Source organism: Hydrogenovibrio sp. 3SP14C1 (assembly GCF_029625905.1).
Taxonomy (GTDB): domain Bacteria; phylum Pseudomonadota; class Gammaproteobacteria; order Thiomicrospirales; family Thiomicrospiraceae; genus Hydrogenovibrio.
Window position 1 is genome coordinate 1 of record NZ_JARTLM010000010.1, and the last position, 57,671, is coordinate 57,671.

Below are 57,671 nucleotides of genomic sequence, written 5' to 3' on the forward strand. Positions count from 1 at the left end.
GTTGGGGAACTGAAAAGGTAGCTCATTAGCTAACCTTTTTCTATTCCTAGGTGTTGCACTTGCTTGTTGAATCTATGTATCTATAAACTTGTCACTCTTGCCAATAATGCAGAGAATAGAACTATTAACGTTTTTTAAAAGGAGACAGTATGGTCAGCTTAACCACCCCGATTTGTGATTTTGATTTACCCGCCATCGATTTTGATTTACCCGGTGTTGACGGACAAAACTGGACTTTGGAAAAAGCCAAAGGACCGAATGGCTTGTTAATAATGTTCATCTGCAACCACTGCCCGTATGTCAAAGCCATTCAAACACGCTTGGCCAACGATGCGCGTATCCTGCGTGATGAGTATGGCGTCAACAGCATTGCCATTATGTCGAACGATCCGAACGAATACGAAGAAGATTCATTTGAAAACATGAAAAAAGTCGCCGAAGCCTATGACTTCCCATTTCCCTACGTGATGGATGAAACGCAAGAAGTTGCCAAAGCCTATGGTGCCGTGTGCACACCGGACTTTTTTGGCTACAATGCCGATTTAAAACTGCAATACCGTGGTAGGCTCGATGCCTCTCGTAAAGAAACCGCTGCAGAAGATGTTAAACGCGATTTATTGGAAGCGATGAAACAAGTCGCTGAAACCGGGAAAGGCCCTAAAGAACAGATTCCTTCCATGGGATGCTCGATTAAGTGGTCTTCCTAACAAAAGAAACATTTTTTAAAACAGTCAATTGTGCCGAAAATTCAGCTCGTTTTAGAACAATTTATAGTCCTTATTTTGCTACATATATTTAGTGAATAAACTCCTATAAAGGTTAAATTTTACAGTGAAAACAGGTATTAAACATCACAAATATGACATAGCACTTTTAACACTGGTGTTACTTTCAGCTTTAACCATGCTTTTAGCTTCTACAGATCCACTATGGAAAGCTTTAGAGGGAACAATTGGGGAAACCATTCTCATTACAAATATTTCTGGTAACAATGTGCTTTTTAATCTATCAACTGGAATTCTAGTAAGCTATATTTTTTACTTAATTGTTATTTATTTCCCGACTAAGCGCGAAAAATACAACACTAGAGATTCCCTATGTAACGAAGCAGTACTTGTTATGATGTGGGGAGCCCCTTTACATAGTAAAATCAAAAATTTAAATGATATTAATAATATTGAAGAATTGATTAAAGAACTTATTGTTGTTAATAAATTTACAGATATTGAACCCCTCTTTATAAAGGAGTGGGCGAACGATTCATTAAATATCTATGAATCATTGCTACCAATTGCTGCAACAATTAGTAGCGAACATTTAAAGAGATGGTCTATAGCAACTAAAAACCTAAGAGCTATAGCTAAAACTGATGATGAAAAAGAGATGTTTAGGTATTTTTTATACTTTTTAGAACATATCAAAAATTTTCGAGACGAAAAAATATAAGAACAAAAAGCTAGTTGAAGCTTGATTTGAATTTACTAAAGCTTCAACCGTATTTGAAAATAAATTAAACCTTCAGCGGTAAGTCTCGATAGATCTTATCAGTGAGCTGACTGACCGCTGCGGCAAGTGCGGGCGCGACCGGTGGAACGCCCGGCTCCCCATAGCCGCCGGGCCCCTTTTCGCTTTTGACAATTTCGACAATGATTTCCGGTGTCTCTGCCATTGTCAGCGCCGGGTAGTCATCAAAGTTGGTTTCCTGAACGCGTCCTTGTTCAAAATGAATCTTGCCTTTCAGTGCTGCTGTGAGTCCGTAGATAATCCCGGAACTCATTTGTCTTTTAACGATTTCGGGGTTCACCACCATGCCGCAGTCAATCACAGAATAGACTTTATCGACTTTGATTTGCCCGTTTTCTAAGCGAGCTTCAACCACTTCACCTGCAAAGCTGCCAAAGCTTTCGACCACGGCCATCCCTCTACCGACATTATCCGCTGGCTTGGACTTCCAACCGGAGAGTTTTTCCAATTGATTCAGGACGCCTGCGGTTCTGGAGTCGGGCTTGAGCAAAGCACGTCGATAATCAAATGGGTCATAACCGGCTTTTTGCGCCAGATCATTCAACATGCCTTCCAGAAAAAAGCCCGTGTAGGAATGCCCAACCGAACGCCAGAAACCGACGGGAATTTTCATGTCTTCACGCACCACGGATAAAGACACATTCGGCAATTGATATTCCTGATCGGCCAGCCCTTCAGACATGGCACCATCAATCATGGTATCTGAACCATTGGTAAATTCCGCCATGGTGGAGTCGGACACCACTTTGGTTTGCCATTCCAACGGTAGGCCTTTGGCATCCGTTTTCACGTCAAACTTGCAGACAGCAGCGGGGCGATAAAAGTCATGTTGAATGTCTTCCGGACGAGACCAAATCACTTTGACCGGGCGTTCCATTTCCATGGAAAGGGTCACGGCCTGCGCAACATAATCCACAAAGGCTCTGCGCCCAAACCCACCCCCAAGATAGGTGGTGTGAATGGTGACTTGCTCGGGTTGATGCAAGCTTAATTCCGCTGCGACCTTAGCAGATTGTGCTTGGTTTTGAGTCGGTGCCCAAACCTCACAATGCGAGTCAGTCACATGCGCTGTGGCGTTCATCGGCTCCATCGTAGTATGCGCCAGATAAGGGGCGGAGTAGACAGCTTCATATTTATGTTCAAAATCGGTCACCGCTTGAGCCGATTTAACCGACTCACCGGATTTGTTTAAACCGTCATGTAAGCGTTTTTCGATGTTATCGGTGTTCAGCCCAACCGTGTCGCCACCTTTAAAGGTTGGTTTAAGCTTTTCCAACCCTTTTTTGGCCTGCCAGTAACTGTCGGCCACCACGGCAATGCCATGTGGAATTTTAACGATACCTTTCACACCCTTGACGGATTTGGCGGCTTGTTCATCGTAGCTGTCTACTTGCCCACCAAACACCGGTGACTGTGCAACGGTGGCAATCAGCATATCGGGCAGTTGAACGTCAATCCCAAAGACCGCGGTACCATTCACTTTACTGGGCGTATCCACACGTGGCATCGACTTACCGATGTAGCGGTATTCACTCGCTTTCTTAAGGGTAGGATTTTTAGGGGGCTGAACCCACTTAGCCGTATCAATGACATGCTGAAAGGCAATTTGGCGTTGGGTAGGTTTATGAAGGATCATGCCCTCTTTGATTTCACACTCCTTAGCGGAGACTTGCCATTGCTTGGCGGCAGATTTAACCAACATCTCACGCAAAGTCGCCGCAATCACACGCATCGGCTCCCACCATGCGCGTACAGCGGTACTCCCACCTGTTAGCTGCATGCCAAACATCGGGTTGTTATAGAGAGGGTCATTAATGGGCGACTTCACCACCACCTTTTGATAATCCGCGCCTAATTCATCAGCGAAAATCATGGTAATGGCCGTCTGTGATCCTTGCCCCATTTCGGAAACAGGGATAAACATGGCGAGCTGACCGCTTTCATCTAACTGTAACCACCCTTTAACGGGATAGCTGTTTGAGCTTGAGGCATCGGTTTTCGCATAAGCCTTTTGCGCAGACGGCAAACTAAAACCAAGCACGAGTCCACCCATGCCAAGCAGACCTGCTTTTAATAACGCACGGCGACTTGGGTTTTCAGGTTCAATCACTTCGACCTGAACGTTTTTGGAGGTGTGTGCTACAGATGACTCTTGAGAAGATTGTGAGGAAATCTTTTTCATTAAATCTTGCATCTTACGCCTCCTTTCGCTTTAACTCGGTGGACAGCTCAACGGCTTTCTTAATTTCTGGATAGGTTCCGCAGCGGCACAGGTTTTTCATGGCTGACTGAACATCTTCATCGGTCGGGTTCGATGTTTTGTCTAGAAGTACAACGGCAGAGAGAATCTGCCCGGATTGACAATAGCCGCATTGTGGAACATCCAGCTTGGTCCAAGCCTGTACCACTGGATGATTGGGGTCAACGCCTTCAATGGTCGTAATTGCTTGGTCTTTTAATGACGAAATAGGAAAAGAACAACTGCGAATGGGGTTGCCATCTAGCAAGATGGTGCAGGCGCCACACAGGCCTTCACCACACCCAAACTTGGTGCCATTTAATTGTAAATGATCTCGAAGCACCCAAAGTAGAGGCGTATCTGAATCGGCCTCAACCGAGTATTTTTTATTGTTAACAACAAGTGACAGTTTCATTAGAAATATCCTCTTTTACAAAATCGGTTATCGCTTTGTATGACTGGGTTAAAAATGAATCGAAATATGAATAAGCAGAAAAAGGGACGCTCAGCACAACAATGGCTTGGCTTTATGCAAAAGCCTTGTCCCTTTTGGGTTAGATTAGCGTTCCCAATAGACACGAACAATCGTGTCTTCGTCGGTATATTGAATATCTAAATCGCCTTGAAAAGCACTTTCAATCGCTTTGCCGAGGCTGGTTGCTAAATGATGCTCAGTCACGGTGACCAAGGTTGAGTTGTCTTGCTGATCTTCAATGTTCATCAGGCGCTTTAAAGGGTGGTCTTGTTCCTGACGATCAGCATGGTTTTGAATGAGCTTGGCAATTTCTTCTTTATGCTCATTATAAAAAGCACCCTGTAGGGTTAGATACCCGGCCGGCACTCGGTCATGGATTCGCTGGCAAGCCGGACACAAAATCATTTTAGGATCATCCGGGGCATTTTCCATCCATTGCCATCGGCCCGAGGAAAAAACCACACCACACTTTGAACAAACGGTTGGTTCTGTCGGTTTACACCGCGCCATATAAGGATCATGGACTTTTTCTTTAATCAGTTTGTTACCTTTACCTGTTTTATTCAAATCAACACTTTTACCACTCATGATTCACATCCTTTGTAGAATTTGGATTTTTATCCTATTGTTTTAATGAACAAATTATTTTTTTAAATCTGACTTCCCAAAATAACGCAAAATTCAACAATAGTCACGTGCAAGATGGCACGATTTTCAACTCAAAATAATGTCTAATCGCTGAAGTCCTATCAGAGTAGGCTTTTGGAGAATGATTAAATTTTTCAATGACTTTAAACACCTCCATACTAAATATTGGCCAGGCCTGGTCATTTTATGAAACACAGCTGATGAAACTTTTAAGAAAGGGTTAAAATACGAGAATGGATAGTTATCTTTCTTTATTTTTAGTGTCATTTCTCGCTGCAACATTGTTTCCCGCTGGCTCGGAAATTTTGCTGTTAGGGCTCGCCTCCGCAGGGCATGACCCCTGGATGTTATGGCTTTGGGCTACGCTCGGTAATACACTTGGGTCCATGGTGAATTATGCTTTAGGGCGCTATTTACTGCATTATCAAGATCGGCGCTGGTTTCCCATTAAACCTAAGGCGTTAAACGCCAGCCAGCGTTGGTTTCAACGTTATGGAACCTGGTCATTATTGTTAGCCTGGGCGCCTATTTTTGGCGATGCGTTAACCTTGATTGCGGGCATTATGCGCGTGCCCTTTCATTGGTTTGCTTTATTGGTTTTCATCGGCAAAGGCGCACGATATGCGATTTTGCTCGGCTTGCTTGGTTGGTTCATTTCAACTTAAGCCTACCAATATCGCCCAGGCCTGGGCATTTTTTATACTTATTCATTACAATTTATTCAGGTAGATATGGTGTAAAAGCTGTCGGGTTTCTTGCCCCCAGGAAACCGGATAATCCAATCCTAAATCATAACTGAACAGGCCTTCTAAGGCTTTTCTCAATTGTTTGGCATCCATGTTCTGATTATTTTTGATGTATAAATCCAACACCAATTTGGTAATTAAATAAGCTTCGAAGCTGATAATGTTAATAAATTTAGAGGGGATTCGACGCTCCTTGGCTTGTGATCGAAACAATTTAGCAACCATCGTATCCCCGTGTAAGTCAGGCAAAGGGCTTGTTGCCATGACACTGAGTTTTCCTTGGCGTGATAACTGTTTCTTCAACATTCCGCTTCCGGCTAACGAGGTGGTGTAATACTGGATATTTTCGTTATTGACCTCTTCAATCAATTTTACCATCGCTCTGGCCGACCCAAAAAAGAATACTTTATTCGGCAATCGCTTTTGAACGGCTTGAATAACTTGATTAAAATCTTTCATGTCATAACTGATGATTTCCGAGGCATCCATGCGTGCTCGAATCAATTCTAAGCCCATTTTTACACGGGATCTTGGGATGATACAAAGTGACTTGCTATCACTTTCTTTCAACCTATCCAAGATCAGGTCGACTTCTGCACTGATCCCTGGCTTGAAGTTATAAATTCCTTTTGCACTTGGCTTTCGCAAGTCATCACAGCTGTTAAACACGCCAATAATGGGGACTTTACTGTCAGCCGTTTTCTTGGCAAAAGCCTCTGACTCAAATAAGGAAAAAGACGGCCCAATAATGCCGATACTTTTGGGCGAAATATTGTTTTCGGTATAGGTATAAAACTGATCTAAGGATGAAGCATCATCATAAAATTCTAAGCCGATATGACAATCAGCACGGCGCCCTTCAAACGCGGCTAGATAGGCTAAAATCATGCCGAATTTTTGGCTGTTTCCTATAAAGCTGAATTTACCGGTTAATGGCAAAATAAAAGTCAGCATGGCACGTGGCGGCGTTTTTCCAAGCTTTACTTTTGACTGCGCCAAAATAGGTTCTTCATCCTCTTCCTGATCTATGGCTTGTTGCGTCTCAGTTGAGGTCTGGTCATTTTCAGGTGATTTCTCTTGGGTTAAAACCGACGACTCAGAAGAGGGGGAGGTCGATTTTGAAACAGCTTGTTGCGTCGTGCTGGACTCTGCTGATGGCATCACTTTCGATTCAAGCGATTCAAGCATAGAGAGCACACGCTCATTATCATTTTTTTGAACAGATGAAGGGGCTGGTTGCCGAAGTTTGACTTCGGTATCCGGTGCCGCCTGTTCTGCCGTTGCACATAAGTTCACGTTTTCGACAGGGGTCGTTTCTTCATTATCTTCTAAAAGCGCCAATGCTTTATCGAAACTGAGTGAACGCGAATACCAATACCCTTGTACAATCCGAGCGCCGAGAAGTTTGAGTTGTGCGGCAATGGCTTCACTTTCAACCCCAATCACCACCACATCTAAATCTAAGGCGTGACACATCTGCAACGTACTTTTAATGAGGATGGCCGACTTGTCATCGGTTAAGAGATTAACGGCGAAACAAGGATCAATTTTTAACTCTGTAATAGGGTAGGTTTGCACTTGATCCATCGCCACATTGCCTGAACCGAAGTAATCCAATGAGACTTTGAACCCTTTCAATCTCAAACGACTTAATCCAGCAACCACCGTTGTAAAAGATGGCGAGAGATCAATCCTGGATATTTCAAAGATGATCTTGCCTCGAGGAATATCCTGCTCATCGACTTTTTGATATAACCAATCGGCAAATTCAAGGTCTTCTAAGTCTTGTGTGGACAAATTAACCGAAAGCGTTAACTGACCATATTGATTTAATAATTTTTTGAATTCAGTTAGCGCTTGATTAACAACCCGACGGGTAATCTCATGCATAAGTCCATGTTCTTCAGCAATGGGTAAAAATGATTTTGGATGAATCACTTCATTATCGGCAGTTAATATTCTGACCAAGGCTTCAAAGCCGACCACACGCTGAGTATTCAAGTCCACTTGCGGTTGATAATACACCGTCAATCGGTTTTCATCCAACGCCTGCTGTAGGGCATCAGGAGTCATCAATACTTCTTCAGAAGAAGATTCTGGCTGCTTGACACGCCCTTCTTTTGACACGTCATGCACTCTTTTGATTAAGGTCTGAATGGCATCCACATCAAATGGTTTATTCAAATGCCCAATCACTTTGATACCGTATGCCGATGCCAACCCTTCCGCACTCATCAATACAGAAGAATCCACGCCACTCATTAAAACGAGCGCCCCTTCATATGCATGCTCATGAAGCCAACCTAACACTTCAATCCCGTCTTTGTCTGGCATCCAGAGGTCTAAAAAAATCAAGTCGATATTTTTTATATCCGATTCTTTTAAAACCGTCGCGTCAGTGACAATATGACAAGGCGAATTGACTAATTCTGCGACAGAACCAATCAGTTCCGCAATGGAACGTTCGTCATCAATGACGAGCATATTTACTTCCATGAGACATCCTATTTTTTACTATCTGAGCCCAGAGCAGACTGGCGTGAAATTAAATGACTTTGAACAATACTTAACAAATCAGATTTTCGGTAAGGCTTATCCAATAAAACCATTTTTTGCTTAAGCAATCGAGCGTGGTTCAGGATATCCTTAGGAAACCCTGAACTGAAAATAATATCCACATTGGGGTATTCAGACTCAACCATATTTGCCAATTCAAAACCGTTTTTTTCTGGCATCACCACATCGGTCAACATTAAATCTACCGGGTGCCTCTTTAAGACCGACATGGCATTATCCGCACTGTAAGCCATCTCAACGTGATAGCCTGCCTTTTCTAAGTATTCAACTGCCAGAGCGCGAACGCTCACGTCATCATCAACGACCAAAATACAATATTGGGTAGGATCAAAGGATTCATCTAACGTGATAGGAGAGGGAATATCTAATTTTTCATCTTTAATTCCAGAGGCCAACTTCATACATTCTTTGCTTTCGTCTCTAGGGAAAAACAACTGGAAAGTGCTACCAATACCGGGTTCAGAATAAAGCTTTATAAACCCTTTAGACTGTTTCATAAAACTAAAAACTTGTGCCAAGCCAAAACCGGTACCCTTATTTTTCGGTTTGGTCGTAAAGAAGGGTTCGAAGATACTATTCAAATTCTCAGTCTCAATCCCACAGCCTGTATCAGAGACGGACAAGATGACATAATCGCCCTTAGGTATCTCTCCACCTAATACATCAATGCCTTTATCTTCCTGCATATAGTTTTCCACATCAATAAAAGCTTGGCCTCCATCAGGCATTGCATCTTGAGCATTTGTCAGCAAATTAAGCATTGCGGTCATCAATTCATCACGATTAACCAACACTGGCCAAACGGACACTTCTGGACAAACTGTAAACTCAACTAACTTACCGCAAGCTGCCTTCAAAATACGGCTTTCTTCTTCTAAAAACTGCAATAACAACACGCAATCTTCGGAAACAGGTTGCTGTCGTGAAAAGGTTAATAAGCGTCGAGTTAGCTTCGCGGCTTTTTCAGAAGAAGACACGGCGGCATTCAATTTTTCCAACAACTTTTGCTTGTCGATTTCCGGTTGTTCTAACAACAACTTGGATAAATCCAGATTTCCGATAATGGTGGTTAAAAAGTTATTAAAATCATGTGCCAGATTGCCTGTCAGCTTTCCAAGGGCATCCATTTTTTGTGACTGACGCACATCATTTTCCAGTTTTTTGCGTTCTGTAATGTCTCGAATAATACTAATAACATGCTGTTCACCCTTAATCATAATCGGGCTCAGGCTAATTTCAGCATCAAATGTTAAACCACTCGATTTCTGAGCTTTGAAGTCCACTCCAATCGCCATCATTCTTTCTTTAGGGCTTTTAAAATACTGCTCTCTGAGCACTTTATGATGTTCTCTATATGCGTCTGGAACCAACGTCTCAATGGTCGCATCTAAAAAATCTTCTGACGTCATATCAAACAGCTGTTGCGCTTTTTGGTTTGCCATATATATTTTGCCTTCCGCATCAGAAAGTAAAATACCGTCCGGCGCACTGTCTAATAACGCCCTAACCTGCTGTTCTCTGTCTTTAAGTTTTTGCTGTGCCTCGGTCAGTTGCGTAATTTCATAAAAAACGGCTGCCAAGAGCGGCGCTTCAAAATTATCTGAACTCATCAAAAAACATTGCACTTTAAAGCAACGTTTTTTGCGGTCAACTTTCAGGGTTAATTCATTTTGAGAGAGAGGATTTCCATCGGACAGTTGCTGCCATAAAAGGCGACGGGAAGATTTCGAATAGAATTGAAACCCTGTATAAACTTTGTTTAAAGCAAGTTCAGCCATCAAAATTTGACCGGCTTTATTTTGAAAGACAAATTCCCCTCCTTGATCACATAAAAACAGTCCATTTGGAGAGCGATTAAAAAAATTATCGAACAGCTTCTTTTGATAAATGTTGTGACGCTGAAAATAGGCACTTCTGTTAGCGAAGAACCCCAGAACTAATGCAAAAAGGAAGATTAAGACAATGAGCTGAAGCACCCACTGTTGCAACCGCTCATCGTTTAACAATTCTGACAACCACGTAGGTAAGTCGGGCATTTCGGTAATCACATAAAACTGCCCGGACCTATTTTTTGCCACTTCATGGTGGTTCTTAGCGAGCGATTGAATCAAGCGGATCGGATGCACATAAATAAGACGCCCCCCTTCATGCCATAAGGAGGACGGCGTTTTTCCAATACTCAGCCCCCCTGCCAGCTTAGGATATTTAGAGAATAAATCATCCTGATTCAAGCCTTGCTGTTCCCCTAAAATCTTTTGACCTGGGGGTGCCAAAACCCAATCCATACGTTGATTGACAATCCAAAGTTGTTGTTGGGGTTCTTTCTTTAAACGGGACAGTTGATCTAACAAATCTTGTACCAAAAAATTGACCACTAAAACGCCAATACGCTTACCTTGTTTATTAAAAATCGCGCTTGAAATTCTTAACGTCGGTTTAATTGGAATCTCAATGCGATTATTTTCAAAATTTAAATCCAACCTCGAAATTGCCAGTTGCCCATTTTTGAGTTGAGCCGCATCTTTAAAATAATAGCGTAATGACTTATCTTGCAAGTTTTCCGGAGAAACCTCGACCAATCCGGTGGGAGTTTTATTAAAACGAATGGCCTCCTGCCCAGCGTTGTTGATATATCGAATTTGAGACAATGCATTTTGGTGATGGATAAAATTGAAATACAAGCTTTTCAACAGCGTTAAGTCGTTACTGTTATTTTTCTGGGTTAGGCTGGTGGTTTCTTCGGCCAAGAACATCACATTTTTCACCATCCCACCAGCCCATTCCTTAACAAGGGTGCCCGCAGCTGAAGCAAGATACTGATTATGTAATTGAATACGTTCTTTTTTACCTTCTGCTTCGACCGATAAATAGACGCTAATAAAAAGCCACACCACCAAAATGCCGAGCCCAAAAGTCAACGCGAAAACTTTTCCGCCTTGCTTCCAGTAAGTTAAAAAGGACTCTTTATATAATCTTGATGGCATTAGACTTATATTCTCTTTTTTTGATTTAAAACAAGATTATTTAAATAAGTATATGCAATTTTACTCAAAAAATAAGGTTATTTTTAATGACACGCCGGTTATCATTTTTCACTAATATTCCAATCAAAAACCATTTATTTACAAGGGTTTTGCATAAAAAAACCGCCAGGCCTGGCGGTTTTAGGAGGGTCGCAGACTTTTAACAGACTGCTTAGGGAGAGTTCTTAGTTTTTTCAGCCATCATTTCTTGATAAATATGACGTGCATTTTCTTTAGACAACTGTTCAAACACGGGTCTATCTTTGTGTTTAGATTGATCAATAGCATCGACTTCTTCAATATCCCCCCCTCGATCAACAATTTTTTGCACTTCGGCAATCAACTCTACAAAGTAATCGTACGTTTGTCGTTTGATCGTGGCCAAGTTGGTCGGTGTTCCATGCCCAGGGATGACGGTGACATCTTTTGGTACCATCGCCACCATTTTTTCAAATGATCGAATCCAGTCTTTATAGTGGCTGTCATGCAATAACCCGGGCAGCCTTTCATTAAACCCAAGATCACCGGTAAAGAGTAACTTGCGAGAAGGGATATACATGCCTGTCATACTCGGCGTGTGCCCTCCCCCAAAATTAATCAGCTCCACGGTTTCGCCACCACCAACGTCAATGGTTTTACGATCTTTAAAGGTGGTAAACAAATCCGTTACATCTCGAGCCGACTGAGTAATCGCTCGGCCTCTCGCCGCAGCATAACGTTCTTTATTTTGGTTAAAAATTCGATGCCAATTTTCATTAGCACGTTCTTGTGAATACAAATTTTTTACCCCGACATCAGACCAGTAGCTGGCACCGAAATAGGCATGACCTTGATCATTTTCTACTGCCAACCATTTCACAGGTTTGTCTGTCAATCGTTTGATTTGTTGATGGAAACTGTATGCAACGGCTTCATTGGGCCCACCATTATAGATAAACACCCCATCTTTAAAAATAATCGCGGATAAGTTGTTATTCAAACCGTAGTTGGATAGAGTCCCCCAAATAAAACTTCCCACCACGGTGTAGACGCCGTCCATCACTTTCATGGCTTTCGGAATGGGTAATTCATCCCCAATATAACCGACGGATTTTTCTAGGCTGGCCACTTCTTTCGCATAGGTTTCAAAGGCATGATTGGCTTCTGAATTTTTGTTGAGTGCTGCGACTTCTTTTGCGTATGTTTCAAAACTCGCCACATAAGGGTCTTGGTTTTGACTGGCACTGGCTTGACTTAACAAAGGCGTAAAGAACAATGCGCCACTTAATAATGCAATGAATTTTCTAAACGACATCGGTCTTATCCTTCATCAAAAAACATAGTATTAGTCTAACTAAATAACGCCTTCCACATTATGCAATAAACATGCAATTAAATTGTCTGAATCGGTTGTTTTGCAGGAAGAATCGGATTCATATTTTTATCAAATAACTGTTACAAGATGGTCATTTTGACGAAAGCGTTTCGTTATAGCATAGCGAAAACTAAGCAATCATTTAAAAGAGAGCCTTTTATGACAACGTCAGCAACACCTGCGACCAAAGAATTGTTGAACTCGGCAGTCAACAACACCTCGCTTTTCAGCCGAAAAGGCTTCTTAGACCGCTTGTTTACCCGATGGTTTGACCGGCTGGTTTACCCTCAAATCTGGGAAGACCCGGAGGTCGACATCAAAGCGTTGTCGTTAAACCATGATTCTCGAATTTTTACCATCTCTTCAGGCGGTTGTAATGCGCTGAATTATCTAACGGTGGAACCGACATCGATTACCGTAGTCGACTTAAATGAAGCACATATTGCTTTGATTCAACTTAAAAAGGTGGCTTTAACGCATTTGCCGGATTATGAATCTTTTTTTGATTTTTTTGGCCGTGCCAATCTGCAAAAAAACATGGACAGCTATCAAATTCACATCAAACCCAATTTAGACCAAACGACATTAGAGTATTGGGAGGGCAAAGAAAGTTTTTGGGGGGCTCGCCGCATTGAATATTTCACCAACGGGTTTTATCGCCATGGCTTACTCGGACGGTTTATTGGGTTGATTCATTGGATCAGCAAATCATTGGGCTACGATATTCGACAGGTGATGCATGCAAGAACACGAGAAGACCAACACACGTTATTTGCAGAACACGTCTCACCGGTATTTGATACTCGTTTAATGAAGTTTTTGTGCAGCCGATCGGTGGTGATGTACAGTTTAGGCATTCCACCGGCACAATTTGATGAAATGGATAAAGAATCCAAGCAAGGGCAGTACGGCATGCATGATTTACTGAAAGAACGTGCCAGACGCTTAGCCTGTGATTTCCCGTTGGAAGATAACTACTTTGCCTGGCAGGCCTTTAACCGTGAATATGACATTAAATACCGACGAGCAGTGCCGCGCTATTTAAAAAAAGACTATTTTGAAGTCTTAAAAAAAGACATTGACCGTATTCATGTTTTCCACCAATCGATGACGGATCGGCTAAAAGCCATGCCGGCTAACAGCCTGAATGCTTATTTGTTTTTAGATGCGCAAGATTGGATGGACGCATCTCAATTGGCTGAGCTTTGGCAAGAAGTGAACCGTACCGCCATGCCGGGTGCGAAAGTCGTGTTTCGTACGGCAGGAGAAACCTCTCCACTGGAAGAAAAACTCCCTGAAGCATTATTGGCGAACTGGTCAACCGACATTGAAGCCAATTATCACTGGACCCAGCAAGATCGTTCTGCCATTTATGGCGGTGTGCATGCTTACACTCTGTCGTCGGTTGCATAATGTTTTTAGAACAGATTGAATCGATGAGCCCCCAACCAACCGGCCTGAAAACTATAGGAGAGGCACAGGCCTTCTACAATAGTCTGAAAATGATAGGCTTGCGCCATGCTATTCGCAATATTGATACGGAACTCAAGCTGGAAGAAATTGATGGACGCCTGGTTCCGATCTCCATTAACACGGCACAATTCGACAACAGTTATGTTTGCTCCCCTTATACCGCTTATATTTCTTATGCGAAAGAAGAGCTGGGATTACTCAACAATCTTTTGCTGGAAACCAGTTTAAAAAGTGTGATCGGGCTGGCCAGCGGTGCATTGAAATTGGCTAAAATCAACCAAACCGTTTCGATCAATAATTGGCTGGTCTCCACCAATCTCGTACCGGATTGGTCATCGGAAACCGTTCTGGATTTCACTCAATCCCTGAGTCAACGTTATCCCGAGCACAGTCTGAGTATCCGTTCATTGAATGGCCGAACCAATGCTGACTTGATGCAAACGCTGCAACAACGAGGCTGGCTTCTAATTCCTGCCAGACAAGTATATTTGTTTGACAACCAAAACACCGATTGGTGGAAACGTAATAACACCAAAAATGACCAACGCTTATTACGCAAAACCGCTTTACAGTATGTATCAAACGAAGACTTGTTTCCTGAGGACTTCCAGGCCATCGAAACCTGTTTTAACCAGTTATTTATTGAAAAACACTCGCATTACAATCCACAATTCACGGCGGAGTATTTTCAAGCACTGCATCAGGCAGGCCTGGTCACTTTTCATTGTTTTCGAAGTATTTCCGGGCGGATTGTCGCAGCGATAGGGTTACTGACCCAGCAAGACATCATTACCTCACCGATATTGGGGTACGACACACAACTACCGAAATCTCTCGGCCTATATCGTTTATTGATTGCTGTTTTGCTGAAAGAAACGTATGAAAGTGGCCGTTGCATGAATCTAAGCTCAGGGGCGAGCGCTTTCAAACGGATGCGGGGTGGCGAACCGGAAATCGAATACACCGCTTTCTATGTAGAACATTTGCCACAGAAACGACGTTGGGCGCTGTGTCAGTTTGCAAAATTGCTGAACCAAACAGCACCCCATTTATTCAAAAAATACCAAATTTAGTTGGTTAATTTTTCACAGGCCCGACCCAGACTTGTTGCACGTTTACAAATTCCATAATGCCATGCGGACCAAGTTCACGGCCGTAACCTGATTTTTTAACACCGCCACTAGGTAAACGAGGATCGGTTTTCACAATGCCGTTGATTGCCACTTGTCCGGCTTCAATTTGAGCGGCCATCCGGCGCGCTTTTTCTGTGTCTGCAGTCCAAATTGAAGCGGCCAATCCATAAGGTGTGTCATTGGCAATTTCGAGCGCATCCTCTTCAGAAACAGCTTTCATCACCACCGCAATCGGCCCAAAGGTTTCTTCGCAAGAAGCTTGCATGGAAGGCGTCACATCCACTAATAAAGTTGGTGGGTAGAAAAAGCCTTTTCCTTCTGGCATCTCTCCGCCCAGCAAACAACGAGCGCCTTGCTTAACCGTCATTTTGACTTGTCTATCCAGCGCTTCTTGTAAATCTGCCCGTGCAATCGGCCCCACCTGTGTATCTTCTTCCGATGGATCACCCATTTTTAAATTAGCCAAATGCGGTTTGAACGCTTCAATAAAAGCATCATAAACCGATTCTTCGACAATAATGCGCTTCGCTGCGATGCAAGATTGTCCCGCATTAATAATACGAGACAAAGCCAGTGTTTCGGCGGCTTTTTCAATGTCGGCATCAGCTAAGACTAAGCTCGGATCGGACCCACCCAGTTCCAGCACGGCCGGCTTGATATGCTTTGCCGCCAAAGAGGCCACCTGACTGCCAGCCGAACTCGACCCGGTTAAGGACACGGCACACACTGCCTCATGCTCCAGCACATGAGCCACTTGTTCATTATGAAGACGTAAGTTTTGCATCAATCTGGGATGCCCGGCTTTTTCAAATAATTTGGCAATGGCTTCCGCACACGCTGGCACGTGTGAATCATGTTTCATTAAACAGGTGTTGCCCGCCATCAGTGCCGGCGCACAAAACCGAAATGCCAGCCAAAAAGGCGCGTTCCAAGGCAATATTCCTAAAACGGGCCCCAAAGGTAAATGTTGGACATAGCTAAGGGAAGCATCCGACTCTAAGGTTTTCGGTTCAAGATACGCCGCACCCTGTTCGGCATAATGCCGCGCGCACCAAGCGGCTTTTTGTACCTCTCCGCGTGCTTCCTTAATCGGTTTTCCCATTTCCAATGTCATCAGTCGAGCTAAGGCTTCTTCATCTTCCAGCATCAAGTCAGCCACTTTATTTAATAATGCCGCGCGCTCTTCAAAGCTGGTTTTTTTCCAAACATGAAATGCATTCAATGACTTATCAATAATTAAATCGACTGCTTGAGGCAACATGGTTTTATATTGATGAATGACTTCTCCCGTGGCGGGATTGGTTGCTGTAAACATAATGACTCCTTATGCCGATGTCTCGGATTTTTTGGATTTTTTATTCTGAGAAACCGTTTTAATAGGCGTTTCATTTGACGCTGATTGAGAAGGTTTCAAAGTGAAGTTTTGTTCGACATCTTCAAAGAAGGAGCCACAACCGGTTTCCGTGATATAAAAGGTATCGGAAATACCACAGGTCTTATCGCCGTCGATGCCCCACATCCATGGAATCACGTGAAATGTCATTCCGGGTTCTAATACCGAACTATCCCCTTGAAACAAACTCAAGATATAACCTTCATCCCAACTTGGCGGGAAAGCAATCCCGATGGAATACCCCGAACGGGTAATCAATTTGGCACCGATTTCATTATCCGAAATGATATTACGAATCATATTATCCACATCAGAAACCGTCATCCCAGGTCGCATTTTTTCGCGCGTATGTGACAGAGCCACTTTCATGATTTCTTGTGCTTTATACATGCTATCGGTCAGTTCTCCGCAAATCGCGGTACGCATCATCGCGGTATGATAACGTCGATAACACCCAGCCACTTCCATAAAAACATGTTCGCCAGGTTGCACTTCACGCCCTTCCCAAGAAGCATGTCCAATCATGGTTCTCGGGCCAGACGTCACATAAGGCATCACCGCGGGAATCTCTCCTCCGGCTGCGAACATGGCTTGACTGATTGCCCCACCAATTTCATTTTCAGTCACACCAGGAGCACAAGCCTCAATACCGGCTTTCATGCCGGCTTTGGTCGCTACAGCCGCTTTTCTCATCACGTCAAGTTCATAACTGGATTTATAAACGCGACCTTGTTCCACAATCCCGAAACAATCCATGAGACGACTTTTGGTAAAGGTGGTATGAAAGGTATCTTGATGATAAGCAGGGAAGAAGTAGGAGTTTCGTTCATAACCAATCGATTTCCCAGCCAAACCAAACTCCACCAACGCAGAAATCAGCATTTGAATTGCATCACCGGTATCAGGATAAGGGCGGGTAATCTCCACCCAAGTACGCGCCAAGACATTCGATTCTTCCAGCTTACGCGTGACCATAAAAGGTTCACTGTCTATCGGCACCACTAAGGCTTGAAAAAAGGAATACCCTGTCGTCTGGTAATCCGTTAAATACATCAGATTTTCCGGATCGGAAATAATCACAGCATCCAGCAAACGTTTTTCCATACGTTGTCTGAGTTCATGAATCCGACGTTCATATTCCGAAAACGGAAAGGTCATATCATCGCGTTCAATCATGATGCTTTCTCCACTTGACGCTGTATTGCCTGCTCTAAAATAGCCAGGCCTGCTTGCAGCTCATCTTCAGGTATGGTTAACGGCGGAATCAACTTAATGACTTGCCCGCCGACACCACAAGGCCCAAATAACATACCGTGATCAAAACAGTCTCGCGCCACCGCTTTTGCCAGAGCGCCGTCTTTGACATCCAAAGCTTGCATCATGCCTTTGCCTCGAACACAAAACCCTTTATCTGAATAACGATCAGCTAACGTTTGCAGGTGCTGTTGCATAACCTGACCTTTCGCACGAGTTTGCGACAATAAATCATCGTCTTCAAAAAAGCGCAGCGCTTCGCGACCCGCGACAAATGAAATGTTTTGTCCACGGAAAGTTCCGGTATGCTCTCCCGGTTTCCAATGCTGGTCATGTTCAGGCTTGACTAAGTTCATTGCCATCGGTGTTCCCAATCCGCCAATGCCTTTCGCCAACGTTACAATATCCGGATCAAGCCCCATGTTTTCAAAACTGAAATACTGCCCTGTTCGACCACATCCTGCTTGAATGTCGTCGATAATCAATAACGCCCCTAAATCATGCGCCAACTTCTGCAATGCCTGCAACCATTCTGCCGAGGCAACATTTACACCCCCTTCAGCCTGAATCGCTTCAACGATAAAGGCAGCGGGCTTCTCAGCGCCACCGGAGGAATTTTCATATAAGGCTCTCAAGGTCTCAAGACTCTCCATGCCTCCGCCTTGATTACTTTCAAATGGCCAGTGAGACACCATCGTTAAAGGCACACCAGACGCATTACGAAACACTTCGTTCGCGGTACACGCCAAAGCGCCCAAGGTCATGCCATGAAACCCTTGACTGAATGCAACCACGTCTTGGCGTCCCGTGACACGGCGTGCAAGTTTTAGCGCGGCCTCCACCGCATTGGTCCCTGTTGGCCCCATAAATTGAAGTTTGTAGTCCATTTTTCGAGGCTGAAGGATGGTTTCCACAAACCCTTTTATAAATTCACGTTTGGCGCCTGTCATCATATCCAAACTATGCAGCACCCCATCATTTTGAATATATTCCACAATGGCGGCTTTAAGCTTGGGGTGGTTGTGACCAAAATTTAGTACCCCGGCTCCGGCATAAAAATCAATATATTCTTTACCGTTTTCATCCGTTTGTTTGGCATTTTCACCTTTAACAAAAACGGCCGGATAAGATCGTGCATACGCACGGATTTCAGACTCATAACTTGCAAACCAATCCATCTTTTTTCTCCTTCTAATCCAACACACTATGCTTTAAGCGAACTTAATTAGGCACGGGTGCGCCAGCCAAACGACTAAAAACTTTAACGACTTTTTTGATTACACGATCATTAAAAACATACTCAGGACTATGACATGGTGCTGAAAAATGCTGACCTTTCTCAGAGTCTTCTGCCATACCGACCAAAGCAAAGGCTCCGGGAATTGCATTTAAGTAATAACTGAAATCTTCTGATGCCATCAACGGCATCAACAGTTCAGACGAGGTCGCCTCTTCACCAAATTCGGCCTGCAATGCAGCACGATAATCTGCTGCAGGCACCGCATGGTTAATAGTGGCCTCATATCGAGCTCGATTTTCAACCTCTGCGACCACGCCATAACTTTTTGCGGTCGCCTCGGTAATTTCTTCAATCAGCTGATTTATGGGCGCTCGCCATTGAGGTTGAGACAACCGGATACTGCCTTCAAGTTTTACTTTATCGGGAATAACCGTGACATTACTGATAGCGTTAATTGAGGTGACACTGACCACGGCATTGGCTTGTGGTGGAAGCCGACGACTGACAATTTGCTGTAAATTCATCGTCACCGCGGCGGCGGCTAAAACAGGATCGTGCGCCACTTCGGGCTGAGAAGCGTGCCCACCCTTTCCTTTCAATGTGATGTGAAAGGTACCATTGCCTGACATGACAGGCCCGTCTGGGCAAAGCGCTTTTCCAAAAGGAAGGGCTGGCCAGTTATGCCAGCCATATAGATAATCGATACCGTTTAACGCACCGTCTTCAATCATTTTTTTAGCGCCATGCCCGCCTTCTTCAGCCGGTTGAAAAAGTAAAGAGATAGGATGAGATAATAAGGATTCGTTTTGTTTAAACCAAGCGGCAGCGGCGAGCAATGTCGCGGTATGACCATCATGACCACAGGCGTGCATTTTGCCCGACTCAGTCGAGCAATAGTCAACCCCTGATGCTTCTGTAATCGGCAAAGCATCCATGTCAGCTCGAAAAGCGATATGCGGTCCAGCTGCCTTCGGTGCCAAGGTTGCCACGGTACCGAATTGAGCGCAGGCACGCCAAGCAATATCCAGCTCTGTTAATTGCGCACGAATATAATCAGCGGTTTGGATTTCTTCCCAGGTTAATTCCGGGTGCTGATGCAACCAGTGGCGACTTATAATCGCTTTCTCCAGGATAGCCTGCCAAGACTTAGTCATTGTTTCTCCTTCAGAATCGGAAACCCGCTTCAGAGAATTGGTGAATTTAACGCACAATACCTCATTACTAGAGAAATCAGAACCAACTCAATTAAGAACAACAATTTCAATTAGTTAGAATGAAATAACCGTTCAAAAACTAAACACTCTCGCCCCAGTGTCGCACCACTTTAAGTAGCCCGAAGCACCAAAAAGAAAATGAACGACTCTAAAACCTCAAAGAAATAAATAGTTGTTTTGACGTAACAAATACATTAACACATTGTTTTTATGAGACACAAATACAAAAGTATGACACGTCCTTATAATTTTCAAAGAGCGCCACTAATGTTGTATTAATGGCTGTTTCGAATAGCAAAATATGTCAAAAAGATGAAATTTAACGGAAAAGCGGTCAGTTTCCCGGAATAGGAATCGACAAGCTGATAAAATAACCGTCATTTTCACAGAAACGTTAAATACCACTATGAGCAACGCCCAACTTATCTTTATTGATAAACGCAATCAACCGATTAAAGAATACATCGTCGCGGTCGCCGCTTCCGATGGATTGAATATTAAAGGCATCCAAATCATAGCCTCCCCTGCGAAGGGCGAAAAAGCGCTCATTAGCGCAACGGTTAAAATCCCACCACTAGAAGACTTGCAGTTCGACACCACAAAAATCGTGAATGCAATTCTGGATCAACTCGTGGTCGGTGAAGAAACCTTAAGCGTGAAAGAATTGATTGAACGTGCGAGTGAAGAGGATGAAGTACGCAAATCCTTAAGCAAGTCCGTCAAAAAGCTCAAAAGCAAGTTAACGGATCTCATTAAAGAATTCACGGGGTCAGAAGTCATCAATTTGATTCAGGAGCGTCGTAATGATGCTAACTTCAAACTCAAAGAACATGACCAAGAACTGAAGGGTAACAAAGTCGTCTGTATCGACATTGAAGCAACAGACATTTGTACCAAAGACAATGCCGACATCATCCAAGTTTCTATTTGCGATTTGGAAGGTAATGAACTGCTGAACCAGTTAATCAATCCCGGTTATGACATCCCAGAGAATGACAAACACAACATCTGTACCGAAATGGTTCAGGATGCGCCTTTCTTAGCCGATGCCTGGGAAGAAATTCACCGTATTCTAGCCGAAGCGGATACCGTGCTGGCCTACAGTACTGAATCTGACTTTGCCTATCTGGAAAAAAGTGCGGAAAAGAAAATGCTGACCTTTGAACTGGATTACAACAAATGGTTGGATGTTGCCGAGCTTTCTAAAGATTTAGTGGGCGCTTTACGTTGGCAGTCTGAAAAGATGTATTGGTTCTACAAAACGCCAAAGCTAACCGATGCGTATGAAAAAATCATGGGAACCCCTTTTCCCGGTGATGCGCATGATGCCTTGGCAGATGCACAAGCAACAGCCGAATTGTTTAATGCCATGCTGGTCAGAGGTCGTAAATCACAAGTGAAGATTAAAAAACCTGAACCGGTGAAAGACGAAATTTCGAACAACCCATTTGCGCAGGCCTTTGCGGCTGCCAAACGTAAGTCGAAATAAGACGAGTCGTTATGTCACAACAGCCCACATTCAAACAACTGGAAAAAGCGCAACAAGGCGATTCGTTTGACTGGGAAGCCGTCAAAAAACAAGTCAAATATGACGATAAAGGGCTGATTCCAGCCATCGCTCAGCAGTTCGATACCAAAGAAGTGCTCATGATGGCTTGGATGAATGAACTGTCCTTACAAGAAACCCTGCAAACGGGGCGTGTTTGTTATTGGTCCCGCTCACGTCAGTCGTACTGGCGTAAGGGGGAAGAGTCAGGACAGATTCAGTTGCTAAAAGATTTACGGTTTGACTGTGATGGCGATGCGATTTTGTTGCTGGTGGATCAGACTGGTCCAGCCTGTCATACTGGGCGCAAAAGTTGTTTCTACACCGCGATACATAACAACCAGGCTGAAATCTTAACCAACCCGATTATCACCCCTGAAGAGTTGTATAAAAAATAGCCAGGCCTGGCTATTTTTTACCCGTTTTAAAGTCTTAATCTTCCTGCCGCATCACGAATAATTCGCGCATGACCATAGTCGCATAGCTGCCCGCCGGCAAATCAAAGCTGACCGACAGGGTTTGATTGTCTAACCATTCCCAAGTCATATTTTTTGGCAACACTCTTAAAGCGCGGCGTTCTTGTTTTAGCCCGAGCTTTTCCAAACCTGCCTGCCAAATCGAATGTTGTTCCAATACTGATCGTTCAAGTTGAAAAGCTTCGCTTTGTGACGGCAGTACACCTCGCCCCGTCAGAGCACCGGTTGGGTGAATATCTTCTTCAGTTACCCGTTTGGCTAAATCTGAAGCACCATCATCGGCAAACCATTTTTGCGACCCTTCTAGCTGAAATACATCTCCAGGTAAGGCCCTATTCCAAGTGCCCTGCTGTACACGCTGACTTAAAACTTCATTAAAAATCCAGGAACGAGCAGCGGAAATATACATGGTTTTTTGATGACGCTTAGGTGCTTTAATCTGGCCTTGGAACAAAGCCGTTGCTTTTGCTAGATTCTGAAAATCATTTCCAAAACGTTGTTCACCAAAATAATTTGGTATGCCCTCTTGAGCAACCTGTTGCAAACGGCGTTCAACGTCCGTGATTTCGCCGGTTATTTCCCGTAAAACCAACGTAAAACGATTTCCAGACAACCCTCCCGTCTGAAGTTTTCTATTATGCCGTAATGCTTTTAAAATCGTGACTCCGGGCACCTCAAGACTCTGAGTATCAGGATCTTGCTTACCCGGCAAATGGATACTCATCCATTGCCGAGTGACCGCTTGGCGATCTTTTTTACCCGCCACGCCCATTTCTTTTTGGGTGACTCCAGCCCATCTTGCAATTTGCTTGGCAACCCAGTCCGTGTTCTGTCCAATTTTTTCGACCCACACCCATAAATGCTCTCCTTCTCCTGTCAAAGAAAAAGCAAGTTGCTCCGTAACTTGAAAGTCCGCTGGCTCCGCTTTTAAAATTGCCCCACTTTCAGGACGGCCATAAGCAAAGGCAAAATGGGAAAACGTGACAGGGTAGGACATAAAACTCAATTCTTTTAGTGAAAAACAAAGGCCTGATAGGGTAACCCTACCAGGCCTGGACGATTTGGCTTATTTCAGCCAAAGAGATTCAGAAGAGAAAAACCTTATAGGTTTCTATACAGCTTCTCTTCAATGGGCAGTTCTTTACCTTGCGGTTCATCCAAATAAATTTGAATCAAAATCTGGTTGATATTGCCCGGTACCATAAAGTCTTTAATCATTTGGCGCGCCCCGACAGGCGAATCTTTATTGATGTAATTATAAAGATTGCGAAGCTGACACTTATTATCAGGGTCTGATGCTCGAGGGCGCAACATATTGCCCCCTTCTAGCTTATAGGACTGATTGGTGATGATCTTAACATGATGATAATAATCTGCCGACAACGGTTTTTTAAAGCAGATCTGAAGCATACGGTCGAAATTACCAGAGCCGTTATCCAAATTATCCACAATCTGCACAGACGTAATTTCAACTGGAGGCTTTGAACAAGCGCTCAACCCTACCGACATCAGCAACGTCATCATGACTAGGCCGATATTTTTGATTGCACGATCACCCATCACGTTTACTCCTTTTTACTTACCTCTGAGCAAAATATACTCAAAGCTAAATGCTTTAGCAAATAAAAACCAGAAAAAGACTTAAACCTGGTTTTGCTGAATCCCTGCAATCTGCCAATTACCTTCTCCAGCCGCTAACCGACGAATATGCCAGATTTCATTAAAGGCATGCGCAAATCCATCTTGCTCTTCTTTAATAAAACCGCTAAAGCGTACGCTGACAACAAAAAACTCTCCATCCACTGCCATATCAGCCATTTCAGCCGTCAACTCTTCTACTTCGGTATGATTTTCTCCTGCTTGTAAACTGTCCATTTCAGATTGTAATGCTGTCATGAGCTCTGGCGTGCAATAGTCTTTCAACTCACTCAAATCCAAAGCATCCCAAGCATTTTGTACCGCAATAAAATGCCCTTTAGCACTTTCAATAAAGCTAATATCATCAAACCAATCCGGTTTTTGCGCTGTCAACTCTGCTTGCTCTGATAAAGCAGAACCGATAATACTGCCGTTGCCATGTGGTTCATAAGCAGGCGCATGACTTTCGCGCACAAGGATAGAGGACTCTTGCGATTGCGCATCATAATGGGTTCGCTCTGCATTACGTGAATAAGCAGGTTGCATCATCGCTTGGCGTTTTTTCAAAAAGCTCATTAACAAAAAGGCCACCAAGACGATCAATAAAATATCCAATAACTGAATGCCTTCAAACCCATCGCCAAATAGCATCGCGGCCAACAAACCACCTGCTGCGATTCCTGCTAGAGGTCCTAAAAATCTTGAAGCGCCTGATGTTCTAGCACCGGCTGCCGTCGTATTGTTTTTTGCACTGGCCGACTCTGTTTTAGAGCTGGGCTTGGTACTATTGAATTTTTTAGGCGCGATTTGCTTTGAATACCCAAAGCTTCCACCACCGCCAAAGCGTTTTGCTTCTGCCACTTGCATCGTTGCAAAAAACGTAAATGTCATCATCGAGAGCCAAAGTGTTAGTTTTTTCATATTTTACCTTTTGTACTTCAGTATTTAGAGTTGCAGAGATTGTACCCAATTTAAAGAAGGTGTGCGGGATTAACACTCAAACTTTCACACCTCTTGAAATGGTATCGTTTTACCTTGCTTGGCCTTGCCATAACTGCCAAACACCCCATAAAATTGGGCTTATAGGCTGGTGTACTCTCTTAATCGACACTACAACAAACTGTCCGATAGGCTCAACCTGGGCTTGCATATAATGTTGCACGAATAGAACCTTTTAAACCTCGGGCGTCTCAACTTTTTGGATCACTCGGTAAGAGTATTTTTTTCTGCTAGGTTGATGAATTTTTATAATGCCATATAGGTACCAGATTGTGTCACGACGCCATATGGTTAATTATCTCCTAATAGAGCACGATATTCTTGTTCCGTTATTTCAACGTCCAGTGCATCTGAACTTGAGGTTTGGGCGTCAGTAAAACGACGATTATGTTGCGCTTCAGGAATGTATTGACGTAAATCGAGGCATGCGAGTTCGTATGCCGATGAAACTTGATTTAAAAGCGTAATTCTTGCTTCGCTAGGATTGTTTTGTTCAAGGTCGAAATTCAACATTTCTTGAAAAAGATGATAATTATCATCGGCGTTTTTTTGTATAGTCACCAAACTATCAGCGGGGCAGTCTTCTAAAGCGACGACAGAGACCTTCTGATATAATTCGATTAACTCCTGAACCGAGTCATGAAAGTTTAAGTGATCACATAATTCACTATCTCTTGGTAGAATTTCCACATCAAAATTCTGTATCTTTTCGATAGATTCCTTTGTGTCAGAATAAATTCCTTTACTTTTGGTAAGCATACTTAAACTTCCTCATTCAAGCTTACAGTATCTCAATGGTACGCAAAAATACAAACTAATCAAGTAGTTATTTCTGTTGGCACCGATTCCTAATACATATTTAGATGTTTTTCTGTGGCTGCTTAGACCTTTACGTGTGAAACCGTTACATACTGAATATAACAGGAAAATTTATTGAGCAGAGTGCTCTAACAATGAGGTCAAAAAGCTGGGCCACTAGACTAGATAGGCTCTATAGGTCTAAGGCCAGCATTGGTGACCTGCAAGGAGATCAGTTGTTATGATTGATTAGAATAGAGAAGGAATGCGTGATATCTGAGTCACTTTTATGACTGTAAAATAGTCTCATACAAATGAAAACATGGACAATAAAACTTAAGAAAATAACAATATATCGTCCCCCGTTATAAACCAAAAAGAGAGGATATCTTGTTAATTTACCTACTTTTTCACACATCTTGAAATGGTATAGTCTTTACCTTGCTTGACCTTGTCATAATTGCCGAACACTTCCATGAAATTGCGCTTCATGTATTGTCTTAATCCATTGATGGTGACCACCACAAATTGCCCACCGGGTTCAAGCTGTTCATGCACATCATGCAACAGAATGCTGAGCATTTCTTTCCCCACTTTCGCCGGGATATTGGACACCACGGTACTGAACTTCAAGTCTTTCGGCACATTACTCAAGCCATTCGACAGATAGGCTTTGGCATGATTCAGCCCATTCGCTTCGGCGTTCTTATTGGCATAATCCACGGCGACGAAATCTTTATCGACCATATGCACTTCGCCTTGTATGTTCGCCGCAATCGCCAACCCAAGCGGACCGTAACCACAACCGATATCCAACACTGTTTCTTCAGGCTTTAACGTCAGATGCTTGAGCAACAACCAAGTCCCCGAATCAATTTCTCTCGGGCTGAAAATGCCCCACGTGGTATGAAAGTTCAGGAGTTTGCCTTTCAGTTCGCTCTGAAAAGTAATATCTTGTTTAAGTTGTGCAATGTCGCTCATGATGGGTTTAACCTTTGTTAACGGCTTAATTCAATCGAATCGCCACAAACATCAGGCGAACTAAAAAATAACGCAGATTGGGCAATTTCTCTAAATTCGAAACGCCGACATTCTGGTATCATATTGTATCTTTTTTATCACAGCACGCGAATGGATTTACACCGATGTTTGGACTGAATGATCGACAACTTAAAGGGGTGATGCACATTGAGACCCCTGCACTGGTTCTGGCCGGTGCCGGTTCGGGAAAAACACGTGTCATTACCGAGAAAATCGCTTATTTGATTCGCAAGCACGACGTGCAGCCCTACCATATCTATGCTCTGACGTTTACCAACAAAGCGGCCAAGGAAATGAAAGAGCGTGTCACTAAACTTTTAAAAGACGACCCGAGCAAAGGATTGAACGTCTCAACCTTCCATAACTTAGGGCTTAATATTATCCGGCAGGAATATCATGCGCTCGGGTATAAGTCGACTTTTTCGATTATGGATGCGACCGATACCAAACAAATTCTGAAAGAACTGATGAAAAAGCAGCAGCTCAGTGAAGAAGAACTGGATGGTGTGCAATGGGACATTTCCAATTGGAAAAATGCCCACATCAGCCCAGAAAAAGCGCTGGAAATGGCGGAAAACAACCTGCAACAGGCGCGCGCTATTTTATATGATTACTATCAAAAGCAATTGCATGCCTATAACTCGGTCGACTTTGATGACTTAATTGGCTTGCCGGTACGACTGTTTAATGAAAATCCGCAAATTTTGGACAAGTGGCAAAATAAAGTCCGTTATTTATTGGTGGATGAGTATCAAGACACCAACGCAGCACAGTATGAATTGGTAAAACAACTTGTCGGCGTACGTGCTAAATTCACAGTAGTTGGTGATGATGACCAATCCATCTATGCGTGGCGTGGTGCTCAGCCAGAAAACTTGGAATTGCTGAAAAAAGACTTCCCAAATTTGGAAGTGATCAAGCTGGAACAAAACTATCGCTCCAGTAACCGTATTCTGCAAGCGGCAAATACCTTGATTGCCAACAACCCGCATATTTTTGAAAAACGTCTCTGGTCAGAAATGGGGATGGGCGATATGCTACGCGTAATGGCCTGTTCGGATGAAAACCATGAAGCGGAACGCGTGATCTCTGAAATCATCGTCCACAAGTTCAAACACCGCACCCAGTTTAAAGATTATGCCATCCTGTATCGCGGTAATTTCCAATCTCGTTTGTTTGAACGTGCTTTACGCGAACAAAATATTCCTTACAAGTTATCCGGTGGCCAATCATTCTTTGACAAAGCCGAAATTAAAGATGTGATGAGCTACCTTAAATTGATCGTCAACCCGGATGATGATGCGGCCTTTTTACGCATTGTGAATACACCTCGCCGCGAAATCGGTGCCTCCACGTTAGAAAAACTGGCGACTTACGCCACCAAACGCGGGGTCAGCTTGTTTGATGCGACCCAAGAACTGGGACTCAGCACCGTGCTCAGTGAAAAAGCGCTGCAACGGGTACAGCACTTTGGTGGATTGTTACTCTCCTGGGCGCAAGAAGCCGATGCGTTAGCAGGCACCGAAGTCACGTCATTTGTCCGACAGCTGATCGAAAAACTGGAATATGACAACTGGTTACACGAAACCAGTAACACCCCCCGTATGGCAGAAAAACGCATTGAAAACGTGCGCGATTTACTGCTGTGGATTGAGCGCATTATTGACAAAGCTTTTAATGAAGATGGTGACGAACTTCGTTTGGAAAAGATTGTCGCCCATATGACCCTGATGGACTTGATGGAGCGCAATGAAGAGGATTCCGAACCCAATATGGTTACTTTGATGACGTTACACGCATCCAAAGGGCTAGAGTTTCCACATGTATTCTTAATCGGCATGGAAGAAGAGCTATTACCGCATAAACAAAACATGGAATCACCGGGACTGGAAGAAGAACGTCGTTTAGCGTATGTGGGCATTACTCGTGCCAAGCGTAGCTTGACGATGACCTATGCTAAAAAACGCAAAAAATATGGTGAAGAAATAAAGTGTGAGCCGAGTCGCTTCCTGGAAGAGTTGCCGGAAGATCTCTTGCAATGGGAAGGCAAGCCGGGCGTTGAACTCTCCCCAGAAGAACAAAAAGTCACCGGGAATGCGCACTTGGAAAACTTGAAAGCCATGCTCAACCCAGGATAGACCGCCACTCGATTGATACAAAAGGACGACAGATGATTGCAGACTTTCAAATCGCCAACCTCCCTAAAATTCAATTCGGCTGGGGGATCCGAGATCAATTTGCACAAGCCATAGCAGAGCAAGGCTATCAATCGGTTGTACTCATTTCCGGTCAATTTTTGACCAGGCCTGGCGGTTTTTCAGCAGAGCTGATTACGCAACTGCAACAGAAAAATATCCGCGTCAATGTCTTTGTGGTCTCTGGCGAACCCTCCCCTGATTTGGTCGATGAAATCGTTAAAGCCAGCCCAAACAATGCCGAAGCGGTGATTGGTATTGGCGGCGGGAGTGTACTGGATGCGGCCAAAGCAGTGGCGGGGTTAATTCCTAGCCAAACCTCGGTGATGGATTACTTGGAAGGTGTCGGAAAAGGACTCAAACTGACCAGTAAGACCTTGCCTTTTATCGCGATGCCAACCACGGCCGGCACGGGTAGTGAAACCACCAAGAACGCAGTGCTGTCACGTTTAGACGAATTCAAAAAATCGTTTCGGGATGACAAACTGCTCGCAAAAGAAGTCTGGTTAGACCCCAGCTTCCTCCCAACCTGCCCACACGAGGTGCTTTACAGCACGGGCATGGATGCCTTTACCCAGTTATTGGAATCTTACACAACCCTAAAGGCCAACCCGATTACGGATGCTTTGGCATGGCAAGGCATGACATTGTTTAACGGTGCGTTTGAAGCCATCAACAGCGATGATTTTGAACAGCAAAAAACCGGTTATGGCAATTTAATGCTGGCGGCCTGTTTATCCGGCATCACCTTGGCGAATGCCGGGCTAGGCGCAGTGCATGGTTTAGCTGGCCCAATCGGCGCTTTCTTCAAAGCCCCACATGGCGTGCTTTGCGCGGCCTTACTCGCCCCTATTACCGAAGCGAACATTCTTGCCTTACAACAATCAGACGAAGCACATGCGGCCAATACCTTAGTTAAATATGCTCAAATCGGCAGACTCTTTACAGCTACGTCACTCCGTGAAACCGATGCGCTCTCCGTGTTAATCGAACACTTACGACAGTTGACTAAAACTTACATTCCAAACCGTTTATCTGAGTATGGGTTGCAAGATGATAATTTAGCGCCGGTTCTGAACAGCTGCCGCTCAGGCAGTATGACAGGAAACCCCTTAATACTCCCTGATGAGACACTTTTATCCGCCATCGGACAAGCATTATAGGTCTATATCTTACTCAAAATAGGGCAAGTGTAATTTCTTCGTTTTTATGCCTTTTTTGCTGTAAAATCAGGTCACTATATAATAATACTACTTGATAAATAAGGTTATTCAATGAGACCCTCTTTATTTCTTTGCACTGTGACACTCTCTTTATCTAGCATTTTTTCGACTTCTCTTTTCGCTCAAGAACCCTCTCAGCCGCCACAAAGTATCGCTGAAAAAACGTTGACAGAAAAATCCTCACAACCAGAAAAAATCTCCAGTCTTTATAAAGACCTTGATCAGGATGGGGTGGCAGACAAGCTGGATCACTGTTTGAATAGCCTACCCAATCAAAAAGTTAACCAATTTGGTTGTGAGTCAGATGAAGACAATGATGGGGTCGTGGATCGACTCGATCAATGTCTCAAAACGCCGGCAGGCATCAGTGTCAACAAATTCGGCTGTGAGGGTGATGCGGATAATGACGGTGTTTTCGACAGTCAAGACCAATGTCCTGGAACACTCCCGGGCGTTGAAGTCAACAAAATAGGTTGTCGTTTAGATACAGACCTTGACAGAGATGGCATCTTAAACGAAAAAGATCAATGTCCCGGCACGCCAATCGGGGTAACCGTCAATCAATACGGCTGTGAACCTAAAAGTTTAGTAGTGACGAATATTGTCTTTGACACCGGTTCTTATGTAATTCGCCCTGACCAAAAACCTATTTTAGATAGAGATATCAGTCAATTGAGAACCCTTAAAGAACATGAGCGCATTGTCATTACCGGCTTTACAGATGCTTTGGGCAGTGAGCGCAGTAACATGAAATTATCTTGGAATCGAGCACAAGCCACCAAAGATTATCTGGTTCGCAAATTTGATTATGATGCCTCTAAAATTTTAGTGCTCGGAAAAGGCGAAACCAATCCGGTAGCTTCCAATGCGACAAAGGCGGGAAGAAAGCAAAATAGACGTATTTCTTTTATGGTTATGGATCAACAAATTGTGCCAAATGAAGCCGTTGCCACATTGCCCGAAAAAATGAAACACTATAACCGTTATCAAGAATAAATCATGATGCCTGACTTATGACCAAGCTCCTGTTGATACTCATTTTGAGCACAATGACCTTAAGTTGGGCGACCGCCTCAAAGGCGCCGCAGGTCATTACCCCAAAGGAGATCCAGAAAGCAAAACAGCAGTATGGTCCTTTAGCTGCCAAACGACTGGAAGCATGGCAGGCTTTGGTGAACGAAAATTACCAGAAGCCAGAAAAAATAAAACTCGATAAAGTGAACCGTTTTTTCAATGAAGCGCGCTTTGTTTCCGATGCTGAGCATTGGCATCAAAAAGATTACTGGGCAACGCCGATTGAACTATTGGGTACGGATGCTGGAGACTGCGAAGACTTTGTGATTGCAAAATACTTTACTTTAAAGGCAATGGGTGTCGCAGAATCAAAGCTATACCTTACTTACGTTAAAGCCGTTCGACTTCGACAAGCGCACATGGTGTTGACCTATTTTGAAACACCTAGATCGATACCGCTGGTTTTAGATAATATCAATCGTCGTATTGTGAAAGCAACACAGCGCCGAGATCTCATACCGATATACAGTTTCAACGGTGATGGGCTATGGTTATCGAAACAACGAGGCAAAGGGGCTGCCGTTAAAGGGGGAACCAAAAAATTGAAAAACTGGAATCAATTACTCAAAAGGATGCAGCAATGAAATTCAACGCACAGGCTGCCTCTGACAACACCTCTCTACCAAAAGGAAGCGACTCATGAGCTTGAGTAAACAAATGATGCTTTTTATCACTGGAATGCTGGTTATTTTGTTATTGGGGACCTTTTTACTCAATCTAAATAATACCCGATCCTTTTTAGAGGCCCAACTGCAATCTCATGCCCAGGACACGGCAACCTCCTTAGGGCTATCACTCAGCTCTGTCGCCAACCCAGAAGATCCTTCCAGCATGGAAACCATGATTAACGCAGTATTTGATCGTGGCTATTATTCTCACATCACCATGCGAGATATGGATGGACAACTGATTTATGAAAAAAGTAACTCACATGACATAGACGGTATACCGAATTGGTTCATTAATCTTATTTCTATTGAGGCGCCTAATGCAGAAGCGTTAGTTCAATCCGGTTGGATTCCTTTGGGACATCTAACCGTTCAGAGCCATCCAGGGTATGCTTATATTGAGCTGTGGAAAACGGCCATTACCTTATTGCTTTGGTTCACACTTGCAGCAGCCATTGCTATCGGGTTTGCGGCCTATGCATTGCGCGTCATGCTGACCCCTTTAAAGAAAATGGAAAAACAAGCCGAAGCCATTGTACGCAAAGAATACCTCTTACAAGAAGCCTTACCAGGCACCATTGAATTCAAACGCGTCGTTTCCGCCATGAATGCCATGGTTTATAAAATGAAGAAAGTGTTTGATCGAGATGCACAACATGCCGAAAAATTACAGAAGCTTGCCTATCAAGATAGTGTGACTGGACTCAGCAATCGTCGGCATTTTGAAATGAACATTGATGCCTTGTTGGATACACAAGCCGAAGCCTCTCCCGGTACAATTTGTCTCATTCGTATTCACCATTTGAAAGAATTTAATGACCAGTTTGGTTATATGTCTGGAGACAACTTAGTAAAAGCATTGGCCGATAAAATGATGAATAATTTCAACTTTGACAACAGCTTTTATGCTCGTTTGAATGGCTCTGAACTGTTAACCATTATGCCCACCATTTCAGGCAGAAAGTTATCCAAACCGGTCTCAGAAATATGTGAAGCCATGCCTAAAGTGTTAAGTCACTTAAAAGCCTCTGAATCACAAGTGAGTATCTCCATCGCCTATCTTGATTACACTCCGGGGAATAATCGCAGTGAGCTGTTAGCGCAACTTGACTTTGCCACCAAAGAAGCCAGCCAGCTAGGCAAAAACCAATATTTTTATTACCAACCTGAAAAATTAAACGCTGAAGAAGACACCCGCTGGAAAGACATGCTAAATGTGGCGATCAAGGAAAAACGTTTTATTTTATTTCAACAAGCTGCATATGATGAAAATCGAAAAATTCATAGCCGAGAAGCATTGCTTCGTTTAAAAGATGAAAACAACACGATCCACTCGGCCAGCTTTTTTATACCCGCTATCCGCAAACTGAATAAAATGGATGAAATTGATAAACTTGCTGTCTCTCTAGCTGTGACTTATCTGTCGAAACATACTTTATTTCATGGTGAGCGTCTTGCCATCAATCTTGGACAAAGCATTATCCGAGACCAAACATTCCAGAATTGGTTATTCGAGCAGCTTGAAACCGTAAACACAGATCAAATTGCCATTGAAATTCCAGAAGCCATTATCAATGCCAACCGAAATGAAGTGAGACCATTGATCGAAAGAATTAAAAGCATGGGTATCCAGTTTGGACTCGATCACTTTGGGAATCGTTTTACCAACATGAATTACATCCAAGAATTGCGACCAGATTACATCAAGCTGGATACATCCTTCTCAAAAGCCATTGAACAGGATGAGCAAACCCATTATTACATTTCCAGCTTGTGTGACATGTCGCAAAGTTTGGATATACAGATTATTGCCATGTCCATTGAAAATGAAGCGCAAATCCAAGCCTTTAAAGAATTAGGTATTCATCATTTTCAAGGATATTATTTCGGAGCGCCGAAATCCTTATAAAAACTGGGTGTAAAGAAAATATACTCTACCCAAAATGTAAAATTATTTTATACTCAACCACTTAACGCAACAGGATAGGGAACTGCTGAATTTATGGAACACGATCAAGCTTCTGCTGCCAACTCAAAAGAAAACGAAACCATAGAAACACCTGCAGCAGATCTAGGACAATCCGTAATCGATTTTAAAGACCCTCTATTGGATTGTTTGGTGATTTATACCAAACTCAATCGTCACCCCTTTTCTAAAGATTCTTTGATATCTGGACTCCCTCTAGCAAACCATGATCGATTAACCCCTGAACTATTCATTCGTGCGGCCGAACGCGCTAATATCGTTGCCAGTTTCAAAAAACGGACCTTAAAAGAAATTCCTAATCTAGTTTTGCCATGCATTCTGACATTAAAAAACAACCAGGCCTGCCTGTTAGAAAAAATAGATATCGAAGATGGAACAGCGACACTTATTCTGTCAGATGCTCCAGATGGGCGCCTAGAGGTCGATTTAGAGCAACTGGAAGCAGACTATCTTGGTTATGCTATTTACTTTACCGAAAAGTTTCGACAATCCTCTAAAAAAGAAGACCTGATTTCCACTGGAAAAGGACACTGGTTCTGGCATACATTCTGGGATAACCGTGGAATTTACCGTGATGTCTTAATCGCTTCGATCATTATCAATATTTTTGTATTGGCAAACCCGCTATTCGTGATGAACGTCTATGACCGTATTGTGCCCAATAATGCCGTCGAATCTCTCTGGGTATTGGCCATTGGTATCAGTGTTGTCTATATGTTTGACATTCTGCTGAAATTTCTACGCTCTTATTTCTTGGAAATGGCCGGCAAAAAAAGTGATGTCATCATGTCATCCAAACTCTTTGAACAAACTCTCGGACTGACCATGTCAAACCGAAAGGGGTCAATTGGAGCTTTTGCCAACAATTTAAAAGAATTCGACAGCATTCGAAATTTCTTTACCTCCGGAACCATTGCCTCTTTGGTCGATTTACCGTTTGTGATTATCTTCTTACTGGTCATTTTCTTTATTGCCGGCCAGATTGTTCTGGTCCCAATTGCCATTATCAGTATCATTCTGATTTACAGCTTTGCGATGAAAAAACCTATTCAAAGCAGTGTAGAAGCGACCTACGAAGCCTCTTCTCAAAAAAATGCGGTTTTAATTGAAACCCTGACTGCCATCGAAACCATTAAATCATTAGGGGTTGAAGCCCATTCTCAATGGAAATGGGAACAAGCGGTGGGCGAGATTGCTCGAGCCAGCTTAAAATCTAAAATGCTCCAAAGTTCTATTGGGCGCGTGACTGGATTTATGCAACAAATGAGCACAGTTGTTATTGTTTTAACGGGAGTCTATTTAATTAAAGACGGAGACTTAACCATGGGGGGATTGATTGCCACCGTGATGTTAAGCCAAAGAGCTATTGGGCCTATGGGACAATTTGCCAGTCTGACATCTACGTATCAACAAACCAAAACAGCGTTGGATTCCCTAAATGAACTGATGAAAAAAGAGATTGAACGCCCAGTTGGAAAGCGTTTTATTCAGCATCCGGTGTTTGAAGGTAGTATTGAATTTATCGATGTCACCTTTACCTATCCAGAAGAAACTAAACCGGCTTTAAATAAAGTTTCTTTTAAAGTCAATCCTGGTGAAAAACTGGGGATTATCGGGCGAATCGGTTCAGGAAAATCCACTATCGAAAAACTGATTCTTGGCTTTTATCATGTTGATTCAGGATCCATTTTAATTGATGGCATTGACATTACCCAGCTCGACCCAGCAGAATTAAGACGCAACATTAACTATGTGCCGCAAGATGTCACCTTATTCAGTGGCGATGTTCGTGAAAATATCGCTTATCGTGCACCTTATGTTGAAGACAGCGAAATCTTACGCGCAGCCAAACTTGCGGGCGTAGATGATTTTATCAAAACCCACCCTTCTGGCTATAGCTTAAAAATAAATGAAGGTGGTGCTTCTTTATCAGGTGGTCAACGCCAAAGTATCGGTGTTGCTCGAGCATTATTGTTGGATACCCCAATTTATCTATTTGATGAGCCGACCAATGCAATGGATGCCAATACCGAACAAACGATGATCGACCGTCTCAAAGATGGAACATTGAAGAACACCAGTATCGTTGTAACGCATAAGATGAGTTTGCTACAGCTCGTGGATCGTTTAATTGTGATGAGCAACGGTAAAATAATTGCCGATGGCTCGAAAGCAACCGTATTGGAAGCATTGAAAACAGGTCGAATTAATAAAGCATAAACCATGATATTCAAAAAAAATACGACACATAAACCGCACTCAAAAGAAGCCTCTATCCCAGAAGATGATTTGGCGTTTATGTCAAACTTGAGTCAAGCAGCACTGGAAAAACCGACCGTCAAATCTCAATTGATTGTCTGGATTATGTTTTTAGTACTCATTTGGTTATTAGTATGGGCAAACTATGCCGAACTCGACAAAATTGTTCGCGGTCAAGGAAAAGTGGTTCCCTCTACTAAAATTCAGGTCGTTCAAAACTTGGAGGGCGGAATTGTTGAAAACATTTTTGTTCACTCTGGCGATAAAGTGCAAAAAGGTCAGGTCTTACTAAAACTAGACAATACTCAGTTTGCAAGCTCTTATGATGAAACGGAAGCGCAGCTTTATGACTTAAGAGCTCAAGCTGCTCGCTTATCGGCAGAAGCATTCAACAAACCCTTTGAAATCCGCATGCCTTCTGGCAACCCAAAAGTCGAAGCCATTTTTGAGCGTGAAAAACAACTTTATCAGAACCAACTACAGCAACTTGAAACAACTCAGCAGATTTTAAACGAAAAAATCACCCAAAATCGATCTGAACTACAAGAAGCTTATAATCAGTTTGAACAGCTGTCTAAATCTTATGAACTCTTACAACAAGAAATCGAAATCATGAAACCTTTAGTCCAAGAAGGCATTGCTTCCGAGGTCGATTTATTGAAAACGAGACGTGAAGCCACAGATGCCTATTCACAGTTGCAGACCACTCAAAACTCTATCCCACGCTTAAAATCCATTATCAATGAGTCGATTAATAAAAAGCAGGAAGCACAACAAAAGTTTCGCAATGAAGCACAGCAGGAATTGAATATCGTGCTCGCAAAGCTCTCCCAACTTGAAAGTTCTAAAACGGCTTTAGAAGACCGTGTTAGAAGAACCAGTATTACATCTCCTGTGAATGGCACCATCAGTGAACTCTTAGTCACAACGATTGGTGAAGTGATTCAACCGGGTAGTGACATTATTAAAATCGTTCCATTAGATGATTCGCTTGTGCTTGAAACCAAAATTTCCCCGGCTGACATAGGGTTCGTGTATCCTGGATTGAAAGCAAAAATTAAATTTACTGCTTATGACTTTGCTATTTATGGTGGTCTGGACGGTACTGTCGAAAAGATTTCAGCCGATACTATCTTGGATGAAGAAGGCAATAGTTTTTACATCGCTCGTATAAAAACTGATAAAAACTATCTCGGGTCTGAAAAAAATCCATTGTCTTTATTACCCGGAATGACAGCGACGGTGGATGTTGTGGTGGGTAAACACACCATATTGGATTATTTGATTAAACCGATTATCAAAGCCAAAGACTTAGCCTTAAGAGAATCTTAGAGTTTAATAAAACCTTGCATTTTTAATGCATAATCATGGTTTAACCTATATAGGACTATAACAAAATAGAAACGCATATGAAGCAGTTACTCCTTTACGTCCAAGACCCACATGCACTCAAAAACTGGTCTAAGGTATCTTCATTGCCAAAACAAATTCTTTATACCTTAGAGATGAATCCGAAAATGCGTCCTGTAACTGACAATTTACTGCTGATACAGTTAACAAGTGATCCCGAAAATACTGCTGAAATCGAAGCCGTTCTCCAGCAAGGGTATACCGTTTTGCTGTTTTCAAACCAACCCTCAGCAGCAGAAGGGGTTGCTTGGTTCCAAAAGGGAATTAAAGGGTATGTAAATACATTTTCTCAACCGTCAAGAATTGAGCAGGCCCTCAACACGATTTTAGACGGAAATATCTGGCTGGGACAAAATGTAATGCAAGGGATTATTCAAGCAGTCTCTTCCAATCAAGCAGTACAAAATGATTCCTGGAAAGAAAAATTATCTGCTCGAGAAATTGAAACCATGGAATGGATTCTGCAAGGAAAAAGTAACCATGAAATTGCCGAGCAAATGATTATTAGTGAGCGCACTGTCAAAGCACATGTTCACAGTTTATTAGAAAAACTAGATGCCAAAGACAGGTTAAACCTAGTCATAAAAATACAAAATTGGCGTAAAAATGCACTCTAAACAAAAAGATAAATCACTATGGAACTTAGAAAAAAGCCGTTACTACTGGCAAGCTTAGCTTGCTCAGCCCTGTTGACCTTTTCATTTAATGCTAAGGCAATTAGTTTAAAGGAAGCCGTTGAAGATGCCGTTGTTCATAACCCTGAGTTTCGGCAAGAAGTTAAAGCTTATCAAGCCATTGAAGCGGAAATAAAAGGGGCACAAGGCGGATATTATCCAAGCATCGATTTAAATGCAGGGGTAGGGTATGAAGAAGTCGATCGTCCAGGAATCGACAATACCGGCAATGGATTAACGCGTCGAGAAGCCTCCGTTAAATTAACCCAGAATCTTTTTGAAGGGTTTGGCACCCAAGATGAAGTCAAACGTATGCAATATCGTTTGGATGCTCAAGCCTACAAAACACTCTCAAAAGCTAATGATATCGCCTTACAAATGATCCAGGCTTACATCAATTTACTTAAACAAAAAAAATTACAGGATTTAGCACAAACAAACCTAGAAACGCACTTGAAGATTTTAGATCAAATTCAACGTCGTACTGAAGCCGGTATCGGCAATCAAGTAGAGGTCGATCAAGCCGAAGCACGTTTGGCGTTAGCTCGCTCAAACTACGGCGCTGCTGAAAATAAGTTTTATGATGCTCGCGCCAAATTTCAACGCATATTAGGTCGCATGCCTGAAGACAACTTGATCCAGCCAAAAACTGACTTCACGTTACCCAAAACGTTAGAAGGTGCTATCAATGAAGCCCTCATAAACCACCCGACCTTGAAATCAGCTAATGCAGATATCGCTGAGGCCAAAATGCAATATGAATTGTCAGGCTCTAATTATTATCCTCGCGTTGATTTAGAAGTCGAAAAAACCTTCGACAATAATTTATCTGGCATTGAAGGCAAAAACGAATATCTTCAGGCCATGGTACGCTTCAAATACAACCTTTATAATGGTGACCGCGACAGTGCGAGCCGAGAAAGAACCGCAAGTAACTTCCAACAAGCAACAGAAATTAGAAACAACACTCACCGACAAGTGATTGAAAACTTAAAGTATGCTTGGAATGCAAAACTCTATATCAACAATCAGCTTGATTATATGCGTCAACACATCAAACTGACACGAGATACCCTCAATGGGTATCGTAAACAATTCAGTTTGGGGCGGCGCTCTTTATTAGATTTGCTCAACACCGAAAATGAATACATTAATGGGCTCAATAACCTGGTGACCAGTGAAGCAGATCAACTAACGGCAAAATACCGCGTTCTTAATGCTACTGGACACTTGTTAAGCACCATGGGAATTAAGTATAACTTCATCCAAACCGATGATATGCCATAAGATTTAAGCGTCATACCAGACAAGATCAACTCAACTGTATGGTGAATGCTAAATACAGTTGAACAACACCCATTATTATGACCAAGGCACCAGCCAAACGACGAATCCATAGGGTTCTGGAAAGCTTAGTAAAGAAAAAGGCAAAGCTGCCCATCAGCAAAAGATTGGGCAAAGTACCAATTCCAAATGCCAACATAACCAAACCGCCTTCCATGGCACCGCCAGCACTGAGCGCCATAATCAACATACTATAGACTAAACCGCAAGGAAGCCATCCCCAGATCAAGCCATAAAGCCAGGCCTGGTAGAAATTTTGCACCGGCATCATCTTTTTTGTCAGCGGTGCTAACTGCTTCCAAATACCCTGCCCCAATCGCTCAACAACAACGATCCCATTCCACCAACCGCCTAAATAAAGCCCTAAGACAATCATAAATAAACCGGCGATGACTTGTAAGGTCTGTTGAAGTGGTAAGAATGCCGCTAAAGAGATTAAAGAGTTACCAAGGAATCCGAATATCGCGCCGATTATAACGTAACTGGTTATGCGCCCAGCGTTGTAGCTTAATTGGTAGGGAAACATACGCCACCAACTTAACTGAACTTCAGGCTTGAGATTAAAGGTTAATGACCCAACGACGCCTCCGCACATCCCCAAACAATGTACGCCACCTAGCAGACCTACCATAAGAGCGGTTAAATAAATTGATTCCATCATTTAAAGCGACTTATCCAATGAACGATAAGAAATCGATTCCGCTACATGTTCCACCAAAACGTTTTCCTGTTGTTGCATATCCGCCAAGGTTCGAGCGACCCGCAAAATACGGTGATAGCCTCGAGCCGACATACCCATTCGATTCACTGCTTGCTCAAGCAATGCTTTTGAAGCCGGTTGCAACAAGACAAATTGTTCTAGTTGCTTCGGACTGAGCTCGGTATTTAAACATCCTTGTCGATCTTTTTGAATTCTTTGACAAGCCTGAACACGTTCTCGTATAACCGAGCTGGTTTCGGCCCCTATCTCCTTTTCACCGCTTAATGCTTCAAAATCGACAGGGGGAACCTCTAAATGGCAGTCAATTCGATCTAATAAGGGGCCGGAGATTTTCCGCCGATAACGCAGAACTTGTTCTGGCGTATCTTGGCAGCGTCCCATTGGGTCGTCAGGAAAATAGCCTGATGGTGTCGGGTTCATCGCGCAGACTAGCTGAACGGCAGCCGGATAAGTCACTTTTTGATTAACGCGGGCAATTTCAACCTTTCGGGTTTCAAGGGGTTCTCTTAAGGCTTCCAAGACTGAACGATTAAATTCCGGCAGCTCATCTAAAAACAAAATGGAATGGTGGGCTAATGAAATGGCTCCCGGTTTTGGAAAGCTTCCTGAACCACCCCCGACCATTGCGGCGGCGGTTGCCGTATGGTGTGGTTGAACCAGTGTTCTTTGAAAAAACTGATCCATCGAAACCGTTTTGCCAGCCACCGAATGAATTGAAGCCACATCAATGGCCTGTTTCAAGTCCAACTCAGGCAATAACGTAACTAAGCGAGAGGCCAGCATACTTTTGCCCGATCCGGGAGGGCCAACCATCAACAAAGAATGTCCACCTGAAGCGCAAACCTCTAATAGTCTTTTTGCCTGAAACTGCCCTCTGATATCGGAAATATCTTCTAAATACTCTGACTCAGTTTTCTCAAGCCGGTCCGGTTTAGGTAAGAAAGTTTCTGATGACATCAGAAATTGGCACACGTCTAACAATGTCTCCGCACCATAAACGTCTGCCACATCAGCAAAACTGGCTTCGACTAAATTTGATGTCGGCACAATGACGGTGCGACTTTTCTTTTCGGCTTGAATAAGTGCAGGCAAAACACCTGGAACAGGGCGAATTTCGCCATTTAAGGCCAACTCGCCTAAAAATTCAAAAGAATCAAGCGAACGAATAGGAGTTAATTGCCCCGTCGCTTTTAAAATACCCAAAGCAATAGGAAGATCATAACGCCCACCCTGTTTGGGGATATCGGCAGGCGCTAAATTAATGGTAATTCGCTTGGGGGGTAAAGAAAAACCACTGCTTAACAAAGCACTTCGAACACGATCACGGCTTTCTTTGACAGACGCTTCTGGCAAGCCCACAATCGATAAACTCGGAAGGCCGTTGGTACTATGTACCTCGACCTGCACTTCAGGCGCCTGAACCCCTGAAACAGCTCGTGAAAGAATGGTCGCATATTGTCCTGGAGAGCTTGCCATATCGTTCAGCTTAATCAGTCATTTTTTTGTTGTGCTTCTAAGGCCGCGACCTGCTTTTCCAATGCCTCTAATTTCGCGCGCGTTTTCGCTAAAACACCTGTTTGAATATCGAATTCTTGTCGAGATACCAAGTCCATTTTTTCGAAGGTACTGGCCAGCGATTGCTTTAAATTCTGCCGTAGCGATTCAGGCAGTTTTCCAACCCCCGGTGGGATTGTTTGGCTAATGGTTTCAACAATCGATTCAATCTGCTGTGGGTTAATCATTTTTTCTCCTAAAAACCAAATTCAGCGCAAGAATTGCAAAAATTTACTATACTCTATCTACCTAGCTTTTTCTATGAAACAGTCTAGGGATTGCACGCAAATATGTGTAAAATAAATTTTAGCTTTCAAAACACCAGCCGCTCTGACACACAACACACTTAGATGAAGAACAGGAAGGATTATGTTGATAAATATTAAAGATGCCCCCGAAAAAGCTCAACGCATTTTCGTTCAGCTCATTGATATTTTTGAAGAACAAGAGATTAATCCGACCCCCCTAAACTATTACATTTGGTATCAATATTACAAAGGCGATCACCCAAAATTTCGTCAAGAAATGGACAATGCCTTACAAGATCCCTTTGGCTACAATGATCGCCTAGGGCGCCGTTTATACGATGAATATTTTGCAGAAGATGAATCTGGGAATGATTTTGACCGCGCTTTTAAACGTCTGATTAATCTTGTCATCAAAAAGATGAACGTGTGGAGTGATAAGCTTGAAAAACACACACAAGATTTAAACCATTACACCACGTCTTTGGCCTCAAATGATATAGATGCAGCCACCCTAAAAGAGTTGACTCATTCCGTACTCAATACGGCATCTTCCATGAAGCAATCTAGTGAAGAATTTCAAAAAGAAATGATGGACAGTAACGAAGAAATTCTTCAATTACGCAAAGAGCTGATTGAAGCCCGTGCTGAAACATTAACAGATGAATTGACAGAGATCGGTAATCGCAAAGCGTTCAATAATGCGATTCAGGATTTAGCAGACAATACTCAGGAAAACCCTCAAAGTCTCGTTCTGATTTTAACCGACATCGATCATTTCAAACGTTTTAACGATACGTTTGGTCATCTAGTCGGTGACAGTGTTCTCAGGTATTTCGCCAACTTGATGAAAAAAACCAAAGATGATACCGAAACTGTATGCCGATATGGTGGTGAAGAGTTTGCCATTCTGTTATCACATAGTAGTCTTGAAAAGGCTAAAGAACGAGCTGAATCTATCCGACACAATTTAGAGACTGCCAAACTTAAACGTAAAGATTCTGAAAAGACTTTAGGGGCAATTACCGCTTCGTTTGGTGTCGCGGCTTATCAAGGTGAAGGCGTCGAAACAATTGAAGAATGGATCAACCGGGCTGACGATGCACTGTATAAGGCAAAAAACCTGGGACGAAACCAAATTGTTTCAGAAGAAGAACTTGCCAAGTCATAAATTTGACCAGGCCTGATCAGACTGATGTTTTTTAACCTAAACCGCTAAAAGTTACTCAGGGCTTGATTTAATAAGGAGCGTATCAACGCCTAACGCCCGAAGTTCATTGCGCTTTTTATTCATCACTAAGCGATCCTCGAAAGGTCCAATCCGTAATCGATAATACACTCGGTCTTCCTGCTTCAGTTCCGAGATCGTTAAATCCTGACCATGTGACTTTAAGCGTGACTTTTCTCTCAAGGCCACTTTTTTTGATCCGAAAGTTCCCGCTTGAATGTAATAAGGAGATGATAAGGCAACAGAAATCGGAATCGCATCAACAACCACCTCGGTTTTAGCCAACCCTTGATAAAAAGTATAGTGGATTGGTTTTTGCGCTTGTGTTTCCTCAGAGACGGTCGGTAAGCTTTCAACAACTAAAGGTTCTTTACTGTCTAGCTCAACTGGTTTTTGAGCTACTTTTGCCGTAGAGGTTTGAGGTTTGAAGTTTGGGGTTTGCACCATTGTCGCAGAAGACTCAACGTCTTTTACGGACGACTTGACTCCGTTTTGGGCAAAATGTTGAACGGCGATAAAACCCAAAATCAAAGTAACCGACATCCCTAAAGCAACTAACCAAACCCATCTTGGCGAACCGGAGGTCGGTGTAACCGTCTCCTCTTGAGACAATTGTGATTTTCGTTGAAAAGGCTGCCTTTGTGTATGACCATGTCGGTAATCACGAGTATATTGCTTCATACACATTCCCTTTGCAAAAAGAGAGCCCGTTTATTTGAAGTGTTTTCTTTCAACAAAACCACCCTTACATTTTTTCTGGTGCGGCGACACTTAATAATTCCAACCCATTTTTCAGCACTTGACGTACAGCGACCACCAATGTCAAACGTGCATTTCTTAACGGTTCATACTCAACAATAAACTGGGTCGAATTATAATAAGCATGCAACCCATGCGCCAATTCTTTTAAGTAATAAGCAATTTGATGGGGTTCATAGACCTGTGCTGCACGCGCTATAATCTCAGGGTATTTGCCTAACAAAGTAGCCAAATCTGCTTCTGGCTCCAATGTTAAACGACTTAAATTTGCCAAGCCCATTTCAGTATCTAACGCATAACCACGCTCTTCTGCCAATGACAAAACCTGACAAATACGAGCATGGGCGTATTGGATATAATAAACCGGATTTTCATTTGATTTCGACTTCGCCAAATCAAGATCAAAGTCCATATGTTGCTCAGACTTACGCTGCACATAAAAGAAACGTGCCGCATCTGCGCCCACTTCATCTCGCAACTCTCGCAGGGTAACAAACTGTCCAGAGCGAGTCGACATAGAGAGCTTTTCACCCCCACGATATAACACGGCAAATTGCACAAGTAGCACCTCTAAAGCATCCGGGTTAGTTTCCATCGCCTGCATAGCCGCTTTGACACGAGGCACATACCCATGATGGTCAGATCCCCAAATATCAATCAGTACGTCAAACCCTCTCTCAAGTTTGTTGAAGTGGTAAGCGATATCAGATGCAAAATACGTTTTTAGACCATTATCACGCACGACCACTCTATCTTTTTCATCACCATACTCTGATGATTTAAACCATAAAGCGCCATTTTTTTCATAAATTTTTCCGGCGGCCTGCAACTTTTCAAGAGCCGCATCAATTACGCCAGAATCCATCAAAGAGCGCTCTGAGAACCAATTCTCAAACTCGACGCCAAACTCTGCTAAATCTTCACGAATGTCGCCTAGAATGACATCCAATGCTTTTTCAAACACCAAACGATAATGTGTTTCTCCCAGAAGCGATTTGGCCTGTTCAATCAAGCCATCAATATGCTTTTCTTTATCGCCTTGAGTTTCACCGGCAGCGTTCGTCGTTTCATCTTTTGCCACACCCTCAAACACCACCTGTGCGGATTTTCTCAACGCATCGCCTTTTTCTTCATACAACGATTGCGCGATATCAAAGATGTAATCCCCTTTATATCCGTTGCTTGGAAACGTTAACTCTTCTCCACAATGCTGTAAGTAACGCAACCAGGTTGATGCCGCTAAAATATCCATTTGACGCCCGGCATCATTCACATAATACTCACGCGAGACTTGAAAACCTGCTTTTGACAACAAACTGGCCACACTGGCTCCATAAGCCGCCCCTCGACCATGCCCAACGTGCAATGGCCCGGTTGGGTTTGCTGAGACATATTCCACCAACACTGAACGACCCTGACCGACATTACATTCACCAAAAGCATCACCGGCTTCTAAAATCGTCGGTAGCACATTGAACTTCGCCACATCCAATACAAAAAAGTTGATAAACCCTGGACCCGCAATTTCTACTTTTTCAATCACCTCAGATTCTGGAAGGCGTGCGACGATCATGTCAGCTATTTCTCTAGGTGGTTTACCGATGATTTTGGTCAACATCATCGCTAAGTTTGTGGCAAAGTCACCATGCGATTTATCACGGGTGTTTTCTACGTTCACACGAGGTTGGAAAGAGGCTTCTAAAATCCCCTCCTGTTTGAACTGATCGATAACCTCTGACAAAATTTCTGCAACTTGGTGCTTCATGCGGACTGATCTCTTTATTGATTCTTTAAAATTAACCGCATATTTTACCTTTTATCGAACCAACTATCCGATAAAATCTGGATAAATTCATTATTTTTCTCTAGATATCTACCTAAGAATTCATTTCAAATTACTTCTTTACATGTGCGCTTTTTTTTTCAATAATCTCATTTACTTACAAAAAAATACTTATCAATGGTGATATGCTTTTATCAATTTGTCAGGTTTGGAAGTTATGAAGGTTGCTAGTCATTCTTCATTTCGCTATTTTTCTGCCTTTTTTCTGGCTTTGTTTGGATTCCTATTCATTGCCTCTCAATACCCTATTGCCCCGATAACCACCTTTGATATTAATTGGAATCTGTATTTTCAAATTGCGATAGGTCTTTTCTTTTTATTTGCTTTTATTGGCTATAAACGATTTCAAAAACTTAATAAACAAGCTGAGCTGCAAGCCGAAGAGGCAAAGCAAAAACTGCGCGCCGTTAAACGACAGCATGAATTAGAAAAAAAGCGCTTATCTTTCGTGCTCGATTGCAGTCGACTGGCTTATTGGGAATGGGACATCAAAAACAATCAAGCGTATTTTTCAGATTTATGGCAAGAAATGATTGGGTTTAATCATCATGATTTTCCGCAAGATTTACATGCCTGGCAAGCTCGCATCCACCCTTTAGATCAAGAACAAGTTCAAAAAAAGCTCCTTAAACTGCTTAGCCATCAAGTGACTAATTACGAAGACACTCATCGAGTCATGGATGTAAACGGAGATTACATTTGGGTTTATGATCGGGGTCAGACCATCACCAATGAGCTTGGCAATGTCGAAAAATTAAGCTGTGTCCGTTTAAACATTACTCAACAAAAGCAACTTGAGGAAGAACTGACATTAGACAAAATCTTACTTGAAAACACCCAAGAAGCGATTGCGATTACCAATGAAAACCTATCTTTTATTCGTACCAATCCCTCTTTCCACGACGCTTTTGGATTAACACAAGCCGACTTAGCCAAAATGACGCTAAGGGATTTGTTGGATAATTTACAAGACGAACCGCCGCAAGACATTTTAATGCAGGTTGACAAAGACTTAGCTTGGCGTGGTGAACTGACTTTACACCATACCAATGGGGAGCTTGCTCGATCGAGTTTAGTAGATTGCCAGAAAGTCATTCACCAAACCACTCAGACGACTCACTATGCCTTAGTTTATACCGACATTACCGAATTGAAACAAACCCAACAAGAGCTGAGCTTCTTAGCGAATACCGATATTGTCACCGGCTTGCCTAACCGAAATTATTTTTATCAGGCGCTCGATGAATGGCTAGAAACCTTTGCGGCCTCTGGCAACAAGTTTACCTTGATGTTTTTAGACCTGGATAACTTCAAAACCGTCAATGATACTCTAGGGCATGACACGGGAGATCACTTGCTCAAATCGGTGAGTGAGCTCATCGCTGAACATATTGCTAAAGATACTTTGTTTGCCCGTGTTGGGGGCGATGAATTTGTTATTTTATGTCGTGCCTATACGACACCTGAACAGCTCAATGAGATTGGAAACAACCTTAACCAACTTCTCAGCCAGCCGTTCAACATTGGAGACCATGAAATTAAAATTGGTTCCAGCATTGGAATTGCACTCTTCCCTGACCATGGCGCAAGCAAAGCAACTTTGCTTAAGCATGCCGATCAAGCAATGTATCAGGCAAAGAATGCCGGCAAGGGTCGTTATAAAATCTACCACGCCTGGTAGATTTTAATTACTTCTTATCCGTTGTCTTTTTGGCGGGCGATTTACGCGCAGGTTTTTTAGCCGGTGTTTTTTTCGCGGCGGGCTTTTTCGCGGCTGGTTTCTTAGCGGTGCTTTTCTTAGCAGCGGTTTTTTTAGCCGGCGCCTTCTTTTTCGCACCCGCTCGTCCACGCTTTTTCGGCTCTGGCGCTTCATCCAAACGTTTTTGGCATTCTTCAAAGCTGAGTTCCAACGCGTCTTCATCTTTTTTGATCTTAGCGTTCTTTTTCGTTGTCACATCCGTGATGTAAGGCCCCCATCGACCTTTTAAAATTTTCACATCAGTTTCAGGGAAAACCTTAATAATCTTTTCCGCTTCGGTCACAATTTTGGACTGAATCAACGCAACGGCATCTTCCATCTCAATACTGAGAGGGTCAAACCCCTTGATGGGTGCATACATTTTAGGACCATATTCCAAGTAGGGTCCAAAAGGGCCCTGCTTGGCAATAATGACTTGCCCTTTTTCAACGGCAAACTCCGTTCCATCAACCGCTTTGGCTGAAAAAGATTCCGGCATCTCACCGACTTCACGCGGCAATTTAAACAGTTCTAATGCTTCATCTAGTTTCAGTGTATCCATCTTTTGCCCAGGCATTAAGCTGGCAAAAGTTGGTTTCTCATCATTCTCACCATCGCCTAATTGTACATAAGGCCCAAAGCGTCCAATCTTAACGAACATCGGCTTACCAGTTTTTGGGTCATCTCCCAAAGCACGAGATTGTCCAGCTTCTTCCCTAGAAACATCTTCAGCAGCATCCACTCTTGGATGGAATTGCTGATAAAACTTCGTTAACATTTCCTGCCAAGACTCTTTACCTTGCGCAATAGTATCGAACTCAGATTCCACTAAAGCGGTAAATTTATAATCCAGAACGTCTCCAAAATGCTTTACTAAAAAGTTGGTGACAATACCCGCAATATCAGTTGGAAAGAGTTTATTTTTTTCCGTCCCAGTAGTTTCCGTCAAAGTACTGGCTTCAATCCCATCTACGGTCAGAGCCAGTTGGCGATAATCACGCTGACGCCCTTCACGGTCTTCTTTAACCACATAACCACGCTGCTGAACAGTATCAATGGTCGGTGCATAAGTGGACGGACGACCAATCCCCATCTCTTCTAACGTTCGAACCAAACTCGCTTCATTATATCGAGCAGGCGGTCTTGAGAAACTCTGTCTTACCGTCAAAACACCCAGCTGCAAAGCTTGCCCGACCGTTAATGGAGGAAGCTGCCCTTCTTTGGCCTCATCATCCAAATTGTAGACTTTTAAGAAACCTTCAAAGGTGATGACTTCGCCTTTTGCCACTAGTTTTTCATTAGGCATACTGGCTAACGCAATATCTACATTCGTGCGTTTTAATTGAGCATCTGCCATTTGCGAGGCAATCGCTCGTCGCCAAATAAGCTGATAAAGACGCTGTTCGTTTCGTTCTCCCGTCACCGACTGGACTGAAAAATCGGTTGGTCGAATCGCCTCATGCGCTTCTTGAGCATCCGCATTTTTGGTTTTATAACGACGCGTTTGTGAATAGGATTCTCCAAACTCGGACACGATTTCGTCGTGTGCTTTCTGAATGGCTTCTTCAGAGAGATTGACCGAGTCGGTACGCATATAGGTAATCTTCCCAGACTCATACAAGCGTTGCGCAATCATCATGGTTTGCTTCACTGAAAAGCCCAGCTTTGAAGATGCTTCTTGTTGCAAAGTCGATGTTGTAAAAGGCGCTTTAGGTGATTTTTTCGCGGGCTTTTCTTCCAACTGAGAAACCGTCAATGTTGTGGTTTTGACCTGCTCTAAATAAGCCTGAGCTTCTTCTTCGGTTTTAAACGCAGTGCTCCGCTTCACTTCAACCGTTCCAACCACCTTTTGGTGTTCATCCAGAATATCCAGAGAGCCTTGTAAGCGATACACATAATCCGATTCAAAGGCATCAATCTCGCGTTCTCTTTCGACAATCAGTCGAACGGCAACGGACTGAACTCGGCCTGCAGACAAGCCTGTTCGAATTTTTTTCCATAAAATAGGGGATAATTCAAACCCCACGATACGGTCAAGAATACGGCGAGCCTGTTGCGCCTCAACCAAATCCATATCCACTTTGCGAGGTTCGGCAATGGCTTTCTGTATCGCTGTTTTGGTAATTTCATGAAACACAATACGCTTGGTGTCGTTGACATCAAGCTTTAAGGCTTCCGCTAGGTGCCAGGCAATGGCTTCCCCTTCGCGGTCCTCATCCGTTGCCAGCCAGACCGTTTCGGCCTCTTTAGTCAACTTACGTAATTCGGTAACGGTTTTCTTTTTGTCCGGTGAAATTTCGTAATTCGGCATAAAACCATTTTCAATATCTATCCCCATCCCTTTTTTCTGGATGTCACGGATATGGCCATAGCTTGAACGAACGGTAAACCCTTTGCCCAAGTATTTTTCAATGGTCTTAGCTTTAGCAGGAGACTCCACTATCACCAAATTAGTCATATATTTTATTCTCTATTTCAGTCGGTTTATTTTTTAAAGAGTGCAAAAAAAGCCTAATAAATGCAAACTTTTATTTTCAATCAATCTTTAACTCTTTCAATGATTGATTGTGATTCAATTCTGTTAACTGGCAATTTCAACAGCCCATCTTGGGCTCGCATAAGCATTTGAGTAGCGAAGCCACTCTGAAACATGTTAAGCTTATTAACAACCAATCTATCTTATATCATTGTTCTAAAAAGGCATAACGGGTAATGAAACAAGCGAATTTACTGATTGTTGAAGACGATCTAATCAGTTTAAAACTGCTTCAAAGCTTTCTGAAAACCGAAAACTTTACTTTATACATTGCCAATGATGGAGAAGAAGCTTCTCGCCTTATTCAGCAAAAACCCAAAGACTTCTTCCACTGCATCATTTCTGATTACCTTATGCCAAACAAAGATGGCATTCAGCTGCTGGAAGAACTTAAACAAGATCCTGAATACAAAAAAATTCCGTTTATTTTACAAACCTCTGCCAACAGCGAAGCAGAAATTCAACGCGGGATTAATGCTGGCGCATTCTACTATCTAATTAAGCCAATTACCAAAGAAACCTTAATTTCAGTTGTTAATGCCGCCTTAAAAGACTTTAAAAATCATCGAGAAGCACTCACCACCATTGAAGGGATCAACAGCGCTTTCCCTCTGATGAAAAGTGGTCATTTTCAATTTCAAACATTGGATGAAGCCAAACACCTGTCTAACTTTATTGCATTTTTAACCAAAGATCCCAACAGCATCGGTATTGGATATTTAGAACTCATGATCAATGCGGTCGAGCATGGCAACCTAGGGATTACCTACGATGAAAAAACCCAGCTCATTAATGACGCTCGTTTGCATGATGAAATTGCTTACCGTCTCAGTTTGCCGGAAAACCAGGAGAAATACGTCACGGTTGATTTAGACCATTCTGATTCTGACCTGACGGTGACCATCACTGATATGGGCCCCGGATTTGACTATGAAAAGTATTTAGAGTTCTCCATTGACCGCGCAATGGACAATCATGGCCGTGGGATTATGATGGCAAATAAATTGAGTTTTGATGACTTAGAGTACTCTGAAAATGGTCGAAAAGTCCGTTGTAAAACGACCCAATTAAGAACTTAATTCAAACGACGCCACCTTCCTGCAGACAAAGCTTCAACGCTGCCTTCCAATTCCAGCATCAATAATTGGCTCTGGATATCTGACACCGGCAATTTACTTAAAACGACCAACTCATCTAAGCCTATCGGCTCAAACTCGATATACTGCAAAAGGCTACTAGATTCCGCTACAACGTCTTTTTCATTTGAGCCATCTTGCTCTGCAGATGTATCATTAAGTGATAGTTGTAAAATTGCCGATAACTCTTCCAAAATATCCTGTCCCGACTCCACCAACTTCGCCCCTTGACGAATCAACTGATGACACCCTTTTGCCTGGGGGCTATTAATAGATCCCGGCACGGCAAAGACTTCTCTGTCCTGCTCGAGTGCTGTTCTTGCCGTGATGAGAGAACCGCTTTTTAATGCTGCTTCAACCACTAATGTTCCGACACTTAGACCAGAAATAATACGATTTCGTTGTGGGAAAAAATGCGCCATCGGTTTCGAGCCTAAAGGGTATTCAGACACCAACACACCTTGATTGGCAATCTGCCGTGCGAGTTCTCGATTCGCAGCCGGATAAACTCGATCAAGCCCAGTTGCAACCACCGCGACCGTGGTGCCTTGCAAAGCTTGTGAGCTTGACGCCCCTGCTTGTAAGGCACCTTCATGAGCCGCTTTATCAATACCGGATGCCAACCCACTGGTAATCGTCAGCCCGACACTGGCAAGATACTGTGCAAAATCCATCGCCGTTAAGCGTCCCTGTTTAGAAGCATTCCGACTGCCGACAATCGCCAACTGGGGTTCAGAAAGCAAGCTCACGTCTCCCCTTACATAAAGCAAAATCGGTGGATCTGAGATACGTTTCAGCAACTCAGGATAGGCCGCATCTTTTAAGGTCAAAATGGTTTGTTCGGGTTGTTGTGACCAGGCAACTGCCTCAGCAACAAGAACATTATTTTCAGAATCGAACAAACGTTCAAGCTGTTTGGGCTTTAATAATTGACTCGATTGCCAACTCGCTTGCGAGGCAGCCATCGCTTGTGAGATACTGCCGAAATAAGATGTAATTTGAGGCAACTGCTTTGCATTGATGCGCGCAAAGTGTAATAAAAGCCAGTCATGCATGTTGTCTAAATCAGACATAGGTGACTCAATCCGCTATAATTTAGGGTCATTCATTCAAAACGTTAAAAAAGTATACCTTGTATTATGGATAAACTCGATATTGTTCTCTACCCCGATGACGGATTAAGAGAGGTTTGCAAGCCAATTCCTGAAATGACAGATGAATTGGATAAACTCATTGATGAAATGTTTTACACCATGTATGACGCACCGGGAATTGGTCTGGCCGCACCTCAAGTGGCGGTGCAGCAGCGCTTAATTGTAGTCGATATTTCTGAAACCAAAGACGAACCGATTGCTTTGTTGAACCCCGAAATTGTCAAAACTGCCGGCAAAATTACCTGGGAAGAAGGATGTCTTTCCATTCCAGGGATTTATGCTAAAGTCGACCGCCCATCAGATATTCTGGTCCGAGGCATGGATCGAGATGGGAAAACGATTGAATTTGAAGCCGATGAACTTTTGGCTGTGTGTATTCAGCACGAAATTGATCATTTAAATGGCAAGCTGTTCATTGATCACTTATCTGGCTTAAAGCGTACCCGAGCGATTCAAAAATTTAAAAAAGAAATGGCAACTCAAGCAGACTCATGACACAACCTCTTAAAATTATCTTCGCCGGTACGCCTGATTTTTCCGTGGCGCCACTTAAGATTTTAGTCGACTCTGAGCATGAAGTGATTGCGGTTTACACACAACCTGACCGACCGGCGGGACGTGGACGAAAACTCACCGCCAGCCCAGTTAAACAAACAGCATTAGAACATGATATCCCTGTTTTTCAACCTGAGTCACTCAAAACACCTGAAGCGCAAGCGGAATTAGAAGCGCTTCAGGCCGATGTGATGATTGTGGTGGCGTATGGCCTGATTCTGCCAAAAGCGGTTTTGGACATGCCTAAATATGGCTGTTTGAATATTCACGCCTCCCTCCTACCCCGCTGGCGTGGTGCCGCACCGATCCAACGCGCGATTCAAATGGGCGATGCGGAAACCGGCGTGACCATTATGCAAATGGATGTTGGGCTGGATACTGGGGATATGCTCACCATCTTAAAAACCCCCATCATGCCTGAAGATACCGCACAAACCTTACATGACCGCTTAAGCTCGTTAGGGTGCGATGCATTAATGACAACATTGAGTGATTTACGGGTCGGCAACCTGTCTCCTGTGAAACAGGATGAACGCCAAGTCACCTATGCTGAAAAACTCAATAAAGCCGAAGCCGAGATTGATTGGCAGGCATCCGCACAGACTTTAGCCCGTCAAGTTCAAGCCTTTAATCCCTGGCCGGTTGCGTTTACGCAATACCAGGGTCAGCCTTTGCGTATCTGGCAGGCTGAAGTCGGTGATGCTTCAACCCAAAAATCGCCAGGCCTGGTCATTTCTGTCAGCAAAGCAGGTATGGAAGTCGCCACTGGAAAAGGGTCATTATTGATTACGCAGGTACAACCGTCGGGCAAAAAAGCCATGCCTGCTTATGACTTTGCGCAAGCTCGCCAGCTGACTGGCCAAACATTAGGATAATTCATGGCCGTTAACAGTCGCTATATCGCTTTGAAAATTTGTTTAACCGTCATTGAACATGGACGATCTTTAAACCAGTCGTTAGCGGAAGGCTTGGCACAGTTCAGCGACCGCCGAGAACGTGCCTTTACCCAAAATCTCGTGCTCGGTACCCTACGCTGGCAAGACCGTCTGGAAGCGATTCGAAGTCACTTGCTGAAAAAACCACTCAAGGCTAAAGATGAAGACGTTAATCAACTGATTCTTTTAGGGCTCTATCAAATCCTGTATATGGATACACCTGAGCATGCGGCGGTTTCTGAAACTGTCAGCCTCACCAAGTCTTTGAAAAAGCCTTGGGCAAGAGGTCTCATTAACGGCGTTTTAAGAACTTTTTTACGGGATAAAGACAGCATTTGCGAAGAAGTGGATAAAAAACCGGCTTATCGTTACTCGCACCCGCAATGGTTAACGAAAGCCATGCGAAGTGCTTATCCAGACCATTGGGAACAAGTTTTATCGGCCAACAATGAACCAGCGCCTTTAACTTTGCGCGTCAATCCGCTTCACCAAACCCGTGAGGCATTTTTGGCTTTATTAGCAGAACAATCGGTTGAAGCAGAGAGTCATCCAAAGGCACCGCAAGGTATTGTGCTTAAAAGCAGCTTAGATATTACGCAACTTCCTACCTATGACGACGGCGGATTCAGTGTACAAGATGCTGCAGCACAGCAAGCTGCTTGTCTGCTAGCACCACTACCTAATGAAGTCATCCTCGATGCCTGCGCCGCACCCGGAGGAAAAACCACTCATCTTTTAGAACTGAGCGACAACCAAGCGAAAGTATTCGCGTTAGAAAAAGAACCTGAACGGATTGAACGCTTGTCTGAAAATTTATATCGATTGGGCCTGACTGCAGAAATTGAAGTGGGAGATGCTTCACAACCTGACAACTGGTGGCCGGATGTGCAGTTTGATAAAATTTTATTGGATGCGCCGTGTTCTGCAACGGGCATTATTCGACGCCACCCGGATATTAAATGGCATCGAACGCCTGAAGATATTACTGCTTTGACCGAATTACAGGCAGCCATTCTGCATGCCATCTGGCCAAGGTTAAAACCGGGCGGACAATTGCTTTATGCAACTTGCTCGGTCTTGCCGCAAGAAAACCGAGATCAAATGACCCAGTTTCTTGAGCAGACAGCCGATGCGAAAGAAATACCGATTGAAACCGATTGTGGGGTACTGATTAAAGATGCGCCAGGCCGACAAATTTTGCCAGGCCAGGATGGTATGGACGGCTTTTATTATTGCTTGATTGAAAAGGAGTGTTAAGCCATGAAGATGCTAGGTGTTGATGCCGTACTCTTTTCATTTTTAAAATGCCTAGGCTTGCTCGCCACTTTAACGTTCAGCACGCTCATTTATGCCGCTGAGAACCGCCCTTCTTCTATTCAGATTTTATATCTAAATAATTATCAAGATAACCAGCAATTGATGCTGGATGCCAGTATTCAATTCCATTTTGATAAAACCGTCCTCACGGCACTACAACATGAAATCCCCTTGACGTTTAACACAGAAATCGAATTGAATGAAGTTCATTCTTTGCTCGGGTTTAATATGCATCGTAACCGGGTGACGATTCAATACCAGTCCCAGTTACAGTATTTTGGCTACAGCCAACTTTATGTCATTTCAAATAAGCGCAATAAGAAAGTTCAAAGTTTTAACAACTTGAATGATGCCTTGCATACGCTTGGTACACTCTCTAACTTCCGAATCACTGACTTAGCAGATTTACATCCCAATACGCTTTATGCGATTAAGATGCGGGTTTCACTTAATAAGTGGCAGCTCCCTACTCCTTTGATTATTGATGCACTTTGGTCTTCAGGCTGGCACTTAGACAGTGATTGGAGTAATATCCAAATTCAGTCACCCAAAAGCTGGTTATAAACAGAACTCAATGATTTTTTTAAGTAACGTTAACTTCTAAAGCGAACTTTTATGCCATCAACGCAACAATCACGATTCATCAAACAATATGGTTGGCTCATCGCCATTTCCAGCATATTGTTGATATCTTTGATTGTTATGAGTCAAATTCTGCAAAATGCCTCACAATTTGCACAGACTTATTCTACATTGCTGTTTATCTCTTTCGGCGGCATGATCGTATTAATCGTGATGCTTGTACGAGCATTTCTCAAGATCCGAAAACAATATAAAGCCAATACCCCAGGCCTCAAACTCACCGTGCGACTGACAACCATTATTGGTTTTATGTTAGGGATTCCTCTGGCGATTATTTTTTATTTCTCAATGAGCTTTGTGCACCAAGGAATCAACCAATGGTTTGACGTTAAAACAGAAGAAGCGTTAGAAAATGCGGTCAAGCTGGTGCAAATCACGTTGGATGATCAGACCCGGCGAAACCTGAACAACACTCAACAAGCCCTCAATCTCTATCGTGACGAACTTTTTATCACCCCTGTCCTTACTTTGAATAAGCTAGGGGAACAACTGAATACGCGAGAAATTGCTTTGTATAAAAGTGACGGGCAACTCATTGCCTATAGCAGCCAGGACAACGTCAACATCCTACCCAAATCACCGGCGCCAAGACTTTTTCAACAAGTCCGTAAAAAGCTCACTTATGCGGCCATTGAAACACAATCTGGTTTAAATACGTCTTACCAGATCATTCGTATCATGCTGCCTGTCACAGATGTAAAGAACAATAAACTCTATGCCTTACAAGCTGTATTTTCAATTCCGGAACAATTAAGCCACCTTGCCGATACGGTACGTATCTCTGCCGGTCAATATCAAGAATTATCCTATTTAAAAGGCCCGCTCAAAACCAGCTTCACCGTGATTTTGAGTATGGTACTGTTACTCACCATCATCAGCACTCTATTATTCACGATCAAGACCATTCAAAACATTACACGACCAATTCGTACACTGGCTCGAGGAACTAAAGCCGTTGCCAAAGGAGATTACACAATCTCCATGCCGGTTGTTCAAGAAGATGAAATGGGGCAACTTATTCATTCATTTAACGACATGATCCAGCAAATTGCTAAAGCGCGAAATGACATCAAGTTTGGGCACCAACAAACTGAAATGCAGAAACTCTACCTGCAGGCAATCATTAAAAACCTCAACAGTGGTGTGCTCACGTTAGACATGAATCTTCGGTTAAAAACCATCAATGATGCTACGAACAGCATCCTAAACACCGATCTGTTTAAACAGCTTGGAAAACCGTTGAATGAAATTTTAAAACAACCTGAGAGCCAACACCTAAAACAGTTCTTTGACACCATTTTCCCTTTATTCCGTAATGACGCCAAACCTTGGAGCGAGCAACTGACGTTTGATTGTAAGGAAGGCCAAAAGATACTGTTGGTGCATGGATCAACTTTACCGAGTTTGGATCAAAAAGCGGGCGGGTTTGTAATTGTTATTGAAGATATTACCCAACTGGTCCAAGCGCAACTTCATGCCGCTTGGAGCGATGTTGCCCAACGCTTAGCGCATGAAATCAAAAACCCGTTAACCCCTATTCAGCTTTCCGCTGAGCGCCTCAACTACAAACTAGCTGATAAATTAACGACGACTGACCAGCAGCTCCTTAACCGAATGACGGACACCATTATTGAACAAGTCGCCGCCATGCAAAACTTAGTACAAGCATTTACTGAGTATGCC

At 43.2% G+C, this 57,671-nt stretch carries 46 protein-coding genes (1 of these 46 running past the window's edge); 24 read left to right on the forward strand and 22 right to left on the reverse strand.

The window, feature by feature from the left end:
* Positions 1-149 precede the first annotated feature (149 nt).
* Positions 150-707, forward strand: coding sequence for a thioredoxin family protein (locus tag P8629_RS09270; protein ID WP_278165849.1), 558 nt, complete (start codon positions 150-152; stop codon positions 705-707).
* Positions 708-831: 124 nt separating this feature from the next.
* Complete coding sequence (locus tag P8629_RS09275) at positions 832-1,446, forward strand: hypothetical protein (protein ID WP_278165850.1); 615 nt, start codon at positions 832-834, stop codon at positions 1,444-1,446.
* A gap of 64 nt (positions 1,447-1,510) precedes the next feature.
* Here the strand turns inward: P8629_RS09275 and P8629_RS09280 are convergent, their stop codons facing one another.
* The 3 genes from P8629_RS09280 to P8629_RS09290 form a co-directional block, all read right to left on the reverse strand.
* Positions 1,511-3,718 (reverse strand): xanthine dehydrogenase family protein molybdopterin-binding subunit, encoded by a 2,208-nt coding sequence (locus P8629_RS09280; RefSeq protein WP_278165851.1) that lies wholly within the window; start codon positions 3,716-3,718, stop codon positions 1,511-1,513.
* Position 3,719: 1 nt separating this feature from the next.
* On the reverse strand, positions 3,720-4,178 hold the full coding sequence (locus P8629_RS09285; protein WP_278165852.1) for a (2Fe-2S)-binding protein: 459 nt from the start codon (positions 4,176-4,178) through the stop codon (positions 3,720-3,722).
* Positions 4,179-4,322: 144 nt separating this feature from the next.
* Positions 4,323-4,826, reverse strand: a complete 504-nt coding sequence (locus P8629_RS09290; protein ID WP_278165853.1) for a BCAM0308 family protein — start codon at positions 4,824-4,826, stop codon at positions 4,323-4,325.
* A gap of 293 nt (positions 4,827-5,119) precedes the next feature.
* Here P8629_RS09290 and P8629_RS09295 point away from each other — a divergent pair, with 293 nt between their 5' ends.
* On the forward strand, positions 5,120-5,551 hold the full coding sequence (locus P8629_RS09295; RefSeq protein WP_278165854.1) for a YqaA family protein: 432 nt from the start codon (positions 5,120-5,122) through the stop codon (positions 5,549-5,551).
* Between the two features lie 45 nt (positions 5,552-5,596).
* Here P8629_RS09295 and P8629_RS09300 read toward each other — a convergent pair whose 3' ends face one another.
* The 3 genes from P8629_RS09300 to P8629_RS09310 form a co-directional block, all read right to left on the reverse strand.
* A complete protein-coding gene (locus P8629_RS09300) occupies positions 5,597-8,128 on the reverse strand; it encodes an EAL domain-containing protein (protein WP_278165855.1) in 2,532 nt (843 codons plus the stop codon).
* 8 nt (positions 8,129-8,136) lie between these two features.
* A complete protein-coding gene (locus tag P8629_RS09305) occupies positions 8,137-11,193 on the reverse strand; it encodes a PAS domain S-box protein (RefSeq protein WP_278165856.1) in 3,057 nt (1,018 codons plus the stop codon).
* Between the two features lie 211 nt (positions 11,194-11,404).
* Positions 11,405-12,526 (reverse strand): MBL fold metallo-hydrolase, encoded by a 1,122-nt coding sequence (locus P8629_RS09310; RefSeq protein ID WP_278165857.1) that lies wholly within the window; start codon positions 12,524-12,526, stop codon positions 11,405-11,407.
* Between the two features lie 219 nt (positions 12,527-12,745).
* Between P8629_RS09310 and P8629_RS09315 the strand changes: the two genes are divergently transcribed.
* Positions 12,746-13,999, forward strand: a complete 1,254-nt coding sequence (locus P8629_RS09315; protein ID WP_278165858.1) for a DUF3419 family protein — start codon at positions 12,746-12,748, stop codon at positions 13,997-13,999.
* The gene (locus tag P8629_RS09320) at positions 13,999-15,132 is read left to right on the forward strand and encodes a GNAT family N-acetyltransferase (RefSeq protein WP_278165859.1); all 1,134 of its coding nucleotides are present in this window, start codon (positions 13,999-14,001) and stop codon (positions 15,130-15,132) included. Before P8629_RS09315 ends, P8629_RS09320 begins: the two co-directional genes overlap by 1 nt.
* A 4-nt stretch (positions 15,133-15,136) precedes the next feature.
* Here the strand turns inward: P8629_RS09320 and P8629_RS09325 are convergent, their stop codons facing one another.
* From P8629_RS09325 to doeB2, 4 genes are read right to left on the reverse strand one after another with little or no spacing between them, the layout of a single operon-like run.
* Positions 15,137-16,507, reverse strand: a complete 1,371-nt coding sequence (locus tag P8629_RS09325; protein WP_278165860.1) for an NAD-dependent succinate-semialdehyde dehydrogenase — start codon at positions 16,505-16,507, stop codon at positions 15,137-15,139.
* Positions 16,508-16,516: 9 nt separating this feature from the next.
* Positions 16,517-17,761, reverse strand: coding sequence for an ectoine hydrolase (doeA, locus tag P8629_RS09330; RefSeq protein WP_278165861.1), 1,245 nt, complete (start codon positions 17,759-17,761; stop codon positions 16,517-16,519).
* Positions 17,758-19,017: a diaminobutyrate--2-oxoglutarate transaminase gene (gene ectB, locus P8629_RS09335; protein ID WP_278165862.1), complete on the reverse strand. Its 1,260-nt coding sequence runs from the start codon at positions 19,015-19,017 to the stop codon at positions 17,758-17,760. The genes doeA and ectB overlap by 4 nt, the downstream gene beginning before the upstream one ends.
* Before the next feature lie 43 nt (positions 19,018-19,060).
* Positions 19,061-20,233: a N(2)-acetyl-L-2,4-diaminobutanoate deacetylase DoeB2 gene (doeB2, locus tag P8629_RS09340; RefSeq protein ID WP_278165863.1), complete on the reverse strand. Its 1,173-nt coding sequence runs from the start codon at positions 20,231-20,233 to the stop codon at positions 19,061-19,063.
* 466 nt (positions 20,234-20,699) lie between these two features.
* On the opposite strand from doeB2, the gene P8629_RS09345 reads away from it, so the two are divergent.
* Together P8629_RS09345 and hisI are read left to right on the forward strand one after the other, a co-directional pair.
* Entirely contained in the window at positions 20,700-21,782 is a 1,083-nt protein-coding gene (locus P8629_RS09345) for a 3'-5' exonuclease (RefSeq protein WP_278165864.1), read from the forward strand.
* An 11-nt stretch (positions 21,783-21,793) separates the two neighbouring features.
* Positions 21,794-22,237 carry a phosphoribosyl-AMP cyclohydrolase gene (gene hisI, locus P8629_RS09350; RefSeq protein WP_278165865.1) on the forward strand — a complete coding sequence of 148 codons (444 nt, stop codon included), beginning with the start codon at positions 21,794-21,796 and terminating at the stop codon, positions 22,235-22,237.
* Between the two features lie 34 nt (positions 22,238-22,271).
* On the opposite strand, the gene truD is transcribed toward hisI, so the two are convergent.
* The 5 genes from truD to P8629_RS09375 form a co-directional block, all read right to left on the reverse strand.
* On the reverse strand, positions 22,272-23,312 hold the full coding sequence (truD, locus tag P8629_RS09355; RefSeq protein ID WP_278165866.1) for a tRNA pseudouridine(13) synthase TruD: 1,041 nt from the start codon (positions 23,310-23,312) through the stop codon (positions 22,272-22,274).
* A gap of 104 nt (positions 23,313-23,416) precedes the next feature.
* Positions 23,417-23,875 carry a hypothetical protein gene (locus P8629_RS09360; protein ID WP_278165867.1) on the reverse strand — a complete coding sequence of 153 codons (459 nt, stop codon included), beginning with the start codon at positions 23,873-23,875 and terminating at the stop codon, positions 23,417-23,419.
* Between the two features lie 81 nt (positions 23,876-23,956).
* Positions 23,957-24,874, reverse strand: coding sequence for a Tim44 domain-containing protein (locus P8629_RS09365; protein ID WP_278165868.1), 918 nt, complete (start codon positions 24,872-24,874; stop codon positions 23,957-23,959).
* Between the two features lie 369 nt (positions 24,875-25,243).
* The gene (locus P8629_RS09370; protein WP_278165869.1) at positions 25,244-25,711 is read right to left on the reverse strand and encodes a hypothetical protein; all 468 of its coding nucleotides are present in this window, start codon (positions 25,709-25,711) and stop codon (positions 25,244-25,246) included.
* Between the two features lie 441 nt (positions 25,712-26,152).
* Positions 26,153-26,731: a class I SAM-dependent methyltransferase gene (locus tag P8629_RS09375; protein ID WP_278165870.1), complete on the reverse strand. Its 579-nt coding sequence runs from the start codon at positions 26,729-26,731 to the stop codon at positions 26,153-26,155.
* 164 nt (positions 26,732-26,895) lie between these two features.
* On the opposite strand from P8629_RS09375, the gene rep reads away from it, so the two are divergent.
* From rep to P8629_RS09420, 9 genes are all read left to right on the forward strand, one after another.
* Positions 26,896-28,929 (forward strand): DNA helicase Rep, encoded by a 2,034-nt coding sequence (rep, locus tag P8629_RS09380; protein ID WP_278165871.1) that lies wholly within the window; start codon positions 26,896-26,898, stop codon positions 28,927-28,929.
* A 32-nt stretch (positions 28,930-28,961) separates the two neighbouring features.
* Entirely contained in the window at positions 28,962-30,149 is a 1,188-nt protein-coding gene (locus tag P8629_RS09385) for an iron-containing alcohol dehydrogenase (protein WP_278165872.1), read from the forward strand.
* Positions 30,150-30,260: 111 nt separating this feature from the next.
* Positions 30,261-31,205, forward strand: coding sequence for an OmpA family protein (locus P8629_RS09390; protein ID WP_278165873.1), 945 nt, complete (start codon positions 30,261-30,263; stop codon positions 31,203-31,205).
* A gap of 17 nt (positions 31,206-31,222) precedes the next feature.
* Entirely contained in the window at positions 31,223-31,867 is a 645-nt protein-coding gene (locus P8629_RS09395) for a transglutaminase-like cysteine peptidase (protein ID WP_278165874.1), read from the forward strand.
* Positions 31,868-31,922: 55 nt separating this feature from the next.
* Positions 31,923-33,860, forward strand: a complete 1,938-nt coding sequence (locus P8629_RS09400) for a bifunctional diguanylate cyclase/phosphodiesterase (protein WP_278165875.1) — start codon at positions 31,923-31,925, stop codon at positions 33,858-33,860.
* Positions 33,861-33,953: 93 nt separating this feature from the next.
* On the forward strand, positions 33,954-36,158 hold the full coding sequence (locus P8629_RS09405) for a type I secretion system permease/ATPase (RefSeq protein ID WP_278165876.1): 2,205 nt from the start codon (positions 33,954-33,956) through the stop codon (positions 36,156-36,158).
* Between the two features lie 3 nt (positions 36,159-36,161).
* Positions 36,162-37,529, forward strand: coding sequence for an HlyD family type I secretion periplasmic adaptor subunit (locus tag P8629_RS09410; protein ID WP_278165877.1), 1,368 nt, complete (start codon positions 36,162-36,164; stop codon positions 37,527-37,529).
* Between the two features lie 77 nt (positions 37,530-37,606).
* Positions 37,607-38,224, forward strand: coding sequence for a response regulator transcription factor (locus P8629_RS09415; RefSeq protein WP_278165878.1), 618 nt, complete (start codon positions 37,607-37,609; stop codon positions 38,222-38,224).
* A gap of 18 nt (positions 38,225-38,242) precedes the next feature.
* Positions 38,243-39,568, forward strand: a complete 1,326-nt coding sequence (locus tag P8629_RS09420; RefSeq protein ID WP_278165879.1) for a TolC family outer membrane protein — start codon at positions 38,243-38,245, stop codon at positions 39,566-39,568.
* 25 nt (positions 39,569-39,593) lie between these two features.
* Here the strand turns inward: P8629_RS09420 and P8629_RS09425 are convergent, their stop codons facing one another.
* From P8629_RS09425 to P8629_RS09435, 3 genes are read right to left on the reverse strand one after another with little or no spacing between them, the layout of a single operon-like run.
* Positions 39,594-40,286 (reverse strand): sulfite exporter TauE/SafE family protein, encoded by a 693-nt coding sequence (locus P8629_RS09425; protein ID WP_278165880.1) that lies wholly within the window; start codon positions 40,284-40,286, stop codon positions 39,594-39,596.
* Positions 40,287-41,822 carry a YifB family Mg chelatase-like AAA ATPase gene (locus tag P8629_RS09430; protein WP_278165881.1) on the reverse strand — a complete coding sequence of 512 codons (1,536 nt, stop codon included), beginning with the start codon at positions 41,820-41,822 and terminating at the stop codon, positions 40,287-40,289. It lies immediately after the preceding gene.
* A 14-nt stretch (positions 41,823-41,836) separates the two neighbouring features.
* Entirely contained in the window at positions 41,837-42,088 is a 252-nt protein-coding gene (locus P8629_RS09435; protein ID WP_278165882.1) for an accessory factor UbiK family protein, read from the reverse strand.
* A 181-nt stretch (positions 42,089-42,269) separates the two neighbouring features.
* Between P8629_RS09435 and P8629_RS09440 the strand changes: the two genes are divergently transcribed.
* Positions 42,270-43,316 (forward strand): GGDEF domain-containing protein, encoded by a 1,047-nt coding sequence (locus tag P8629_RS09440; protein ID WP_278165883.1) that lies wholly within the window; start codon positions 42,270-42,272, stop codon positions 43,314-43,316.
* A 51-nt stretch (positions 43,317-43,367) separates the two neighbouring features.
* Here the strand turns inward: P8629_RS09440 and P8629_RS09445 are convergent, their stop codons facing one another.
* On the reverse strand, positions 43,368-44,054 hold the full coding sequence (locus tag P8629_RS09445) for an SPOR domain-containing protein (protein WP_278165884.1): 687 nt from the start codon (positions 44,052-44,054) through the stop codon (positions 43,368-43,370).
* Between the two features lie 64 nt (positions 44,055-44,118).
* Entirely contained in the window at positions 44,119-45,897 is a 1,779-nt protein-coding gene (gene argS / locus P8629_RS09450; protein WP_278165885.1) for an arginine--tRNA ligase, read from the reverse strand.
* A gap of 235 nt (positions 45,898-46,132) precedes the next feature.
* On the opposite strand from argS, the gene P8629_RS09455 reads away from it, so the two are divergent.
* Positions 46,133-47,656, forward strand: coding sequence for a sensor domain-containing diguanylate cyclase (locus tag P8629_RS09455; RefSeq protein ID WP_278165886.1), 1,524 nt, complete (start codon positions 46,133-46,135; stop codon positions 47,654-47,656).
* 7 nt (positions 47,657-47,663) lie between these two features.
* Here P8629_RS09455 and topA read toward each other — a convergent pair whose 3' ends face one another.
* Entirely contained in the window at positions 47,664-50,171 is a 2,508-nt protein-coding gene (gene topA, locus P8629_RS09460; RefSeq protein ID WP_278165887.1) for a type I DNA topoisomerase, read from the reverse strand.
* A gap of 254 nt (positions 50,172-50,425) precedes the next feature.
* Here topA and P8629_RS09465 point away from each other — a divergent pair, with 254 nt between their 5' ends.
* The gene (locus tag P8629_RS09465; RefSeq protein WP_278165888.1) at positions 50,426-51,328 is read left to right on the forward strand and encodes a response regulator; all 903 of its coding nucleotides are present in this window, start codon (positions 50,426-50,428) and stop codon (positions 51,326-51,328) included.
* On the opposite strand, the gene dprA is transcribed toward P8629_RS09465, so the two are convergent.
* Complete coding sequence (gene dprA / locus P8629_RS09470; protein ID WP_278165889.1) at positions 51,325-52,458, reverse strand: DNA-processing protein DprA; 1,134 nt, start codon at positions 52,456-52,458, stop codon at positions 51,325-51,327. The two genes, P8629_RS09465 and dprA, sit on opposite strands and share 4 nt — an antisense overlap.
* Before the next feature lie 66 nt (positions 52,459-52,524).
* On the opposite strand from dprA, the gene def reads away from it, so the two are divergent.
* The 5 genes in view from def to P8629_RS09495 are tightly spaced (at most 51 nt apart) and all read left to right on the forward strand, a layout consistent with a single transcriptional unit that may run on beyond the window.
* Positions 52,525-53,034 (forward strand): peptide deformylase, encoded by a 510-nt coding sequence (def, locus tag P8629_RS09475; protein WP_278165890.1) that lies wholly within the window; start codon positions 52,525-52,527, stop codon positions 53,032-53,034.
* Positions 53,031-53,969: a methionyl-tRNA formyltransferase gene (gene fmt, locus P8629_RS09480; RefSeq protein ID WP_278165891.1), complete on the forward strand. Its 939-nt coding sequence runs from the start codon at positions 53,031-53,033 to the stop codon at positions 53,967-53,969. Before def ends, fmt begins: the two co-directional genes overlap by 4 nt.
* A 3-nt stretch (positions 53,970-53,972) precedes the next feature.
* On the forward strand, positions 53,973-55,286 hold the full coding sequence (rsmB, locus tag P8629_RS09485; RefSeq protein WP_278165892.1) for a 16S rRNA (cytosine(967)-C(5))-methyltransferase RsmB: 1,314 nt from the start codon (positions 53,973-53,975) through the stop codon (positions 55,284-55,286).
* A 3-nt stretch (positions 55,287-55,289) separates the two neighbouring features.
* Positions 55,290-55,910 (forward strand): DUF4390 domain-containing protein, encoded by a 621-nt coding sequence (locus P8629_RS09490; RefSeq protein WP_278165893.1) that lies wholly within the window; start codon positions 55,290-55,292, stop codon positions 55,908-55,910.
* A gap of 51 nt (positions 55,911-55,961) precedes the next feature.
* On the forward strand, positions 55,962-57,671 hold the 5' portion of the coding sequence (locus P8629_RS09495) for a sensor histidine kinase (RefSeq protein WP_278165894.1). The gene runs 468 nt beyond the window's last position; only the first 1,710 of its 2,178 coding nucleotides appear in the window; its start codon is at positions 55,962-55,964; its stop codon lies off the right edge, out of view.

What these genes read in the sequence shown, in the direction of transcription:
- P8629_RS09360 (WP_278165867.1), bottom strand. Translation starts at nt 23,875, where the DNA reads ATGGGTGATCGTGCAATCAAAAATATCGGCCTAGTCATGATGACGTTG.
- P8629_RS09440 (WP_278165883.1), top strand. Translation starts at nt 42,270, where the DNA reads ATGTTGATAAATATTAAAGATGCCCCCGAAAAAGCTCAACGCATTTTC.
- doeA (WP_278165861.1), bottom strand. Translation starts at nt 17,761, where the DNA reads ATGATTGAACGCGATGATATGACCTTTCCGTTTTCGGAATATGAACGT.
- P8629_RS09390 (WP_278165873.1), top strand. Translation starts at nt 30,261, where the DNA reads ATGAGACCCTCTTTATTTCTTTGCACTGTGACACTCTCTTTATCTAGC.
- P8629_RS09410 (WP_278165877.1), top strand. Translation starts at nt 36,162, where the DNA reads ATGATATTCAAAAAAAATACGACACATAAACCGCACTCAAAAGAAGCC.
- P8629_RS09455 (WP_278165886.1), top strand. Translation starts at nt 46,133, where the DNA reads ATGAAGGTTGCTAGTCATTCTTCATTTCGCTATTTTTCTGCCTTTTTT.
- fmt (WP_278165891.1), top strand. Translation starts at nt 53,031, where the DNA reads ATGACACAACCTCTTAAAATTATCTTCGCCGGTACGCCTGATTTTTCC.
- P8629_RS09365 (WP_278165868.1), bottom strand. Translation starts at nt 24,874, where the DNA reads ATGAAAAAACTAACACTTTGGCTCTCGATGATGACATTTACGTTTTTT.
- P8629_RS09385 (WP_278165872.1), top strand. Translation starts at nt 28,962, where the DNA reads ATGATTGCAGACTTTCAAATCGCCAACCTCCCTAAAATTCAATTCGGC.
- rsmB (WP_278165892.1), top strand. Translation starts at nt 53,973, where the DNA reads ATGGCCGTTAACAGTCGCTATATCGCTTTGAAAATTTGTTTAACCGTC.
- P8629_RS09490 (WP_278165893.1), top strand. Translation starts at nt 55,290, where the DNA reads ATGAAGATGCTAGGTGTTGATGCCGTACTCTTTTCATTTTTAAAATGC.
- P8629_RS09310 (WP_278165857.1), bottom strand. Translation starts at nt 12,526, where the DNA reads ATGTCGTTTAGAAAATTCATTGCATTATTAAGTGGCGCATTGTTCTTT.
- P8629_RS09305 (WP_278165856.1), bottom strand. Translation starts at nt 11,193, where the DNA reads ATGCCATCAAGATTATATAAAGAGTCCTTTTTAACTTACTGGAAGCAA.
- P8629_RS09270 (WP_278165849.1), top strand. Translation starts at nt 150, where the DNA reads ATGGTCAGCTTAACCACCCCGATTTGTGATTTTGATTTACCCGCCATC.
- doeB2 (WP_278165863.1), bottom strand. Translation starts at nt 20,233, where the DNA reads ATGACTAAGTCTTGGCAGGCTATCCTGGAGAAAGCGATTATAAGTCGC.
- P8629_RS09370 (WP_278165869.1), bottom strand. Translation starts at nt 25,711, where the DNA reads ATGCTTACCAAAAGTAAAGGAATTTATTCTGACACAAAGGAATCTATC.
- P8629_RS09295 (WP_278165854.1), top strand. Translation starts at nt 5,120, where the DNA reads ATGGATAGTTATCTTTCTTTATTTTTAGTGTCATTTCTCGCTGCAACA.
- P8629_RS09465 (WP_278165888.1), top strand. Translation starts at nt 50,426, where the DNA reads ATGAAACAAGCGAATTTACTGATTGTTGAAGACGATCTAATCAGTTTA.
- P8629_RS09420 (WP_278165879.1), top strand. Translation starts at nt 38,243, where the DNA reads ATGGAACTTAGAAAAAAGCCGTTACTACTGGCAAGCTTAGCTTGCTCA.
- P8629_RS09375 (WP_278165870.1), bottom strand. Translation starts at nt 26,731, where the DNA reads ATGAGCGACATTGCACAACTTAAACAAGATATTACTTTTCAGAGCGAA.
- P8629_RS09345 (WP_278165864.1), top strand. Translation starts at nt 20,700, where the DNA reads ATGAGCAACGCCCAACTTATCTTTATTGATAAACGCAATCAACCGATT.
- P8629_RS09300 (WP_278165855.1), bottom strand. Translation starts at nt 8,128, where the DNA reads ATGGAAGTAAATATGCTCGTCATTGATGACGAACGTTCCATTGCGGAA.
- truD (WP_278165866.1), bottom strand. Translation starts at nt 23,312, where the DNA reads ATGTCCTACCCTGTCACGTTTTCCCATTTTGCCTTTGCTTATGGCCGT.
- P8629_RS09415 (WP_278165878.1), top strand. Translation starts at nt 37,607, where the DNA reads ATGAAGCAGTTACTCCTTTACGTCCAAGACCCACATGCACTCAAAAAC.
- P8629_RS09395 (WP_278165874.1), top strand. Translation starts at nt 31,223, where the DNA reads ATGACCAAGCTCCTGTTGATACTCATTTTGAGCACAATGACCTTAAGT.
- P8629_RS09285 (WP_278165852.1), bottom strand. Translation starts at nt 4,178, where the DNA reads ATGAAACTGTCACTTGTTGTTAACAATAAAAAATACTCGGTTGAGGCC.
- dprA (WP_278165889.1), bottom strand. Translation starts at nt 52,458, where the DNA reads ATGTCTGATTTAGACAACATGCATGACTGGCTTTTATTACACTTTGCG.
- P8629_RS09445 (WP_278165884.1), bottom strand. Translation starts at nt 44,054, where the DNA reads ATGAAGCAATATACTCGTGATTACCGACATGGTCATACACAAAGGCAG.
- hisI (WP_278165865.1), top strand. Translation starts at nt 21,794, where the DNA reads ATGTCACAACAGCCCACATTCAAACAACTGGAAAAAGCGCAACAAGGC.
- P8629_RS09325 (WP_278165860.1), bottom strand. Translation starts at nt 16,507, where the DNA reads ATGTTTACAGCAACCAATCCCGCCACGGGAGAAGTCATTCATCAATAT.
- P8629_RS09430 (WP_278165881.1), bottom strand. Translation starts at nt 41,822, where the DNA reads ATGGCAAGCTCTCCAGGACAATATGCGACCATTCTTTCACGAGCTGTT.
- def (WP_278165890.1), top strand. Translation starts at nt 52,525, where the DNA reads ATGGATAAACTCGATATTGTTCTCTACCCCGATGACGGATTAAGAGAG.
- topA (WP_278165887.1), bottom strand. Translation starts at nt 50,171, where the DNA reads ATGACTAATTTGGTGATAGTGGAGTCTCCTGCTAAAGCTAAGACCATT.
- P8629_RS09320 (WP_278165859.1), top strand. Translation starts at nt 13,999, where the DNA reads ATGTTTTTAGAACAGATTGAATCGATGAGCCCCCAACCAACCGGCCTG.
- P8629_RS09405 (WP_278165876.1), top strand. Translation starts at nt 33,954, where the DNA reads ATGGAACACGATCAAGCTTCTGCTGCCAACTCAAAAGAAAACGAAACC.
- P8629_RS09435 (WP_278165882.1), bottom strand. Translation starts at nt 42,088, where the DNA reads ATGATTAACCCACAGCAGATTGAATCGATTGTTGAAACCATTAGCCAA.
- P8629_RS09315 (WP_278165858.1), top strand. Translation starts at nt 12,746, where the DNA reads ATGACAACGTCAGCAACACCTGCGACCAAAGAATTGTTGAACTCGGCA.
- rep (WP_278165871.1), top strand. Translation starts at nt 26,896, where the DNA reads ATGTTTGGACTGAATGATCGACAACTTAAAGGGGTGATGCACATTGAG.
- argS (WP_278165885.1), bottom strand. Translation starts at nt 45,897, where the DNA reads ATGAAGCACCAAGTTGCAGAAATTTTGTCAGAGGTTATCGATCAGTTC.
- ectB (WP_278165862.1), bottom strand. Translation starts at nt 19,017, where the DNA reads ATGGATTGGTTTGCAAGTTATGAGTCTGAAATCCGTGCGTATGCACGA.
- P8629_RS09400 (WP_278165875.1), top strand. Translation starts at nt 31,923, where the DNA reads ATGAGCTTGAGTAAACAAATGATGCTTTTTATCACTGGAATGCTGGTT.
- P8629_RS09425 (WP_278165880.1), bottom strand. Translation starts at nt 40,286, where the DNA reads ATGATGGAATCAATTTATTTAACCGCTCTTATGGTAGGTCTGCTAGGT.
- P8629_RS09290 (WP_278165853.1), bottom strand. Translation starts at nt 4,826, where the DNA reads ATGAGTGGTAAAAGTGTTGATTTGAATAAAACAGGTAAAGGTAACAAA.
- P8629_RS09280 (WP_278165851.1), bottom strand. Translation starts at nt 3,718, where the DNA reads ATGCAAGATTTAATGAAAAAGATTTCCTCACAATCTTCTCAAGAGTCA.